Annotated in this window: 52 protein-coding genes (2 of these 52 running past the window's edge); 22 read left to right on the forward strand and 30 right to left on the reverse strand. The window is 64.8% G+C overall.

Translation table 11 applies throughout. The features are described from left to right. The 5 genes from dnaA to ahpF form a co-directional block, all read left to right on the forward strand. Positions 1-122 carry the final stretch of a chromosomal replication initiator protein DnaA gene (dnaA, locus tag B597_RS0223295; RefSeq protein WP_003291839.1) on the forward strand. Its footprint begins 1,330 nt before the window's first position, so the window shows 122 of its 1,452 coding nt (coding positions 1,331-1,452); the start codon falls outside the window, past its left edge; the stop codon is at positions 120-122. Between the two features lie 33 nt (positions 123-155). Next, entirely contained in the window at positions 156-1,259 is a 1,104-nt protein-coding gene (gene dnaN / locus B597_RS32805) for a DNA polymerase III subunit beta (protein WP_003291841.1), read from the forward strand. 12 nt (positions 1,260-1,271) lie between these two features. After that, positions 1,272-2,384: a DNA replication/repair protein RecF gene (recF, locus tag B597_RS32810; RefSeq protein WP_003291842.1), complete on the forward strand. Its 1,113-nt coding sequence runs from the start codon at positions 1,272-1,274 to the stop codon at positions 2,382-2,384. Then, positions 2,381-4,795, forward strand: a complete 2,415-nt coding sequence (gene gyrB, locus B597_RS32815; RefSeq protein ID WP_003291843.1) for a DNA topoisomerase (ATP-hydrolyzing) subunit B — start codon at positions 2,381-2,383, stop codon at positions 4,793-4,795. The genes recF and gyrB overlap by 4 nt, the downstream gene beginning before the upstream one ends. Positions 4,796-4,996: 201 nt before the next feature. Then, complete coding sequence (ahpF, locus tag B597_RS32820) at positions 4,997-6,559, forward strand: alkyl hydroperoxide reductase subunit F (RefSeq protein ID WP_003294606.1); 1,563 nt, start codon at positions 4,997-4,999, stop codon at positions 6,557-6,559. Between the two features lie 79 nt (positions 6,560-6,638). Here ahpF and B597_RS32825 read toward each other — a convergent pair whose 3' ends face one another. The 5 genes from B597_RS32825 to glyQ are packed head-to-tail and all read right to left on the reverse strand — an operon-like array spanning position 6,639 to position 12,336. Further along, positions 6,639-8,012: a GGDEF domain-containing protein gene (locus B597_RS32825; RefSeq protein WP_003291846.1), complete on the reverse strand. Its 1,374-nt coding sequence runs from the start codon at positions 8,010-8,012 to the stop codon at positions 6,639-6,641. A 32-nt stretch (positions 8,013-8,044) separates the two neighbouring features. Then, positions 8,045-8,794 carry a lysophospholipid acyltransferase family protein gene (locus B597_RS32830; protein ID WP_003291847.1) on the reverse strand — a complete coding sequence of 250 codons (750 nt, stop codon included), beginning with the start codon at positions 8,792-8,794 and terminating at the stop codon, positions 8,045-8,047. After that, positions 8,791-9,333 (reverse strand): D-glycero-beta-D-manno-heptose 1,7-bisphosphate 7-phosphatase, encoded by a 543-nt coding sequence (gene gmhB, locus B597_RS32835; protein WP_003291848.1) that lies wholly within the window; start codon positions 9,331-9,333, stop codon positions 8,791-8,793. The genes B597_RS32830 and gmhB overlap by 4 nt, the downstream gene beginning before the upstream one ends. 4 nt (positions 9,334-9,337) lie before the next feature. After that, positions 9,338-11,392, reverse strand: a complete 2,055-nt coding sequence (gene glyS, locus B597_RS32840; RefSeq protein WP_003291849.1) for a glycine--tRNA ligase subunit beta — start codon at positions 11,390-11,392, stop codon at positions 9,338-9,340. After that, on the reverse strand, positions 11,389-12,336 hold the full coding sequence (glyQ, locus tag B597_RS32845; protein WP_003284253.1) for a glycine--tRNA ligase subunit alpha: 948 nt from the start codon (positions 12,334-12,336) through the stop codon (positions 11,389-11,391). Before glyQ ends, glyS begins: the two co-directional genes overlap by 4 nt. 108 nt (positions 12,337-12,444) lie before the next feature. Between glyQ and B597_RS32850 the strand changes: the two genes are divergently transcribed. From B597_RS32850 to B597_RS32860, 3 genes are all read left to right on the forward strand, one after another. Then, positions 12,445-13,002, forward strand: a complete 558-nt coding sequence (locus B597_RS32850) for a DNA-3-methyladenine glycosylase I (protein WP_003291851.1) — start codon at positions 12,445-12,447, stop codon at positions 13,000-13,002. A gap of 108 nt (positions 13,003-13,110) precedes the next feature. Beyond that, positions 13,111-13,998 carry a lysophospholipid acyltransferase gene (locus B597_RS32855; protein ID WP_024161906.1) on the forward strand — a complete coding sequence of 296 codons (888 nt, stop codon included), beginning with the start codon at positions 13,111-13,113 and terminating at the stop codon, positions 13,996-13,998. 30 nt (positions 13,999-14,028) lie between these two features. Then, entirely contained in the window at positions 14,029-14,295 is a 267-nt protein-coding gene (locus B597_RS32860; RefSeq protein ID WP_003291853.1) for a PilZ domain-containing protein, read from the forward strand. A 12-nt stretch (positions 14,296-14,307) separates the two neighbouring features. Here B597_RS32860 and B597_RS32865 read toward each other — a convergent pair whose 3' ends face one another. From B597_RS32865 to def, 9 genes are all read right to left on the reverse strand, one after another. Continuing rightward, a complete protein-coding gene (locus B597_RS32865; RefSeq protein WP_003291854.1) occupies positions 14,308-14,625 on the reverse strand; it encodes a tetratricopeptide repeat protein in 318 nt (105 codons plus the stop codon). Between the two features lie 144 nt (positions 14,626-14,769). After that, positions 14,770-15,537 (reverse strand): ectoine/hydroxyectoine ABC transporter ATP-binding protein EhuA, encoded by a 768-nt coding sequence (gene ehuA, locus B597_RS32870; protein ID WP_192939418.1) that lies wholly within the window; start codon positions 15,535-15,537, stop codon positions 14,770-14,772. Positions 15,538-15,602: 65 nt separating this feature from the next. After that, a complete protein-coding gene (gene ehuD / locus B597_RS32875; protein ID WP_003291856.1) occupies positions 15,603-16,262 on the reverse strand; it encodes an ectoine/hydroxyectoine ABC transporter permease subunit EhuD in 660 nt (219 codons plus the stop codon). Next, positions 16,259-16,918 (reverse strand): ectoine/hydroxyectoine ABC transporter permease subunit EhuC, encoded by a 660-nt coding sequence (ehuC, locus tag B597_RS32880; protein ID WP_003291857.1) that lies wholly within the window; start codon positions 16,916-16,918, stop codon positions 16,259-16,261. Before ehuC ends, ehuD begins: the two co-directional genes overlap by 4 nt. A gap of 119 nt (positions 16,919-17,037) precedes the next feature. Then, positions 17,038-17,895: an ectoine/hydroxyectoine ABC transporter substrate-binding protein EhuB gene (gene ehuB, locus B597_RS32885; RefSeq protein WP_003291859.1), complete on the reverse strand. Its 858-nt coding sequence runs from the start codon at positions 17,893-17,895 to the stop codon at positions 17,038-17,040. 336 nt (positions 17,896-18,231) lie between these two features. Next, entirely contained in the window at positions 18,232-19,605 is a 1,374-nt protein-coding gene (gene trkA, locus B597_RS32890; RefSeq protein WP_003291860.1) for a Trk system potassium transporter TrkA, read from the reverse strand. Between the two features lie 71 nt (positions 19,606-19,676). Next, positions 19,677-20,999 (reverse strand): 16S rRNA (cytosine(967)-C(5))-methyltransferase RsmB, encoded by a 1,323-nt coding sequence (gene rsmB, locus B597_RS32895; protein WP_003291861.1) that lies wholly within the window; start codon positions 20,997-20,999, stop codon positions 19,677-19,679. Further along, positions 20,996-21,940 (reverse strand): methionyl-tRNA formyltransferase, encoded by a 945-nt coding sequence (gene fmt / locus B597_RS32900; RefSeq protein ID WP_003291862.1) that lies wholly within the window; start codon positions 21,938-21,940, stop codon positions 20,996-20,998. Before fmt ends, rsmB begins: the two co-directional genes overlap by 4 nt. Before the next feature lie 52 nt (positions 21,941-21,992). Continuing rightward, on the reverse strand, positions 21,993-22,499 hold the full coding sequence (gene def, locus B597_RS32905; RefSeq protein ID WP_003291863.1) for a peptide deformylase: 507 nt from the start codon (positions 22,497-22,499) through the stop codon (positions 21,993-21,995). A 148-nt stretch (positions 22,500-22,647) separates the two neighbouring features. On the opposite strand from def, the gene B597_RS32910 reads away from it, so the two are divergent. From B597_RS32910 to B597_RS32920, 3 genes are all read left to right on the forward strand, one after another. Next, positions 22,648-23,673, forward strand: a complete 1,026-nt coding sequence (locus B597_RS32910) for a LysM peptidoglycan-binding domain-containing protein (RefSeq protein WP_003291864.1) — start codon at positions 22,648-22,650, stop codon at positions 23,671-23,673. Between the two features lie 89 nt (positions 23,674-23,762). Next, the gene (gene dprA / locus B597_RS32915) at positions 23,763-24,863 is read left to right on the forward strand and encodes a DNA-processing protein DprA (RefSeq protein WP_024161907.1); all 1,101 of its coding nucleotides are present in this window, start codon (positions 23,763-23,765) and stop codon (positions 24,861-24,863) included. A gap of 210 nt (positions 24,864-25,073) precedes the next feature. Next, positions 25,074-25,631 carry an L-threonylcarbamoyladenylate synthase type 1 TsaC gene (locus B597_RS32920; RefSeq protein WP_003291866.1) on the forward strand — a complete coding sequence of 186 codons (558 nt, stop codon included), beginning with the start codon at positions 25,074-25,076 and terminating at the stop codon, positions 25,629-25,631. Positions 25,632-25,694: 63 nt separating this feature from the next. On the opposite strand, the gene B597_RS32925 is transcribed toward B597_RS32920, so the two are convergent. Beyond that, positions 25,695-26,672 (reverse strand): quinone oxidoreductase family protein, encoded by a 978-nt coding sequence (locus tag B597_RS32925; RefSeq protein WP_003291867.1) that lies wholly within the window; start codon positions 26,670-26,672, stop codon positions 25,695-25,697. 152 nt (positions 26,673-26,824) lie between these two features. On the opposite strand from B597_RS32925, the gene hemF reads away from it, so the two are divergent. Further along, positions 26,825-27,742 (forward strand): oxygen-dependent coproporphyrinogen oxidase, encoded by a 918-nt coding sequence (gene hemF, locus B597_RS32930; RefSeq protein ID WP_003291868.1) that lies wholly within the window; start codon positions 26,825-26,827, stop codon positions 27,740-27,742. Between the two features lie 75 nt (positions 27,743-27,817). After that, the gene (gene aroE, locus B597_RS32935) at positions 27,818-28,630 is read left to right on the forward strand and encodes a shikimate dehydrogenase (RefSeq protein ID WP_003291869.1); all 813 of its coding nucleotides are present in this window, start codon (positions 27,818-27,820) and stop codon (positions 28,628-28,630) included. A 1-nt stretch (position 28,631) separates the two neighbouring features. On the opposite strand, the gene B597_RS32940 is transcribed toward aroE, so the two are convergent. Both B597_RS32940 and B597_RS32945 read right to left on the reverse strand, forming a co-directional pair. After that, positions 28,632-29,243, reverse strand: coding sequence for an NAD(P)-dependent oxidoreductase (locus B597_RS32940; RefSeq protein ID WP_003291870.1), 612 nt, complete (start codon positions 29,241-29,243; stop codon positions 28,632-28,634). Between the two features lie 14 nt (positions 29,244-29,257). Continuing rightward, positions 29,258-29,566 carry an ElaB/YgaM/YqjD family protein gene (locus B597_RS32945; protein ID WP_003291872.1) on the reverse strand — a complete coding sequence of 103 codons (309 nt, stop codon included), beginning with the start codon at positions 29,564-29,566 and terminating at the stop codon, positions 29,258-29,260. 226 nt (positions 29,567-29,792) lie between these two features. On the opposite strand from B597_RS32945, the gene pbpG reads away from it, so the two are divergent. From pbpG to B597_RS32975, 6 genes are all read left to right on the forward strand, one after another. Next, positions 29,793-30,728 carry a D-alanyl-D-alanine endopeptidase gene (gene pbpG, locus B597_RS32950; RefSeq protein WP_003291873.1) on the forward strand — a complete coding sequence of 312 codons (936 nt, stop codon included), beginning with the start codon at positions 29,793-29,795 and terminating at the stop codon, positions 30,726-30,728. A gap of 125 nt (positions 30,729-30,853) precedes the next feature. After that, a complete protein-coding gene (locus B597_RS32955) occupies positions 30,854-31,240 on the forward strand; it encodes a DUF2946 domain-containing protein (RefSeq protein WP_003291874.1) in 387 nt (128 codons plus the stop codon). Between the two features lie 124 nt (positions 31,241-31,364). Further along, positions 31,365-33,413 (forward strand): TonB-dependent receptor, encoded by a 2,049-nt coding sequence (locus B597_RS32960; protein WP_003291876.1) that lies wholly within the window; start codon positions 31,365-31,367, stop codon positions 33,411-33,413. 5 nt (positions 33,414-33,418) lie between these two features. Next, positions 33,419-35,053 (forward strand): Na+/proline symporter, encoded by a 1,635-nt coding sequence (locus B597_RS32965; protein WP_003291877.1) that lies wholly within the window; start codon positions 33,419-33,421, stop codon positions 35,051-35,053. After that, positions 35,034-37,103: a maltose alpha-D-glucosyltransferase gene (treS, locus tag B597_RS32970; protein ID WP_024161910.1), complete on the forward strand. Its 2,070-nt coding sequence runs from the start codon at positions 35,034-35,036 to the stop codon at positions 37,101-37,103. Before B597_RS32965 ends, treS begins: the two co-directional genes overlap by 20 nt. 79 nt (positions 37,104-37,182) lie before the next feature. After that, positions 37,183-37,797 (forward strand): eCIS core domain-containing protein, encoded by a 615-nt coding sequence (locus B597_RS32975; protein ID WP_003291878.1) that lies wholly within the window; start codon positions 37,183-37,185, stop codon positions 37,795-37,797. A 359-nt stretch (positions 37,798-38,156) separates the two neighbouring features. Here B597_RS32975 and B597_RS32980 read toward each other — a convergent pair whose 3' ends face one another. From B597_RS32980 to B597_RS32990, 3 genes are read right to left on the reverse strand one after another with little or no spacing between them, the layout of a single operon-like run. After that, complete coding sequence (locus B597_RS32980) at positions 38,157-38,930, reverse strand: MetQ/NlpA family ABC transporter substrate-binding protein (RefSeq protein WP_003291879.1); 774 nt, start codon at positions 38,928-38,930, stop codon at positions 38,157-38,159. Positions 38,931-38,988: 58 nt separating this feature from the next. Further along, a complete protein-coding gene (locus B597_RS32985) occupies positions 38,989-39,666 on the reverse strand; it encodes a methionine ABC transporter permease (RefSeq protein ID WP_003291880.1) in 678 nt (225 codons plus the stop codon). Next, positions 39,666-40,673, reverse strand: a complete 1,008-nt coding sequence (locus B597_RS32990) for a methionine ABC transporter ATP-binding protein (protein WP_003291881.1) — start codon at positions 40,671-40,673, stop codon at positions 39,666-39,668. The genes B597_RS32985 and B597_RS32990 overlap by 1 nt, the downstream gene beginning before the upstream one ends. Before the next feature lie 265 nt (positions 40,674-40,938). Between B597_RS32990 and katE the strand changes: the two genes are divergently transcribed. Next, positions 40,939-43,074, forward strand: coding sequence for a catalase HPII (gene katE, locus B597_RS32995; protein WP_003291882.1), 2,136 nt, complete (start codon positions 40,939-40,941; stop codon positions 43,072-43,074). Between the two features lie 227 nt (positions 43,075-43,301). Here the strand turns inward: katE and B597_RS33000 are convergent, their stop codons facing one another. From B597_RS33000 to zur, 4 genes are read right to left on the reverse strand one after another with little or no spacing between them, the layout of a single operon-like run. After that, entirely contained in the window at positions 43,302-43,799 is a 498-nt protein-coding gene (locus B597_RS33000; protein ID WP_003291883.1) for a YgjP-like metallopeptidase domain-containing protein, read from the reverse strand. A 3-nt stretch (positions 43,800-43,802) separates the two neighbouring features. Continuing rightward, positions 43,803-44,588 carry a zinc ABC transporter permease subunit ZnuB gene (gene znuB / locus B597_RS33005; protein WP_003291884.1) on the reverse strand — a complete coding sequence of 262 codons (786 nt, stop codon included), beginning with the start codon at positions 44,586-44,588 and terminating at the stop codon, positions 43,803-43,805. Positions 44,589-44,596: 8 nt separating this feature from the next. Then, positions 44,597-45,370: a zinc ABC transporter ATP-binding protein ZnuC gene (gene znuC / locus B597_RS33010; protein WP_003291885.1), complete on the reverse strand. Its 774-nt coding sequence runs from the start codon at positions 45,368-45,370 to the stop codon at positions 44,597-44,599. Beyond that, positions 45,367-45,852 (reverse strand): zinc uptake transcriptional repressor Zur, encoded by a 486-nt coding sequence (gene zur / locus B597_RS33015; protein WP_003291886.1) that lies wholly within the window; start codon positions 45,850-45,852, stop codon positions 45,367-45,369. Before zur ends, znuC begins: the two co-directional genes overlap by 4 nt. A gap of 64 nt (positions 45,853-45,916) precedes the next feature. On the opposite strand from zur, the gene znuA reads away from it, so the two are divergent. Then, entirely contained in the window at positions 45,917-46,915 is a 999-nt protein-coding gene (znuA, locus tag B597_RS33020; protein ID WP_031323359.1) for a zinc ABC transporter substrate-binding protein ZnuA, read from the forward strand. Positions 46,916-47,051: 136 nt separating this feature from the next. Here the strand turns inward: znuA and B597_RS33025 are convergent, their stop codons facing one another. Continuing rightward, positions 47,052-48,377 (reverse strand): omega-aminotransferase AptA, encoded by a 1,326-nt coding sequence (locus B597_RS33025; RefSeq protein ID WP_003291887.1) that lies wholly within the window; start codon positions 48,375-48,377, stop codon positions 47,052-47,054. Between the two features lie 183 nt (positions 48,378-48,560). Between B597_RS33025 and B597_RS33030 the strand changes: the two genes are divergently transcribed. Continuing rightward, positions 48,561-50,054, forward strand: coding sequence for an aldehyde dehydrogenase (locus B597_RS33030; RefSeq protein ID WP_003291888.1), 1,494 nt, complete (start codon positions 48,561-48,563; stop codon positions 50,052-50,054). Between the two features lie 102 nt (positions 50,055-50,156). On the opposite strand, the gene B597_RS33035 is transcribed toward B597_RS33030, so the two are convergent. The 5 genes from B597_RS33035 to B597_RS33055 all read right to left on the reverse strand — a co-directional run. Beyond that, entirely contained in the window at positions 50,157-51,797 is a 1,641-nt protein-coding gene (locus tag B597_RS33035; RefSeq protein WP_003291889.1) for a diguanylate cyclase, read from the reverse strand. Next, positions 51,790-52,176 carry a response regulator gene (locus B597_RS33040; protein ID WP_003291890.1) on the reverse strand — a complete coding sequence of 129 codons (387 nt, stop codon included), beginning with the start codon at positions 52,174-52,176 and terminating at the stop codon, positions 51,790-51,792. Before B597_RS33040 ends, B597_RS33035 begins: the two co-directional genes overlap by 8 nt. Next, complete coding sequence (locus tag B597_RS33045) at positions 52,176-54,581, reverse strand: ATP-binding protein (protein WP_003291891.1); 2,406 nt, start codon at positions 54,579-54,581, stop codon at positions 52,176-52,178. Before B597_RS33045 ends, B597_RS33040 begins: the two co-directional genes overlap by 1 nt. Before the next feature lie 73 nt (positions 54,582-54,654). Next, positions 54,655-55,041, reverse strand: coding sequence for a response regulator (locus B597_RS33050; RefSeq protein WP_003291892.1), 387 nt, complete (start codon positions 55,039-55,041; stop codon positions 54,655-54,657). Between the two features lie 44 nt (positions 55,042-55,085). Next, positions 55,086-57,243, reverse strand: partial view of a PAS domain S-box protein gene (locus B597_RS33055; protein ID WP_003291893.1) — the 3' portion only. 824 nt of this gene lie beyond the right edge of the window; only the last 2,158 of its 2,982 coding nucleotides appear in the window; its start codon lies beyond the right edge, outside the window; the stop codon is at positions 55,086-55,088.

The following is a 57,243-nucleotide window of genomic DNA, read 5'->3' on the forward strand; positions in this document are numbered from 1 at the left end:
CGTTCGGTGGGCGAGATCACACCACGGTGTTGCACGCCTGCCGTAAGATCGCTGAATTGCGGGAAACGGATGCTGATATCCGTGAAGATTACAAGAATTTGCTGCGAACTTTGACAACCTGAGTGCGACCCATTTTTTAGGCAAGGGACCAGACCATGCATTTCTCCATTCAGCGCGAAGCCCTGTTGAAACCCCTGCAGCTGGTTGCTGGCGTCGTCGAGCGGCGGCAGACCTTGCCTGTGCTCTCCAACGTTCTCCTCGTCGTGCAGGACCAGCAGCTGTCGCTGACCGGCACCGATCTCGAGGTCGAGTTGGTCGGGCGCGTTACGCTGGAGGACGCCGCCGAGCCGGGCGAGATCACCGTCCCGGCGCGCAAGCTGATGGATATCTGCAAGAGCCTCCCCAGCGACGCGCTGATCAATGTTCGGCTGGACGATCAGAAGGTCGTGATCAAGTCCGGGCGCAGCCGCTTCACGCTGTCGACCTTGCCCGCCAATGACTTTCCTACCGTGGAAGAAGGCCCGGGTTCGCTGTCATTCAGTGTTGAACAGGGCAAGCTGCGCAGGCTCATCGAGCGCAGCAGTTTCGCCATGGCTCAGCAGGATGTTCGCTATTACCTCAACGGAATGCTCATCGAGGTTTCAAGCGGCATGTTGCGTGCGGTGGCCACTGACGGCCATCGCCTGGCGATGTGTTCGATGCAGGCCGGTATCGAGCAGCCTGATCGCCACCAGGTGATCGTTCCGCGCAAGGGCATCCTCGAACTCGCTCGGCTGCTCACCGACCAGGACGCCGAAGTCAGCATCGTGCTGGGCCAGCATCACATTCGGGCGAACACGGGTGAGTTCACCTTCACCTCCAAGCTGGTCGATGGCAAGTTCCCCGATTATGAGCGCGTTCTTCCACGTGGCGGTGACAAGCTGGTAGTGGGTGATCGCCAACTCCTGCGCGAAGCCTTCAGTCGCACGGCGATTCTTTCCAACGAGAAATATCGCGGTATCCGTCTGCAGTTGGAAAATGGCCTGTTGAAGATTCAGGCAAACAACCCCGAGCAGGAGGAGGCAGAGGAGGAAGTGGTGGTTGATTACAACGGTGGCTCGCTGGAAATCGGCTTCAATGTCAGCTACCTGCTGGATGTCCTTGGTGTGATGACGACCGATCAGGTCCGCCTGATTCTCTCCGATGCTAACAGCAGCGCGCTGGTGCAGGAGTTCGACAATGACGACTCCGCCTATGTCGTCATGCCCATGCGTTTGTAACGTCCTTTTTAAATGTCCCTCAGCCGTATCTCCGTCACCGGGGTACGCAATTTGCGCCCGGTGACGCTGTCTCCTTCCCCTCGCATCAATATTCTTTTCGGCGATAACGGCAGTGGCAAGACAAGCTTGCTGGAAGCCATCCACCTGCTTGGCCTTGCGCGTTCCTTCCGTAGCATCCGTCTCAATCCAGTGATCGCTTACGAGCAGTCTGCCTGTACCGTTTTCGGAGAGGTACAGCTGGCCGATCAACATAGTTGCGCGCTTGGCATCGCTCGGGACCGGAGCGGAGAGGTCAAGATTCGCATCAATGGACAGAACGTCCGATCTGCGGCCGAGCTGGCTGATACCTTGCCATTGCAGCTGATCAACCCCGACAGTTTTCGTCTGCTCGAAGGCGCACCGAAGTTGCGCCGCCAGTTTCTCGACTGGGGGGTGTTCCACGTGGAACATCGATTCCTGAATGCCTGGCAGCGCCTTCAACAAGCCTTGCGGCAACGGAACTCGTGGTTGCGTCATGGTACACTGGACGGCGCTTCGCAAGCCGCCTGGAGCCGTGAACTGGCGCTGGCAAGCGATGAGATTGATGGCTATCGCCGGGATTACATCAAGGCCCTGAAGCCGGTGTTCGAGACGACGTTGCATGCACTGCTCGAACTCGATGGTTTGCAGCTTAGTTACTACCGTGGCTGGGACAAGGACCGATCGTTAGGCGAAGTGCTTGCATCCTCGCTGGAACGGGATCGTGCATTAGGCCACACCCAATCGGGCCCCCAGCGCGCCGATCTGCGCTTGAAGGTGGGAAACCACAATGCTGCCGAGGTGCTGTCTCGCGGCCAGCAGAAGCTGGTGGTTTGCGCACTGCGTATTGCCCAGGGCCATTTGGTGAGCGAGGCCAAGCGTGGGCAGTGTATTTATCTGGTCGATGATCTGCCTTCCGAACTGGATGCGCAGCATCGGCTGGCGTTATGCAGGTTGCTTGAACAACTGAACTGTCAGGTGTTCATCACCTGCGTGGATTCTAATGTTTTGCAAGAAGGCTGGCGCGAACAGACGCCGGTCTCAATGTTTCACGTGGAACATGGGCAGATTTCCCCAGTCCACGGCCCCTCGGGAGTGAAGGCATGAGCGAAAACCACACGTACGATTCGTCGAGCATCAAGGTGCTTAAGGGCCTCGATGCCGTGCGCAAGCGTCCCGGCATGTACATCGGTGACACTGACGACGGCACTGGCCTGCATCACATGGTCTTCGAAGTCGTCGACAACTCGATCGACGAAGCGCTGGCCGGCTATTGCAGTGACATTTCCATCACTATCCATACCGATGAATCCATCAGTGTGCGGGATAACGGTCGCGGCATCCCGGTGGATATTCATGAAGAAGGCGTGTCCGCAGCGGAAGTCATCATGACCGTTCTGCATGCCGGTGGTAAGTTCGATGACAACTCCTACAAGGTTTCCGGCGGCTTGCACGGCGTGGGCGTTTCAGTGGTCAATGCGCTATCCGAAGAGCTCCTGCTGACCATTCGCCGAGATGGCAAAGTCTGGGAGCAACTCTATCGCCATGGTGTGCCGCAGGCACCGCTCGCAGCGGTGGGTGAAACCGATGCCTCAGGCACGCAGATTCATTTCAAGCCGTCTGCCGAGACTTTCCAGAACATCCACTTCAGCTGGGACATCCTGGCCAAGCGCCTGCGTGAGCTCTCCTTCCTCAACTCAGGCGTTGGTATCTTCCTGCGTGACGAGCGCTCGGCCAAGGAAGAGCTGTTCAAATACGAGGGGGGACTGAGCGCCTTCGTCACCTACCTCAACACCAACAAGACTCCCGTCAACGAGGTGTTTCACTTCAACGTCCAGCGTGATGACGGCGTCGGTGTCGAAGTGGCCTTGCAATGGAATGACAGTTTTAACGAGAACATCCTCTGCTTCACGAACAACATTCCCCAGCGCGACGGCGGTACCCATCTGGCCGGCTTCCGCTCCGCGCTCACGCGCAATCTGAACAACTACATCGAACAGGAAGGCCTGGCTAAGAAGCACAAGATCGCCACTACTGGTGACGATGCCCGTGAAGGCCTGACGGCGATCATCTCGGTGAAGGTGCCGGATCCGAAGTTCAGCTCCCAGACCAAGGACAAGCTGGTTTCCTCGGAAGTCAAAACTGCCGTGGAACAGGAGATGGGGAAATATTTCGGCGACTTCCTGCTCGAACATCCCAACGAAGCGAAGGCCGTAGTCGGCAAGATGATTGATGCCGCCCGTGCTCGCGAAGCAGCGCGCAAGGCTCGGGAAATGACCCGCCGCAAGGGGGCGCTGGATATTGCCGGTCTGCCGGGCAAACTCGCCGATTGCCAGGAGAAGGATCCTGCGCTCTCCGAACTCTACATCGTGGAGGGTGATTCTGCGGGTGGCTCGGCCAAACAGGGCCGGAACCGCAAGACTCAGGCGATCCTGCCGCTCAAGGGCAAGATCCTCAACGTCGAGAAGGCACGCTTCGACAAGATGATCTCCTCCCAGGAGGTCGGTACGCTGATTACCGCGCTGGGCTGCGGTATCGGCCGAGACGAATACAACATCGACAAGCTGCGTTACCACAACATCATCATCATGACCGATGCTGATGTGGACGGTTCGCATATCCGTACTTTGCTGCTGACCTTCTTCTTCCGCCAGTTACCGGAGTTGATTGAGCGGGGTTATGTCTACATCGCACAGCCGCCGCTCTACAAGGTCAAGCGTGGCAAGCAGGAGCAATACATCAAGGACGACGAGGCGATGGAGGAATACCTCACCCAGTCGGCTCTGGAAGACGCGAGTCTGCATGTCAACGAAGATGCCCCCGGTCTTGCCGGTGAGGCTCTGGAGAGGCTGGTCAACGATTACCGAACGGTTATCAAGACCTTGCAGCGTCTGTCTCGCCTGTATCCGCAGGAACTGACCGAACACTTCATCTACCTGCCGCGCGTGCCGGTCGAGCAGCTGGCTGATCACGCCGCAATGCAGGCCTGGCTGGAGCGATACAGTACGCTGCTGAAGGGCGGCGAGCGCTCCGGGCTGATCTACAATCTCAGCCTGCGTGAAGACAAGGAACGCCATCTTTGGTTGCCCGAGGTGGAAATCAGTTCGCACGGCCTGGCTAGCTACGTCACGTTCAACCGTGATTTCTTCGGTAGCAACGATTACCGCACCGTGACCGCCCTTGGTGAAAAGCTGAATAGCTTGCTCGAGGAAGGTGCTTACGTGCAGCGCGGTGAACGCAAGAAGCCGGTGACGACCTTCAAGGAAGCGCTCGACTGGCTGATGACCGAAGGCACTCGCCGACACAGCGTCCAGCGCTATAAGGGACTGGGCGAGATGAACCCTGAGCAGCTCTGGGAAACCACCATGGACCCGAACGTACGGCGCATGCTCAAGGTGACGATCGAGGATGCGATCGCTGCCGACCAGATCTTCAACACCCTGATGGGCGATGCTGTCGAGCCGCGCCGCGAGTTCATTGAGACCAATGCACTGGCGGTATCGAACCTGGACTTCTGATTTCCGTTTCAGACCAGGGCAACAAACAGAACCCCGATCCTCTGGATCGGGGTTTTTTATCTTCGAAGATAGGCTGTCTAAATCGGCCCGACTGGTTTAATCAATTTCGAAATCATCCCTGCTCGGAGTAAGGTTGCTTCATCGAAGATTCATCACCTTGCCGGGCCCTGAGGGCCAAATATTTCACGAGGACATTTGTCAATGTTGGACACCAATCTCAAGACCCAGTTGAAAGCCTACCTGGAGAAGGTCACCCAGCCCTTCGAGATCGTCGCGTCCCTCGATGACGGCGAAAAATCCCGGGAAATGCTGAGCCTGCTGCAGGACATCGCCGGCCTCAGCGACAAGATCACCCTGAAGACCGACGGCGACGATGCACGCAAGCCGTCGTTCTCGCTCAACCGCATCGGCGGCAGCATCAGCCTGCGTTTCGCCGGCATCCCCATGGGCCACGAGTTCACCTCGCTGGTGCTGGCCCTGCTGCAGGTCGGCGGTCATCCGTCGAAGACCGCACCCGAGGTGATCGAGCAGATCAAGGCGCTCGACGGTGACTACCGCTTCGAAACGTACTTCTCGCTGTCCTGCCAGAACTGCCCGGACGTGGTTCAGGCGCTGAACCTGATGGCCGTGCTCAACCCGAACATCAAGCACGTCGCCATCGACGGCGCGCTGTTCCAGGACGAAGTCGAAGCCCGCCAGATCATGTCCGTGCCGAGCATCTACCTTAACGGCGAGCTGTTCACCCAGGGTCGCATGAGTGAGGAAGAGATCCTCTCCAAGCTCGATACCGGCTCCAGCGCCCGTGACGCCGAGAAGCTCAAGGCCAAGGACGCCTTCGACGTGCTGGTGGTCGGCGGTGGCCCGGCCGGTGCCGCAGCGGCCATCTACGCGGCGCGCAAGGGCATCCGCACCGGCGTCGCGGCCGAGCGCTTCGGTGGCCAGGTGCTGGACACCATGGCCATCGAGAACTTCATTTCGGTGAAGGAAACCGAAGGCCCGAAACTGGCCCGCGCGCTGGAAGAACATGTGCGCGAGTACGACGTCGACATCATGAACCTGCAGCGCGCCAGCCAGCTGATCCCGGCCGGCGACGACGGGCTGCACCGCGTGCAGTTCGAAAACGGCGGCGAGCTCAAGGCCAAGACCCTGATCCTCGCCACCGGCGCGCGCTGGCGCGAAATGAACGTGCCCGGCGAGCAGGAATACCGTGGCCGTGGCGTCGCCTACTGTCCGCACTGCGACGGCCCGCTGTTCAAGGGCAAGCGCGTGGCGGTGATCGGCGGCGGCAACTCCGGTGTGGAAGCGGCCATCGACCTGGCCGGCATCGTCGCCCATGTCACCCTGCTGGAATTCGGCGAGCAACTGCGCGCCGACGCCGTGCTGCAGCGCAAGCTCAACAGCCTGCCCAACGTCACCGTGTTGAAGATGGCGCAGACCACCGAGGTCAAGGGCGACGGCCAGAAAGTCACCGGCCTGGTCTACAAGGACCGCGCCAGCGAAGAAACCCACCACGTCGAACTGGAAGGCATCTTCGTGCAGATCGGCCTGCTGCCCAACAGCGACTGGCTCAAGGGCACCCTGGAGCTGTCGCGCTTCGGCGAGATCATCGTCGACGCCAAGGGCCAGACCAGCATCCCCGGCGTGTTCGCCGCCGGCGATGTGACCACGGTGCCGTACAAGCAGATCGTGATCGCCGTGGGCGAAGGCGCCAAGGCCTCGCTGAGTGCCTTCGATCACCTGATCCGCACCTCCGCACCGGCCTGATCGGACGGCAAAAAAGAAGGGGAGCAGACTTGTGTCTGCTCCCCTTTCCTTTTTTGCGCTAGGTGTGGGCTACTGAAGATCAGTGGTGGTGGTGCAGCACACAGCAATTGCGGCCATTGTGCTTGGCCCGGTACAGCGCCTTGTCGGCGTTTTGCAGCAGGCGCTCGTAGTCGGGATGCCCGTCATGTACGGCCATGCCAATACTGACCGTAGTCTGAAGTACCTCGCCGCTGGACAACCGAAAACGTTCGCAAGCGATGCGTTCGCGCACTTTCTCTGCGGCAGCGAACGCCTTGTCGGCATCGATATCAACCAGCACCAGCAGAAACTCCTCGCCGCCTAGGCGGAAGGCATAGTCGCCGCCACGTGTATTACCGGCGAGCAGAGCCCCGACCTGCTGCAGTATCTGGTCGCCGGCACTGTGGCCGTGAGTGTCGTTGATGCGCTTGAAGTGATCGACATCGATGGCGAGCACGCCGAAGGTGTTGTTCGACTGGCGGGCGTAGAGCACTTCCTTGGCCATTACCACCGGCAGGAATTTTCGATTGAGCAGACGGGTCAGGACGTCGCGACCGGCTTCCAGATCGTTGGCCTGCTCGAACAGACTATCGAGAAGAAACTTGATCGAGCGAGTCTGCTCACGGATCTGATGCAGCTTCGTCAGGCGGCCACTGACATCCTGCAGCAGGGCAATGGACTTGAGCTCCTCGTCGATCTGCTCGATATAGGCGAGGATGCTCGCGCTTTCCGGAGAGCCCTGGAAAGCGTAAGAGGCCTTGTGACGAAACCAGAGGCCGAACTCGGAACCGGCCAGCTGCGGCAGGGCTCCGTTCAGATTGCCGATGGCCAGGTCGAACATCAGCTGATTCTCCCAGTCCAGCAGGGCGGCCCGCTGGCGTTCTTTTTCGACGCCGATGTTCTGCGAGACGGAGAACAGCCGATAGGCTTCCTCCGCCCGGGAATTGCGGTCATGGGACTGCGAATAGGCGAAACAGATGATCTCCACTGCCAGGTCGATCAGGTCGGCGCCCATGCGCGCCGCCTTGCGGCGCACCGGCTCATCAAGATCGCGCTGCTCCAGCAGCTGACGCAGACGGCCCTTGAGCAATCGAGCACCGCGCAGCACCAGGCTGACCGGAATCTCTATGCGTGCATGGATTTCACCGATCTTGCGCTGCAGGTCGACCACCGTGTCGAGGTCACCGTGCGCCGTCGAGGAGCACACCGTCACGATCCACTTCTGCATTGACTGGCCAAGACGGCTCCTGACCTGTTCGTGGGAGAGAAAACCGGCCGAGTGGGGATCGGCGAGCATTTGCGAATAGAAGTGCTCAGCCAGTTCCTCGCACCTTGCAGCGGCTACGGCCTGCAGCGCGACGGCGGCTTCGACTGGATAGCCATCGAGCAGGCGCAGCCATTCGGCGACCAGTTGATGGTTGGGGATCTGCTGCATACGAGCCTCGTGTGGTGGGGCAGATACCGAAGTTAGGCGACTGGCCGCCCCTGGGCTTCAAGCTGGCTGACCTTCGCGTTGATCCACTCCTCGGCACGCTGGTTGAGCTCGGCAATGGCCCGTGGGTTTTCGCTATCGCCGTACATCGCCGGGCCGATGACCACCTGGATCGTACCGGGTCGTTTGCCCCAACCGGCCTTGGGCCAGAACAGGCCGGCGTTATGAGCGATGGGCAGTATCGGTAGACCGGCATTGACCGCCAGTGCCGCGCCGCTGCGTGAAAACTTGCCCTGCTGGCCGACCGGTACGCGAGTACCTTCCGGGAAGATCAGCACCCAGGCGCCCTGCTCCAGGCGCTCGTGGCCCTGCTTGGCAACCTGTCTCAGCGCCGCCTTGGGGTTGTCGCGATCGATGGCGATCGGCTTGAGCAGCATGATCGCCCAGCCGAAGAACGGTACCCGCAGCAGCTCGCGCTTGAGTACCTGGGTCAGCGGCTCGAAGTAGGCCGAGAGGAAGAAGGTTTCCCAGGTGCTCTGATGCTTGGCGAGGATCACACAGGGGCGCTCCGGGATATTCTCCGTGCCTTGTACTTCGTAGCGCAGCCCGACCAGCGTCTTGGCCAGCCAGACGGCGCAGCGGCACCAGTTCTGCACCACGAAGCGGTAGCGCGTACGAAAGCCCATGAACGGTGCGCAGACCAGGCTCACCAGGCACCAGGCAAACGCAGTGAACGCCAGCAGAAAATAGAACAGGACGATACGAACGGGTAACAGGAGGCTCATCGAGAACTCTCGAGTAGATGATCGACAACAGCGGCCAGGTCATCGAAGACCTGGGTGCCCGGTGGCAAGGTCCCTTCCAGCGTGCGCAGGCCTTTGCCGGTCCGGACCAGATAGGGCACGCCGCCGAGCAGCATGCCGGCATGCAGGTCACGGTGGCTGTCGCCCACCACCGGCACGCCCTGCAGATCCGCCAGGCCGAAATGCTCGGCGATGCTGCGGAACATCCCCGGCTTGGGCTTGCGGCACTCGCAACCATCGTTCGGGCCATGCGGACAGTGCACGATCAGGTCGATGCGCCCGCCCTGCTCCATCACCAGTTGCTGCAGCTTGAAATGCATGTCGCCGAGGGTGCTCAGATCGAACTTGCCGCGTGCGACACCGGACTGGTTGGTGGCCACCGCCACCGTCCAGCCGGCCGTGCACAGCCGTGCGATGGCTTCCAGCGAGCCGGGAATGGGGATCCACTCCTCCACCGACTTCACGTACTCGTCGGAGTCCTCGTTGATCACCCCGTCGCGGTCCAGCACGATCAGTTTCACGGGCTTAGCCAAGTGCGGAAATATCGGCAACGCCAAGGAACAATCCTCTCAGCCGGGCCAGCAGGGCATAACGATTGGCGCGCACCGAAGCATCTTCGGCGTTCACCAGCACTGCTTCGAAGAAGGCATCCACCGGGCCACGCAGGTGCGCCAGGCGTTCCAGCGCTTCGCGATATTGGCGCGCCGCGGCCAGCGGTTGTACCGCCTGTTCGGCTTGCTGGATCGCCGAGTACAGCGAGAACTCGGTGGCGTTGTCGAACCAGCGCGGCTCGACCGCTTCCGGCAGCTTCGCCTCGAACTTGCTGAGCAGGTTGGAGACGCGCTTGTTCGCCGCGGCCAGTGCCTCGGCTTCCGGCAACGTGCGGAAGGCCTGCACGGCCTGTACGCGCTGGTCGAAGTCCAGTGCCGAACCGGGTTGTACGGCACGCACCGAGAGGTAGGCGGCGACGTCGACGCCTTCGTCTTCATAACGGGCGCGCAGGCGATCGAAGATGAACTCCAGTACCTGATCGGCGAGGCCGGCCGACTTGACCTGCGTACCGAACTGGCCAATGGCGAAGTTCACTGCCTCGACCAGGTTCAGGTCCAGCTGCTTCTCGATGAGGATGCGCAGCACCCCGAGGGCAGCACGGCGCAGGGCGTAGGGGTCCTTGGAGCCGGTTGGCAGCATGCCGATGCCGAAGATGCCGACCAGGGTGTCGAGCTTGTCCGCCACCGCCACGGCCGCGCCGGTGAGCGTGCTCGGCAGCTCGCCACCGGCACCGCGCGGCATGTACTGCTCGTTCAGCGCCAGCGCCACGTCTTCCGGCTCGCCGTCGTTGAGGGCGTAGTAGTAACCGGCAATACCCTGCATCTCCGGGAACTCGCCAACCATTTCGGTGGCCAGGTCGCACTTGCAGAGCAGGCCGGCGCGCGCAGCGCGCTGCTTGTCGCCGCCGGTACGCTCGGCGATCAGCCCGGCCAGGCGCGAGACGCGCTCGGCCTTGTCATAGACGGTGCCGAGCTGGGCCTGGAAGACCACGTTCTTCAGGCGCTCGTTGAAGCTGTCGAGCTTCTGCTTCTTGTCCTGCTTGAAGAAGAACTCGGCGTCGGTCAGGCGTGGACGCACGACCTTCTCGTTACCGGAGACAATCTGCGCCGGGTCCTTCGATTCGATGTTGGCCACGGTGATGAAACGCGGCAGCAGCTTACCGCTGCCATCCAGCAGGCAGAAGTACTTCTGGTTGTCCTGCATGGTGGTGATCAGCGCTTCCTGCGGCACTTCGAGGAAACGTTCCTCGAACGAGCAGACCAGCGGCACCGGCCATTCGACCAGCGCGGTCACTTCGTCGAGCAGCGCCGGTGGCACGATGGCCGTACCGTTCTGCTCGCCAGCCAGCTGCCCGACGCGCCTGGCGATCAAATCGCGGCGCTCGGCGAAGTCCGCGATCACATGGGCGCCACGCAGGTCTTCCAGGTAGCTGGAAGGCTTGGAAATGTGCACCGGACCCGGGCTGTGGAAACGGTGGCCGCGGGATTCGCGGCCGGCACGCTGGGCGAGGATCTCGCAATCGATCACCTGCTCGCCGAACAGCATCACCAGCCACTGGGTCGGGCGGACGAACTCTTCCTTGCGCGCGGCCCAGCGCATGCGCTTGGGAATCGGCAGGTCGTTCAGCGAGGCCTCGACGATGCCTGGCAGCAGCTGGGCGGCAGGCTGGCCTTCGATGGTGCGGCTGAACTTGAGTTTCGGGCCGCTGCGATCGATCTCCGCGAGGTCGACGCCACACTTGCGGGCGAAGCCCAGGGCGGCCTGGGTCGGCTCGCCTTCGGCGTCGAAGGCGGCCTGCATGGGTGGGCCGTCGAGGTTGATGCTGCGATCGGGTTGCTGGGTCGCCAGCTGTTCGACCAGCACCGCCAGGCGACGCGGCGCGGCGTAGGCCTGCGCCTTGGCGAAGCCCAGGCCGGCATCCTTGAGGCCCTTCTCGATACCGGCGCAGAAGGCTTCGGCCAGCTTGGCGAGCGCCTTGGGTGGTAGCTCTTCGGTACCCAGTTCGACGAGGAAATCCAGTGCACTCATTCTGCAGCCTCCAGCTTGGCCAGCACTTCGTCACGCAGTTCGGGGGTGGCCATGGGGAAGCCGAGTTTGGCCCGGGCCAGCAGGTAGCTCTGGGCGATCGAACGCGCCAGGCTGCGCACGCGCAGGATGTACTGCTGGCGCGCGGTAACCGAAATGGCGCGGCGGGCATCGAGCAGGTTGAAGGTGTGCGAGGCCTTGACCACCATCTCGTAGGCGGGCAGCGGCAGCTCGGCGGCCATCAGGCGGTTGGCTTCGCTCTCGTAGAAATCGAAGAGTTCGAACAGCTTCGGCACATTGGCGTGCTCGAAGTTGTAGGTCGACTGTTCTACCTCGTTCTGGTGGAACACATCGCCATAGGTCACGGTGCCGAACGGGCCATCGGCCCAGATCAGGTCATAGACCGAATCGACGCCCTGCAGGTACATGGCCAGGCGTTCGAGGCCATAAGTGATCTCGCCGGTGACCGGGTAGCACTCGACGCCACCGACCTGCTGGAAGTAGGTGAACTGGGTGACTTCCATGCCGTTGAGCCAGACTTCCCAGCCCAGGCCCCAGGCGCCGAGGGTCGGCGATTCCCAGTTGTCCTCGACGAAGCGGACGTCGTGCACCGAGGTGTCGACGCCGATGCGGCGCAGCGACTCCAGGTACAGGTCCTGGATGTTGTCCGGGTTGGGCTTGAGCACGACCTGGAACTGGTAGTAGTGCTGCAGGCGGTTGGGGTTCTCGCCGTAGCGGCCGTCGGCCGGGCGGCGAGAAGGCTGGACATAGGCGGCGTTCCAGGTCTCGGGACCGATGGCGCGCAGAAAGGTGGCGGTGTGGAATGTACCGGCGCCCATTTCCATGTCATAGGGCTGCAGGACCACGCAACCCTGCTCGGCCCAGTAGCTTTGCAGGGCGAGGATCAGGTCTTGGAAGGTGCGCACGGCAGGCGTAGTCTGGCTCAAAATTTCACCTGTGCTGGGCTTCGACAGAAAGCCTCGAAGTATACCCCCCGCATGGTCGCGCTTGCGATGGTTTCGGCCATCCGAGGCGATCTGTACATGGAGGACGACATGCCACGTTGTGCCTGGTGCGGCAGCGATCCGCTGTACATCGATTACCACGATCGCGAATGGGGCGTGCCGACCCGCGATCGGCAGGTACTATTCGAATTTCTTCTGCTCGAAGCGTTCCAGGCCGGTCTTTCCTGGATCACCGTACTGCGCAAGCGCGAGCGTTATCGGCAGGTGCTGTTCGGCTTCGATGCCGAGCGGCTGGCGCGCATGAGCGACACCGAGATCGACGAGCGCATGCAGGACCCGGGCATCATCCGCAACCGCCGCAAGCTCGAGGCGGCACGCAGCAATGCCCGCGCCTGGCTGCAACTGGACGATCCGGCAGGCTTCGTCTGGTCCTTCGTCGGCGGCGTACCGAAGATCAATCGTTTCGAGCGCCTCGATCAGGTCCCGGCGGTCTCGCCCGAGGCCGAGGCGATGAGCAAGGCGCTGAAGAAGGCTGGCTTCAGTTTCGTCGGCCCGACCATTTGCTACGCCTACATGCAGGCCTGCGGCTTGGTCATGGACCACCTGACCGACTGCGAGCGGCATGCCGAACTGGCCGGCGTCGATTGAGCCGTTGCAGGGCTGGGCTGCCAGCTGTGTGCCGTTGCCGCTGCTGCGCCTGAAAGGCGAGGGCGGTTGCAGGTAGACTAGGCGACCTGAACATTTCGGAGTGCGGTGGTGGAAAAGCTCAAAGGTGCCCTGGTCGTCGGTTCCCTGCGACTCTTTGCCCGGCTGCCCTGGCGTATGGTGCAGGGCCTGGGTTCGGCGATCGGCTGGCTGATGTGGAAACTGCCGAACCGTTCCCGCGAGGTGGCGCGGATCAACCTGCACAAGTGCTTCCCCGCACTCGATCCGGCGCAGCTCGATGCCTTGCTCGGCCGCACCCTGCGCGAGACCGGCATGACCTTCACCGAAAGTGCCTGCGCCTGGATCTGGCCGGCGGAAAAGACTCTGGGGCTGGTCAGGGAGGTCGAAGGCCTCGAAGTCCTGCAAGCGGCGCTGGCTTCGGGCAAGGGGGTAGTCGGCATCACCAGTCATCTGGGCAACTGGGAGGTGCTGAACCACTTCTACTGCGCGCAGTGCAAGCCGGTCATCTTCTATCGGCCACCGAAGCTCAAGGCGGTGGACGAGCTGCTGCAACGCCAGCGCGTGCAACTGGGCAATCGCGTCGCGCCCTCGACCAAAGAGGGCATCCTCAGTGTCATCAAGGAGGTTCGCCGTGGTGGCGCGGTCGGTATTCCGGCGGACCCCGAGCCGAGCCAGGGAAGTGGCATCTTCGTGCCCTTCTTCGCTACCCAGGCGCTGACCAGCAAGTTCGTCCCGGGCATGCTCGCCGGTGGCAAAGCGGTCGGCGTGTTTCTCCATGCGCTGCGCCTGGAGGACGGTTCGGGCTACAAGGTGATCCTCGAAGCGGCACCGGAAGCGATGTACAGCGAAGATGTGGAAACTGGCGTAGCGGCGATGAGCGCAATGATCGAGAAGTACGTCCGCGCCTATACCAGCCAGTACATGTGGACCATGAAGCGCTTCAAGAAGCGCCCCGCCGGCGAGAAGCGTTGGTACTGATCGGGGTCAAACGACAGCAGGGACGAGCGCATGCAAAACCAGAGACAGCATCCGCGTACCAATATGACGTGCCGCATCCGCATTGCGCATCCGGTCGTTGGCGAGGTCTTCGCTCAGACCCGCGATCTATCCGATGGCGGCGTCTACGTCCGTCATCCGGAGCTGGTGGTGCTGCATCCCGGCGACGTGGTGGCCGGCCAGGTCCAGGACCTGCCCACTCCGGCGCCGGAACTGCGGATGGTGGTGATGCGGGTGGATGCCGAAGGAGTCGGCCTGCGATTCGTGCGCGAAAACTGACTACTGGCCGGCTCAGTCGGGGGTAATCCGGTCGAGCCGGCGCAAGAATACGCTCATTTCCTTTTCAGCCTGCTTGTCACCATGCGCAATCGCGGCAGCGATGCCGCGCTCCCAGGCATGATGCGCGCCTTGCTTGTCGCCATCGGCCTGCAGCGCCTTGCCCAGCAGCTTCCAGGCCGCCGAGTACCTGGGGTCGAGTTCGACGCAGCGGCGCAGATGCTGGGCTGCCCTGCCCGGCTGTCCGGCGTCCAGGTAGCCCTTGCCAAGCCCGAAGCGGAGCATCGGATTGTCCATGCCTTGGGAGAGCATCTTTTCCAGCGATTCGAGCATCTTTTGGCCTTGAGTGGTACGTGGCGTCCAGTGGTTTCATCACTTTAGTGCAAAGCATTCACCGGGCAAGGCCGCCAGCATACGCCATTGGTCCTGGCTGTTACGCCTGTATCTTGCGGGCAATGTGTAACAGTCGTGTGGCGGTCAATGGGCTTCGTTCACGGCGCTGAGAAACTCCTGGGTGCGCTCCTCTTGGGGGTTGTTGAACAGCTCTTCCGGGCTGCCCTGCTCGTGAATCCTGCCCTGATGGAAGAAGCACACCCGATCGGCGAACTCGCGGGCGAAGCCCATCTGGTGGGTGACCATCAGCATGGTCAGGTTATGGGCCTCGCCAAGGCGGCGGATCACGTTCAGCACTTCGCCGCAGAGCTCCGGGTCCAGCGCCGAGGTCACTTCGTCGAACAGCATCACCTTCGGCCGCATGGCCAGTGCGCGGGCAATGGCGACGCGCTGCTGCTGGCCGCCGGACAGCTGTGCCGGGAAATGCTCCAGCTTGTCCTCCAGGCCGACCATCGCCAGCAGTTCCTCGGCCCGTTCCCGTGCTTCGGCCTTGCCGAGGCCAAGCACCTGCACCGGCGCTTCCACGACATTTTGCAGAACGCTCATATGTGGAAACAGGTTGAAACTCTGGAACACCATGCCGACCTTGCCGCGCACCCGTCGCAGGTGGCGCGCGTTGGCGGGGACCAGCTGGCCACCGGCATCGGGCATGTGCGTCAGCGGCTCGCCGTCGACTTCGATCACGCCTTCGTCAATGCCTTCCAGGGTCATCAGCACCCGTAGCAGGGTGGATTTCCCCGAACCGCTGGGGCCGATGATCGCCACCTTCTCGCCTTCCCCGATTTCCAGGTCGAGGCCATCGAGTACGGTCAGCTCGCCATAGCGCTTGGCCACGCCGGCGAAGCGCACCATCGGTTGCGCCGCGGTGGTCTGTGCAGGTGAACGGTTCGCCGCGTCGGCGGAATTGAGCAGCGTATTCATCGGGCCAGCTCCATGCGGTTTTCCAGGCGGCGCACGCACCAGGCGAGGCCGAGGCTGAGAATGAGGAAAAACAGGCCGACCATGGTGATCGGCTCCAGGTAGCGGAAACTCTCGGAGCCGATGTTCTTGGCCCGCTGCATGATTTCCACCACGGTGATCGCCGACAGTACCGGCGTGTCCTTGAGGATCGAGATCAGGTAGTTGCCCAGGGCCGGCAGCACCGGACGCAATGCCTGCGGCAGGATGACGTCGCGGTAGGCGGTCCAGGGCCGCATGTTCAGCGCGGTGACCGCTTCCCACTGCGAGCGTGGTACGGCATCCAGGCCGGCGCGGTAGACCTCGGCGGTGTAGCAGGCGTAATGCAGCGCAATGCCGATGATGCCGGCCTGCATGGCGCTGAGGCTGAGGCCGTAGTTGGGAAACACGTAAAAGAGGAAGTACACCTGGATCAGTAGCGGCGTGCTGCGGATGAACTCGATCAGTCCGGTGAGCGGCCAGGACAGCCAGCGCTTGCGGCTGCGTCGGCCGATGGCGAGGAACAGGCCGAGCACCACGGCGATGGCGAACCCGGCCAGCGCGATACCGATGGTGGTCAGCGAGGCATCCAGCAGGCGCGGCAGGATCTCGCGGGCGAACTGCCAGTCGAAGAAATTCATGACAGGCCTCCGCGCATACGTCCGCGGGCCAGCCGGCGTTCCAGCTGGCGCATGCCGAAGTTGATCGCCTGGGCCAGAACGAAGTAGATGAGCAGCGCCAGGCCGAAGATCTCCATGGTCATCAGCGTCGCCTGATCCAGCTGGCGGGCGCGGAAGGCCAGGTCCGAGAGTGTGATCAGCGATACCAGCGAGGTGTTCTTCAGCAGCTCGATCAGCAGGTTGGTTCCCGGCGGGATCGCCGCCAGCAGCGCCTGCGGCAGGATGATCCGACGCATGCGGGTGGCCGCTGTCATGTTCAGTGCCTGGCAGGCCTCGTGTTGGCCCTGATGCACCGAACGGATCGCGCCGCGCAGCACCTCGGCCCCGTAGGCGCCGATGTTCAGGCCCAGGCCGACCACCGCCACGGCGAACGCGCTCAGCTCGATGTTGAACGGTGGCATCGGCAGTACGAAATACAGCCAGAACAGCTGTACCAGCAGCGAAGAGCCGCGGAAGACTTCGATATAGGTGATGGCGATCCAGCGCAGTGGCGCCAGCGGCGACAGTCGTGCGAGCGCGCCGATCAGCGCGCAGGCAATGGCCAGCAGCGCGCCGAACAAGGTCACCTTGACAGTGATCCAGGCGCCCTGCAGCAGGAGGGGTAGCAATTCGATCATGATGGCGCTATCCGGTTGTCCGGAGCGCTGACCAAGGCTGCGCCAGCGGCGGCACAGCCTTGGTCAGCGTTCACAGGCGGGACAGCGGTCGGCGGCACCGACCAGCCGCCCGCCGGGCTTCAGGCGCCGCAGAGTTCGGCGGCAGTCTTGTCGGTGACGTTGGAGCGATCGAAGCCGAATGGCTCGATGGTCTTCAGATGCTCCTCGCTGCCCAGCCACTGCTTGAGTTCCGCATTGACCGCGTCACGCAGCGCCTTGTCCTGCGGGCGGAAGGCCAGCGCACCGTAACCGGCGCGGGCCGGATCGTCCTTGAAATCGGCGATGGCCTCGACATCGTCGCCGGCCTTCTCAGCCAACCCCTTCATCGTCAGCTGGGTGCCGATCGCGGCGTCGGCGCGGCCGCCGCGAACGGCCTGCAACTGGGACGTGGTATCCGGAACCTGGAGGATCTGCGAATCCTTGATGCCGGCCTTGCGCGCGTAGCCGAGGTTCACCGTGCCGGACATGATGGCGATCTTCACGTCGGGGTTGTTGGCGATGTCCTCGTAGCTGCGCAGGTTCTTCGGGTTGCCCTCGGCTACCAGCAGGGTGTCCAGCAGGCGGTAGTGCGGATCGGTGAACAGCACCTGCTTGCAGCGCTCCGGGGTGATGTACATGCCGGCGGCGATCAGGTCGAAGCGTCCGGCACGCAGGCCGGGAATCAGCGAACCCCATTCGGTGAGCACCGGCTTGATGGTGTCGATCTCCATGCGCTCGAATACCTTGCGCACGATTTCCGGTGATTCGCCGGTGACGCTGCCGTCGAGGGCGGTATAGGCGAAGGGCGTTTCGTTGGCATAGCCGATGCGGACGCTGCTGCTGTCCTTGATCTTTTCCAGGGTATCGGCCTGGGTGAGGCTGGCGAAACCGATGCTGGCCAGGGTGGCGCAGCCTATCAGCAGCCGGCGGGAGCGTGTCGTGATGGTGTTGTTCCTCATGGGGAGTTTCTCCTGTTCCTTTTAGAGACCCGAGGAATCGGATCGTTGGTTGTCTAGGAGGGTGTTGCTGGTTTCAGGTGTAAGGACGCCTGCGAAACGACAAGGTGCCGCAACAAACTGATCGACGATAGCCTGGCTCAATCAGGACGACGAAAAGGCGGCAAGCCAGGAGGGTACAAAAGCTGGCCATAAAAGGGAAATCGGAGGGGATATGGTTCGAATGGATGCGATCGCGATAATTGCTCGAAAGGCATGCGGTCGAGCATTGCATCGCTGACGATTGATAAAACGAAACGGCCCGCCAGAGGGCGGGCCGCTTTTGCCGTCAGTCGTTATCTAGAAGAACGTCAGGCCGGCCTGGAAGAGGCGCTCCACGTCACGGATGTGCTTCTTGTCCACCAGGAACAGGATGACGTGATCGCCGGACTCGATCACCGTGTTGTCATGGGCGATGAGCACCTGGTCGTCACGGATCACGGCCCCGATGGTCGCGCCTGGTGGCAGGGCGATCTTGCCGATGGCGCGCCCGACCACCTTGCTCGAGCGCGAGTCGCCATGGGCGATCACCTCGATGGCCTCGGCCGCGCCACGGCGCAGCGAGTGGGCGCTGACGATGTCGCCACGGCGTACGTGCGTCAGCAGGGTGCCGATGGTGGCAAGCTGCGGACTGATGGCGATGTCGATCTCGCCGCCCTGTACCAGGTCGACATAGGCCGGGTTGTTGATGATGCACATCACCTTGCGTGCACCCAGCCGCTTGGCCAGCAGCGAGGACATGATATTGGCCTCGTCGTCGTTGGTCAGGGCGAGGAACACGTCCGCCTCGTTGATGTTTTCCTCGACCAGCAGGTCGCGATCCGAGGCGCTGCCCTGCAGGATGATGGTGCTGTCCAGGGTGTCGGAGAGGTAGCGGCAGCGCGCCGGGTTCATCTCGATGATCTTCACCTGATAGCGGCTCTCGATGGCCTCGGCCAGCCGCTCGCCGATGTGCCCGCCGCCGGCGATGACGATGCGCTTGTAGTTCTCGTCGAGTCGGCGCATCTCGCTCATGACCGCGCGGATATGGCCCTTGGCAGCGATGAAGAACACTTCGTCATCGGCCTCGATCACCGTGTCGCCCTGAGGCAGGATCGCGTGATTGCGGCGGAAAATGGCCGCCACCCGGGTGTCGACGTTGGGCATGTGGCGGCGCAACTGGCGCAGCTCCTGGCCAACCAGCGGGCCACCGTAATAGGCACGCACCGCGACGAGCTGTGCCTTGCCTTCGGCGAAATCGATCACCTGCAGCGAGCCGGGATGCTCGATCAGGCGCTTGATGTAGTTGGTCACCACCTGCTCGGGGCTGATCAGCACGTCCACCGGGATCGCCTCGTTGGTGAACAGACCCGAGCGCACCAGATAAGCGGCTTCGCGTACGCGCGCGATCTTGGTCGGGGTATGGAACAGGGTGTAGGCGACCTGGCAGGCGACCATGTTGGTTTCATCGCTGTTGGTCACCGCCACCAGCATGTCGGCGTCGTCGGCACCGGCCTGGCGCAGCACTGTGGGAAACGATCCGCGCCCCTGGATGGTACGGATGTCCAGGCGATCACCGAGATCGCGCAGGCGTTCACCGTCGGTGTCCACCACGGTGATGTCGTTGGCTTCGCTGGCGAGGTGTTCGGCGAGGGTACCGCCGACCTGGCCGGCGCCGAGAATGATGATCTTCACGCGATCACTCCTGAGAGGCGGGCAATCGTTGCCGCTTCCATGTTGGGCTTGAGCGCACGGCGCCCGGTCGTTTAGGCAATGTGCCCACGCGGTTGTGCCGCGATCTTGATCAGCTTGGCATAGTAGAAACCGTCGTGGCCGTCCTCCTGCGGCAGCAACTGGCGACCGTGCGGTTGCTGGAGGCCGAAGCTGCCCGGCAGATCCAGCTCGCGAGCGCCCGGCGTGCGTTCGAGGAAGGCCCCGACCACCTCGCGATTCTCGGTTGGCAGCACCGAGCAGGTGGCGTAGAGCAGCACGCCACCGACTTCCAGGGTCGGCCACAGCGCATCGAGCATCTCACCCTGCAGCGCGGCGAGTGGCGCGATGTCCTCGGCCTGGCGGGTCAGCTTGATATCCGGATGACGGCGGATTACGCCGGTGGCCGAACAGGGCGCGTCGAGCAGGATGCGCTGGAATGGCCGGCCGTCCCACCACTGTGCGGTGGCGCGGGCGTCGGCAGCGACCAGCTCGGCGCTCAACTGCAGGCGATCAAGATTCTCCTGCACGCGCGCCAAGCGCTTGGGCTCAAGGTCCAGGGCGGTCAGGCCGGCCAGTTGCGGCTCGCGCTCGAGCAGGTGGCAGGTTTTGCCGCCCGGGGCGCAGCAGGCATCCAGCACGCGCTGGCCCGGCGCCAGGTCGAGCAGCGAGGCGGCCAGTTGCGCGGCTTCGTCCTGCACGCTGACTTTTCCTTCGGCAAAACCGGGCAGCTGATGCACGTCGCAGGGCGTGGCGAGACGGATGCCGTCCTCGCTGAACACGCAGGCATGCGCCTCGATGCCGGCGGCCTGCAGCTCGGCCAGGTAGGCGTCACGGCTGCCCTGGCGGCGATTGACCCGCAGCATCATCGGCGGGTGCGCGTTGTTGGCCGCACAGATGGCTTCCCAGTGCTCGGGCCAGTGGGCCTTGAGCGCCTTCTGCAGCCAGCGCGGATGCGCGACGCGAATGACCGGATCGTGTTCCAGCTCCGCCAGCAGCGCCTCGCCTTCGCGCTGAGCGCGCCGCAGCACGGCGTTGAGCAGGCCCTTGGCCCAGGGCTTCTTCAGCTTGTCGACGCAACCGACGGTTTCGCCAATCGCCGCATGGGCCGGAATACGGGTATGCAACAGCTGGTAAAGGCCGACCAGCAGCAAGGCCTCGACATCGCGATCGGCCGCCTTGAATGGCTTCTGCAACAGCCTGTCGGCCAGGCCCGCCAGACGTGGCTGCCAGCGGGCGGTGCCGAAGGCCAGCTCCTGGGTCAGGCCGCGGTCGCGCGCGTCCACCTTGCCGAGCACTTCCGGCAGGCTGCTGCCAAGTGACGCCTTGCCAGAGAGCACGACACCCAGCGCACGGGCTGCCGCCAGGCGCGGATTCATTGACCGAGTACCAGGCCGGGGGCGAACTGTTCGCGCCGGCTGTTGTACAGATCGGCAAAGCCGAGCGGTTTGCCGCCGGGCAATTGCAGGCGAGTCAGCAACAGGGCGCCTTCCCCGCAGGCCACGGTAAGCCCTTCCTTGCTCGCTTCGAGGATTCGCCCCGGCTCGCCCTGCCCTTCACCCAGTCGCGCGGCATGGATCTTCAGCGCATCGCCAGCCAGCATGCTGTGGCAAATCGGCCATGGATGGAAGGCGCGAATCAGTCGCTCCAGTTCGATGGCCGGCCGTGCCCAATCCACGCGGGCCTCGTCCTTGCTCAGTTTGTGCGCATAGGTGGCCAGGCTATCGTCCTGCACTTCCCCTGCGAGCGTGCCGTCGGCCAGGGCATCGACGGCCTGCACCACGGCCTGCGCGCCGAGTACGGCGAGGCGGTCGTGCAGGGTGCCGCCGGTGTCGTCGGCGGATATCGGCGTACGCACCTTGAGCAGCATCGGCCCGGTGTCCAGGCCGGCTTCCATCTGCATCACGGTGACGCCGGATTCGCTGTCACCGGCTTCGATGGCGCGCTGGATCGGCGCGGCACCACGCCAGCGCGGCAGCAGCGAGGCATGGCTGTTGATGCAGCCCAGGCGCGGCATGTCGAGCACCGCCTGCGGCAGGATCAGGCCATAGGCGACCACCACCATCAGGTCCGCCTGCAGCGCTGCCAGCTCCGTCTGCGCCGTCGGGTCACGCAGCGTCTGCGGCTGCAACACGGGGATGCCGTGCTGCACGGCGAGCTGCTTGACCGGGCTGGGCATCAGCTTCTGCCCGCGGCCGGCCGGGCGATCCGGCTGGGTGTAGACGGCAACGATCGTTCTGCCCGCATCGAGCAGGGCCTGCAGATGCTGGGCGGCGAATTCGGGGGTGCCGGCGAAAACGATGCGCAAGGGCTGGGTCATGGGGGCTCGCTAAGAAAAAGGCTTGCCGTAGCAAGCCTTCGAGGTTCGGGAATCAAGCCTGCTGGCGGTGAATTTTTTCCAGCTTCTTCTTGATCCGATCGCGCTTGAGACTGGAGAGATAGTCGACGAACAGCTTGCCGTTGAGGTGATCGCACTCGTGCTGGATGCATACCGCGAGCAAACCTTCGGCTACCAGCTCGTAGGGCTTGCCGTCGCGATCCAGCGCCTTGATCCGCACCTTCTGCGGGCGATCGACGTTCTCGTAGAAGCCCGGTACCGAAAGGCAGCCTTCCTGATACTGGTCCATCTCGTCGGTCAGCGACTCGAACTCGGGGTTGATGAAGACCCGCGGCTCGGACCGGTCCTCGGACAGGTCCATCACCACCACGCGCTTGTGCACATTGACCTGCGTCGCCGCCAGACCGATGCCGGGCGCCTCGTACATGGTCTCGAACATGTCGTCGATCAGCTGGCGGATGTCGTCATCGACCACATCCACCGGTTTGGCGATGGTGCGCAGCCGCGGATCGGGAAATTCAAGGATGTTCAGAATGGCCATATGCGTTTGTGATGCACTTATGGAATAAAGTCAAAAGCCGCTGCTAAGATGCCGAGCAGCAGGGAAAACGGCTTAATGCCGCGTTCCACAAGGGCTCCGCAGCGCTAGGGCGCTTTACGTGAAGGCACATAATAAAGGGATTCACCACATGAGGAAATCACTACTCGCCCTGCTGCTGCTGGCCGTGGGTGGACTCGCTCAGGCCGCGGTGCAGCTCAAGGACAATCATCCGGAGCGCTATACCGTGGTGAAGGGCGACACACTCTGGGACATTTCCGGCCGCTTTCTGCGCGAGCCGTGGAAATGGCCGGAGCTATGGCACGCCAATCCGCAGATCGACAATCCTCATCTGATCTATCCCGGTGACACCCTGAGCCTGGTCTATGTCGACGGCCAACCGCGGCTGGTCCTGGACCGCGGCGCTTCGCGCGGCACCATCAAGCTGTCCCCCAGCGTCCGCACCACATCGATGGCCGAAGCCATCCCGACCATACCGCTCGAGGCGATCAACAGCTTCCTGCTGAGTAACCGCATCATCGATACCGCCGAGCAGTTCCAGGGTGCGCCCTACATCGTCGCCGGCAATGCCGAGCGGGTGATCAGCGGCGCCGGCGATCGGATCTATGGCCGCGGCAGTTTCGCCGCGGGCATGCCGGCGTACGGCATCTTCCGCCAGGGCAAGACCTACGTCGACCCGGATACCGGCGAATTCCTCGGCATCAATGCCGATGACATCGGCACCGTGGAAATCGTCGAGGTCGAAGGCGACATCGCCACCATGCAGCTGACCCGCACCACACAGGAAGCCCGCATTGGCGATCGTCTGTTCCCCAGCGAGGAGCGGTCGGTCAACTCGACGTTCATGCCCAGCGCGCCCTCGGCGGACGTGAACGGTGTGATTCTCGATGTCCCGCGTGGCGTTACCCAGATCGGCCAGTTCGATGTGGTCACCCTGAACAAGGGGGCTCGCGACGGGCTGAAGGACGGCAACGTGCTGGCGGTGTACAAGACCGGCGAAACCGTGCGTGACCGGGTGACCGGCGAGAACGTGAAGATTCCAGACGAGCGCTCTGGCCTGTTGATGGTATTCCGCACCTACGACAAGCTCAGCTACGGCCTGATCCTGCAGGCCACCCGCTCGCTGGCGGTAAGCGACAAGGTTCGCAATCCCTGATCGAACAAGGCCCCGCATGCGGGGCCTTTTCATGCCGCAAGGAACGCCACCGCAAGGATGCGGTGCAACGAGACAAGGAGCGCTCGCCCATGCCTGCCATTTCCCCTGCCGAGCTCGATGCCCGGCTGCGCCTGCATCTGCTGCCCGAGCTGGGACCGCGGCGTTTGCGCAAATTGCTCAGTGCCTTCCCCGATGCCGCTTCGGCGCTTAGCGCGCCGGCCAGTGCCTGGCGCTCCCTGGGTTTGCCGGCAAGCTGTGCCGAGCCGCGGCGTAGCGCCGACATCCGCGAGCGCGCCAGCACGGCCCTGGCCTGGCTGGAAGGGCCTGCGCGACACCTGCTCTGCTGGGACGATCCCGGCTACCCCGCCTTGCTGGCCGAACTGCCGGACGCCCCGCCACTGCTCTTCATTGCCGGCGATCCGGCTCTGCTCGAGCGGCCACAGCTGGCGATGGTCGGCAGCCGGCGTGCATCGCGCAATGGACTGGACAACGCCAGGGCCTTCTCCCGCAGCCTGGCCGGTGCCGGCTTCGTCATCACCAGCGGTTTGGCACTGGGCATCGACGGCGCGGCACACCAGGGCGCACTGGATACCGGCGGCAAGACCGTCGCGGTGCTCGGCACCGGCCTCGAACGGCTGTATCCACAGCGTCATGCCGACCTGGCTGGCCAGATCGTCGAGCAAGGCGGCGCGCTGGTGTCCGAACTGCCGCTGGACTGCCCACCGCAGGCGGGCAACTTCCCGCGCCGCAACCGCATCATCAGCGGCCTGTCGCTGGGTGTACTGGTGGTCGAGGCGAGTCCATCCAGTGGCTCGCTGATCACCGCGCGACTGGCTGCCGAACAAGGTCGCGAGGTGTATGCGATTCCTGGATCGATTCACCATCCCGGCGCGCGTGGCTGTCATCAGCTGATTCGACAGGGCGCGACGCTGGTGGAGTCGGTCGAGGACGTGCTCGAAGCCCTGCGTGGTTGGCAGCGACTGGCGCCGCATCCGCCGGCCGCAGCGGCGGATGCGCAGCGCGGGCATCCGCTGCTGCGCGAGCTGTTGGCCGCGCCGCTGAGCAGCGAAGCGCTGGCGCTGGCGCTCGATCGGCCGTTGGCACAGGTGCTGGCCGAACTCACCGAGCTGGAAATCGACGGGCGGGTCGCCTGCGACAACGGCCTCTGGTCGGCCCGGACGCTGTCATAGGCCAGGGCACCGTAGTGCCGTAGATCGGGTTGAGTACAGCGTAATCCCGCACGGGGAGGATCGACTCATAACCCGCGGCGTGAGCCGGGCCTGGTCGCAGTGCTCCTCGACCCGGGTAGCTTCGCCCTCCGAGCTACGCAAGCTGTTCAACCCCTGCGCGGCGGCGAGGAGCTTGGGTACACTGCTGCCCTTTATCGAGCAGAGGTCGCCATGATCGGTAACTGGCGTGTGCAGCAGGTCGCTCGGGTAGTCCGGGCAGGTGGAGTGATTGGCTACCCCACCGAAGCGGTTTGGGGGGTGGGTTGCGATCCCTGGGACGAGGACGCGGTGATGCGCCTGCTGGCGCTCAAGGAGCGGCCGGTGGAGAAGGGCCTGATCCTGATCGCCGATGCCGTCGAGCAGTTCGATTTCCTTCTGGAGGATCTGCCCGAGCGTTGGCTCGATCGTCTGGCCGGAACCTGGCCAGGACCGAACACCTGGCTGGTGCCGCATCGCGGTCGCCTGCCGGAGTGGATCACCGGACGCCACGACAGCGTTGCCCTGCGGGTGACCGATCATCCGCTGGTCGCCCGACTGTGCGCGCTGACCGGGCCGCTGGTATCGACTTCCGCCAACCCGGCCGGTCGTCCCGCGGCGCGCTCGCGCTTGCGGGTCGAACAGTATTTCCCGCGACAGCTCGACGCCGTGTTCAACGGCCCGCTGGGCGGGCGGCGCAACCCCAGCGTCATCCGCGATTTGCGCACGGGCGAGGTGATTCGCCCGGCCTGAGCGGGCGGCGCACCTTCACCGCACACTCGCCGAGCGGCGGCTTCGGCCCCGCCTGCGCTGCGATCAGGGCAGCAGGATCGTCGATCCGGTGGTTTGCCCCGCGGTCAGCTTGCGCTGGGCTTCGGCCGCTTCGCCGAGAGCATAGCGCTGGCCGATCTCGACCTGGACCCTGCCGCTGCCGATCATCTCGAACAGCTCGTCGGCCATGGCCTGCAGACGTTCCGGCGTGTCGGCATAGCCGGCCAGGATCGGCCGGGTGACGAACAGCGAGCCCTTCTGCGCCAGGATACCCAGGTTGACTCCGGTGACGGCGCCCGAGGCGTTGCCGAAACTGACCAGCAGGCCGCGCGGGGCGACGCAGTCCAGCGAGGTTTCCCAACTATCCTTGCCCACTGAGTCATAGACCACCGGGCACTTCCTGCCTTCGGTCAGCTGCAGCACGCGCTGCACCACATCTTCACGGGTGCGATCGATGGTAGCCCAGGCGCCGAGGGCCTTGGCGCGCTCGGCCTTTTCCGCCGAGCCGACCACACCAATCAGGCGGGCGCCCAGTGCACTGGCCCACTGGCACGCGATGGAACCGACGCCGCCTGCGGCAGCATGGAACAGCACGGTCTCGCCGGCCTGCAGCGGGTGAACCTGACGCAGCAGGTACTGGCAGGTCAGACCCTTGAGCATCACCGCAGCGGCCTGCTCGTAGCTGATCGAATCCGGCAGTTTGACCAGATGCCGCGCCGGCAGCGTGTGGTGTTCGCCATAGGCGCCCAGCGGCCCGGTGGCATAGGCGACCCGGTCTCCCGGCTGCAGGCCTTGCACGCCCTCGCCCACCGCTTCGACCTCACCGGCGCCTTCGGTGCCCAGCCCGGACGGCAGGCTGGGCGGCTGGTACAGACCGCCGCGGAAATAGGTGTCGATGAAGTTCAGGCCGATGGCGTGGTTGCGTACGCGCACTTCGCCCGCGCCCGGCTCGCTGAGCGGTACATCGACCTGTTCCAGAACCTCGGGACCGCCGTGCTGGCTGAATTGGATGCGCTGGGACATGTCTGGCTCCTGGTCGTTTAAAGAGCGCCTATCCAACCTGCCGGGGCTGCGTTCGTCAATCAGTCGGATGCTATGCTTGCCGGCCGACCCCGTTTCAAGCACCGCTCGGCCGCGTCATGTCGGCTGCGTGCGGTCATTCGCAAGGTGATTTCGTGAACCACAGGACCGAAGCCGTCAAAGCCTATCTGCTCGATCTGCAGGACCGAATCTGCGCTGCGCTGGAGGCCGAAGACGGCGGCGCTGGCTTCACCGAGGACGCCTGGACCCGGCCCGGTGGCGGCGGCGGCCGGACGCGGGTGATCGAGAATGGCGCGCTGATCGAGAAAGGCGGCGTGAACTTCTCCCATGTGCATGGCGACAGCCTGCCGCCTTCGGCCAGTGCCCATCGCCCGGAACTGGCCGGGCGTGGCTTCGAGGCGCTCGGCGTGTCGCTGGTGATCCATCCGCACAATCCCTACGTGCCCACCTCCCACGCCAACGTGCGCTTCTTCATCGCCGAGAAGGAAGGCGAGGAGCCGGTCTGGTGGTTCGGCGGCGGCTTCGACCTGACCCCCTACTACGGCACCGAGCAAGACTGCGTGCACTGGCACCGGGTCGCCCGAGATGCCTGCGCGCCGTTCGGCGCGGATGTCTATCCGCGCTACAAGGAATGGTGCGATCGCTATTTCCACATCAAGCACCGCAACGAGCCGCGCGGCGTCGGCGGGCTGTTCTTCGACGATCTGAACCAGTGGGATTTCGACACCAGTTTCGCCTTTATGCGCGCGGTCGGCGATGCCTACCTCGACGCCTATCTGCCCATCGTTCAGCGGCGCAAGGCCGCGCCGTTCGGCGAGCGCGAGCGGCAGTTCCAACTGCTGCGCCGCGGCCGTTACGTCGAGTACAACCTGGTCTACGACCGCGGCACCCTGTTCGGCCTGCAATCGGGCGGACGCACCGAATCGATCCTGATGTCGCTGCCGCCGCAGGTTGCCTGGGGTTACGACAAGCACCCCGAGCCGGGCACGCCGGAAGCGCGGCTGACCGAATACTTCCTGCAGGATCGCGACTGGCTGGCGGACCTGCCCTGAACGCCGGCGCGTGCTCCGGCCTGCGCGGCTCTTCAGAAACGAATTTGATGCGAATTTGATGCAGAGGTATTTTCGATGGATCGCTACGGCGTATTCGGCAACCCGATCGGCCACAGCAAGTCGCCGCAGATTCACACCCTGTTTGCCGCGCAGACGGGACAGGCGCTGAGTTACGAGGCGCTGCTGGCGCCGCTGGACGACTTCCCGGCATTCGCCCGGGCATTCTTGCGCGATGGCCTGGGTGCCAATGTCACCGTGCCGTTCAAGGAGCAGGCCTACCGGATGGCCGATCAGCTGACCGAGCGCGCCCGCCGCGCCGGTGCGGTGAATACCCTGAAGAGGCTCGAGGACGGCCTTCTGCTCGGCGACAACACCGACGGTGCCGGGTTGGTGAGCGATCTGCTGAACGCCGGCGTGACGCTGGCGGGTCAGCGCATCCTGCTGCTGGGTGCCGGCGGTGCCGTGCGCGGCGTGCTCGAGCCATTGCTGGCTCAGCAACCTGCCGCACTGATCATCGCCAACCGCACGCCGAGCAAGGCCGTGCAGTTGGCCCAGGCGTTCGCCGAACTCGGCCCGCTGTCCGCCAGCGCGCTGGCCGATCTTGCCGACCCGGTTGACCTGATCATCAATGGCACGTCGGCCAGCCTCGGTGGCGAACTGCCGCCACTGGCCGACAGCCTGATCCAGCCCGACCACACTTTCTGCTACGACATGATGTATGGCGCCAGGCCCACGGCGTTCTGCCAATGGGCTGCGGCGCTGGGCGCGACCACCCGTGACGGGCTCGGCATGCTGGTGGAGCAGGCAGCGGAAGCCTTTGAGCTGTGGCGTGGCGTGCGACCGGACACCGCGCCGGTGCTTGCCGAACTGCGTCGTCAGTTGAGCTGAATCAGCCGCTGAAATGGATGCGCTGGTGCACGTGCTGCGGGCGCTCCAGCTCGTCGACGATCCCTGCCGCGATGCGCTGCAACTCCCGGTAGGGGTTGGCGTCACCCTTGGCGGCCGCCTCGGCCAGTGTCTCGACGGTCAACCGGTTGCCCGCCGAGGGTGCGTCCACCAGGGTCCAGTGCAACGGATGGGCTGCCAGCCGTTGCAGCGCCGCTTCTACCTCGGGCTGCTGCGCAATCGCCGGAAAGTCGGCGACCAGCAGCAGGCGCCCGACACTCGCCCGCGACAACCCAAGCAGCAGCGCCTCAACCGCCTGGTAGAGATCGTGCCGTGGCGATTCGCCGGTGACGGCATCGAGGCTCGGCAGCTGTGGCGTATGGAACAGGCAGATCACAGCGTCCATACCGGCCACGCTTTCACTGACGCTCAGCGGATCGAACGGATCGCCCGGCTTGGTTCGCAGTCCCGGTCGGGCGGAAATCGAATTGAGCTCTTCGAGCAATGCCACCGCTTCATGCTGGCGGCTGAGCAGTTCCACCAGCAGCGCACTGCCCAGATCGGCATGCGCGCCGTACAGCGCGAACTTCAGCCTGGGGGTTTCCGCGTTGAGCACGACGCGAGTGCCGCTCAGCGGCGCGTGATCAGGTAGCCGATCAGCGCGCAGGCGCCAGCGGCCAGTGCCAGGGTACCCAGCGGATGCTCCTTGGCGCAGTCGCGCGCGGCGCGGCCAGCTTCACGGGTGCGCTTGGACAGGTCGGCATAATGCTCGTCCCAGTGTTGGTCGTGCCAGAGCGATTCGGCCCGTGAGCGCAGGGCGCCGAGCCGGTGGCGCGAGTCGCGCGTGGCATCGTGCTTGAGCTCGTCTAGCGCACGCATCAGGCTGTCGATCTCGTGCTGGACTTCTTCGCGGGTGGTGGGCTTGCTGAAGCGGGACATGGTGGATCTCCCCTCGGGTAAGTGTGACCCTTTGACCCCGAAAAGGCCCGGAGGTGCCATGCGGCCATGCGCAGCTCCAGCGCAGCGAGCATCGGCTCGGTCCGACCGACTTTCGCTGGACCGCTCAACGGCAACAGGCGAGTCGCCGCGCGATTACCTATACTGCGCGACGTCTACCACGGCGCATTGTGCGCAGCACGCCCTTTCATCGCGGGGAAAACCAATCGTGAAATTTCGTCGTACGTTGGCCAGCTTGTTGTTCCTCTGCCTGGCCTCGTTGCCGGGCATCCATGCCCAGGCCAAGCCGGCGGTTCAGGAACTCGCCTCCGGCAGCGCCTTGCTGGTCGATCTGAACACCAACGAAGTGCTCTATTCCAGCAACCCCGACCTGGTGGTGCCGATCGCCTCGGTGACCAAGCTGATGACCGCCATGGTCGTGCTGGACGCCAAGCTGCCGCTGGATCAGACCTTGCCCGTCACCATCCGCGAGGCCAGGGAGATGCAGGGCGTGTTCTCGCGCGTGCGCATCGGCAGCGAGATCAGCCGTCGCGAGATGCTGCTGCTGACGCTGATGTCTTCCGAGAACCGCGCCGCGGCCAGCCTCGCGCACCATTATCCGGGCGGCTACTCGGCGTTCATCCAGGCGATGAACGCCAAGGCCCGCGCACTGGGCATGACCCGCACCCGCTACGTCGAGCCGACCGGGCTGTCCGAGCGCAACGTCTCCAGCGCCAACGACCTGGTCAAGCTGATTCGTGCCAGCCGTCAGTACGCATTGATCCAGCAATTCAGCACCACTGGCGAAAAGACCGTGGCGTTCCGCAAGCCCAATTACACCCTGGGTTTCCGCAACACCAACGCGCTGGTGCGCAAGAACAATTGGGACATTCAGCTGAGCAAGACCGGCTTTACCAACGCCGCCGGCCATTGCCTGGTGATGAGCACTACCATGAAGAAGCGCCCGGTGGCCTTCGTGGTCCTCGATGCATTCGGCAAGTACACCCACATGGCCGACGCCAATCGCCTGAAGAAGTGGCTGGAAACCGGCACCGTGACCCCGGTGCCTGCCGCGGCGCTGGCCTACAAGCAGCAGAAGCAGGCGCAGCGGCAACTGGCCGGTCAGCCTGCCGACGCGGCGCAGGTGCTGGTCGAAGCCCGCTGAGCTTTGTTCCCCGCTGTGTGGCGCTTGCGCCGCGCAGCGAAAATTCTTGAGTTCGCTCAACTCTTTTTGCCGAGCGTCGTTCCTATCATGAACGCCATTCGCACCCGCGCCTGATCGGACCGCCGATGACACGTCGCCGCTTCCCCGCCTGGCTCGCCAGCCTCGCCCTGCTGATCCACCTGCTGAGCATGCCGCTGTCGGGCCTGTTGCCGGCGGATGCCAAGCGGCTGCTCGGCTGGAGTGGTCATTGCCCGCAGATGCAGGCGCAGCAGTCGCATGCGCTGCACGAATCGGCGGCCCATGGCGAGCATGAGCCGAGCACGCATGGCGGGATGCCGCCGTGCTGCTGCTGTGCCGGTTCGATTGGCCTGGCAACGCTGCCCAGCCCATCGCCGCTGCTGCCACAGCAAGCCGGTGGGCGCCTGATCCTCGCTGTCGATGCGCGCGCCCATCGGCCGTCGCCACGGCATCAGTGGCCGGCGCTCAACCCTCGCGCCTCTCCCCTCGCCTGACGCCGCTGGCGTCATCCTTCGTTGTCATGCCTGAACTGCCCGCTCCTGCCGATGGCTGGCGTGCGGGCGCCTGCCGACGGCTATTCGCCGCGCGGCCATGCCTGTTGCACAAGGAACATGCGAGATGCTCGACCATCCTGCGCACCCATCGCGGCGCCCTGCGCGGCCGCGTCTGCTCATCGCGGCCCTGGCCGCTGCTTATCTGCCGGCAAGCCTTGCCGATACCACCGCCTCCGCGCTGTCGCTGGGCAGCAGCACTATCACCGCCACCCAGTCGGGTGGTGGCCTGCCGACCAGCAGCGTGATCAGTTCGGTCGATCTGCTCGGCGGCGACATCCTCGAGCAGCAGCCGGTGCTCTATGCCTGGGAACTGTTTCGTCGCGCGCCGGGGGTGATGCTTACCGAATTCGGCCAGGGCACCAGCTCCGGCAAGCTGTCCTTTCGCGGCTTCAATGGCGAAGGCGAAGTCAATGCGGTCAAGCTGCTGATCGACGGCATCCCGAGCAACAGCAACGACGGCAACATGCCGTACCTGGACATGCTGTTCCCGCTGGAGATCGACGGCATCGAGGTGGTCCGTGGCACCAACGATCCGCGCTACGGCCTGTACAACATTGCCGGCAATGTTGCCGTGCAGTCGCGTATCGGCGGCGATTACGGCAAGACGCGCCTGCGCTATGGCAGCTACGACACCCAGGAGCTGCAGCTGGCCAAGGGCATCGAAAGCGGCAACTGGACGCAGAACTACTTCATCGGTCAGCAGAAGAGCGATGGCTATCGCGACCATGCCGGCAGCGAGCGCACCAGCCTGTCCGGCAAATGGTTCTACACGCCGGACGCCGGCAACTGGCGCCTTGGCCTGATCGCCCGGCACTACGAGGCCGAGGCCGACGAGCCGGGTTATCTTTCCCGTGAGGATGCCCGCCACTCGTCACGCCAGTCCTATGCGCTGTCGTCCAGCGACATGGGTGAGCGGCGCATGAACCAGCTCAGCCTGCATCTCGACAGCCAGCTGGCCAGCGATCTCAGCTGGGCGACCAAGGTCTGGCTCAACACCCTGGACGACGACCGCTGGGTGCGTTTCTCCCTGGCCCAGCCGCAACAGCGACGCACCAGCGAGGAGAAGCACTATGGCGCGCGTACCTCGCTGACCTACCGCCCGGATGTCGCCTGGCTCCATGACCTGGCCCTCGAAGGCGGCCTGGACACCGAGCAGCAGCGCAACCGCAGTGAGCGCTACACCACCGTCGAACGCCAGATCGTGACCCAGACCCGCGACCAGCGCTTCGACTACGACAGCTACGGCGCCTACCTGCAGGCGGTGGTCCAGCCGGTCGAGTCGCTGAAGATCATCCCGGCGTTTCGCGTCGACCGCATCGAGGGCGACTACACCGACGAACTGAGCGGCAACGATTACACGATCAACGACTACGGCAGCATCGAGCAGCCGAAGATCAGCCTGATCTACACGCCCATCGAGCAGTTGAGCCTCTATGGCAACTGGGGCCGGACCTTCCAGATCGGCACCGGGGCGGCCGCCTACAAGGTGCCGCCGCGCACCAGCGATCTTTCACCATCGATCAACGATGGCTGGGAGACCGGCATCAAATTCAGCCCGGCGCACTGGATCGACGGCCGCATCGCCTATTGGGAGCAGGTGGCCTCCGACGAGGTGCGGCGCCGGCTCAACGACCCCAGCGGTGAATCGGAGAATCTCGGGCAGACCCGCCGCTGGGGCTATGACGCCCAGCTCAACCTCTACCCCGCCAGCGATCTGAGTCTGTGGCTGGCGCACTCCTGGCAGTTCTCCGAAATCGAGAAGGCCGACCCCAGCCTGCCGGCCAGCCAGGGCCAGCAGATCGACCACGTGCCGCAGCGCCTGTACTCGGCCGGCAGCAGCTACCAGGCGACGCCGGACCTGCAGCTCAGCGCCTGGCTCAACGGCCAGACCGACTACTACCTCGAGCGCGAGAACACCCAGGGCAAGTACGGCGGCTATGTGCTGTTCAACCTGGGCGCCAGCTACCAGCTGACCGAGCAGCTGGTCGTCGACCTGCAGCTGAAGAACCTCACCGACCGTTACTACGAGTACGTCTGGTACGACGGCGCCGAGACGCTGCATGCGCCGGGTGATGGCCGCGCGCTGTATGCGGCCGTGACCCTGGACTTCTGACCGGCATGAAGCGCTATCTGTATCTCGCGCACCGTTGGCTGGGCATCGGGTTGGGCCTGTTCGTCCTGCTCTGGATCGTCAGCGGCGTGGTGATGCTCTTCGTCGCTTATCCCAAGCTGACCCCGGAGGAGCACCTGTCGCGCCTGCAGCCGTTGAGTGCCGATTGCTGCATCGCACCGGCTGCAGCGCTTGCCGCCAGCGCTGACCCGCGTACGCCGCTCAGCCTGCGTCTGACCAGCGCCGGTGGCTCGCCGCGCTACCTGTTGGACTACGGCGACGGCCCGCTGCTGGCGGTCGATGCGCGCAGCGGGGGACGGATCGAACGCATCGGCGCGACCGAAGCATTGGCCAGCGCGCGGCAATTCGCAGGGGGTGCCAAGGTGCAACTGCTCGGTCGGGTCGAGGAAGATGCCTGGACGCGCAACCATGCCCTGGACCGCGAGCGCCCGCTGTACCGCGTGGAGGCGGACGATGCCGCGGGACACCTTCTGTACGTCTCCAGCCACACCGGGCTGGTGGTGCGCGACGCCACGGCCCACGAGCGCGCCTGGAACCTGCTGGGGGCCTGGCTGCACTGGCTCTATCCGTTGCGTGAAGCGCTGCCGAAGCCGATGTGGTCAGTGGCACTGGTCTATGGCGCGCTGCTGGCTGCGGTGCTGGTGCTGCTGGGCATGCTGATCGGCCTGTTGCGCTGGCGCTTCGCCGGTCGCTACCGCAACGGCTCGCACTCGCCCTACCCGACTGGCGCCGGCCGCGTGCATCACGTTGGCGGGCTGCTGGGCGGGGTGGCGCTGCTGGTCTGGCTGGCCAGCGGCATGCTGTCGATGGAGCCCTGGGGTTTGTTCGAGAAGCATTCGACCATTGACGCGGGCGTGCTGCGTCAGGTGCCGCTAAACGCCGAGATGGTGGACCTGGATCTGGCGCCTGCGCTCGCCCGCCTGCAGCAGGCCGGCATCGCGCCGGTGGAACTGCAGTGGCACACGCTCGGTGATCAGCCTTACCTGCTCGGTACCGATGCGGGCGGCGAAACGCGCATCCTGCCCATAGCATCCGCGACGCCGGCGCAGGTGCGCCTGGAACGCGAGGCGCTGGAGCGCATGGCTCGCGAGGCCTGGCCGGAGCAGCATCTGCGCTTCGAGTGGCTGGAGCAGGAAGACTTCCACTACTACGCCCGCAGCGAACCGAGCCTCTACAGCCATCTGCCGCGGCGGCTGCCGATGCTGCGGGTGCGCTTCGACGATCCGGCCGCTACCTGGCTGCACCTCGATCCCTACAGCGGCACCGTCATCGAACAGCTCGACCAGCGCCGACGGGCGGTGCGCTGGTTGTTCAAGCTGCTGCACAGCTGGGACTGGCCGCCATTGCTGCAACGGCCACTGCTGCGTGACGGCCTGCTGCTGGCGTTCAGCGGCGGCATGCTGGTGATCGCCAGCAGTGGCGTGCTGCTGGGCTGGCGTCGGCTGCGTGGTCGGCCACGGCGTGCCAGGGCAAGGGCTGCGCGCCCAGCTCAGCCGTCGCGGCTGGCAAAGCTCGCTGCGCCCGGGCGATCCGATGCAACGATGCCGGAGCAGCCGACTCAAACGACAACATTTCCCTTAGCACAGCGGGAACCGACGTCGAATGAGCACCCCAGACGATAGCTATATCCAGTGGCTGGTCGAGCAGTCCATGTTGCAGGCAGCGCGCGAGCGGTCGCGCCTCTACGCCGGTCAGGCGCGGCTCTGGCAGCGGCCCTATGCCCTGGCGCGTCCGCGCGATGCCAGCGCCATCGGTTCGGTGTGGTTCACCGCTTACCCGGCGGCCATCATCACCCCCGAGGGCGGGACGGTGCTCGAAGCACTGGGTGACGATCGCCTGTGGAGCGCGCTCTCCGAGCTGGGTGTGCAGGGCATCCACAACGGCCCGATGAAGCGTTCCGGCGGCCTGTGCGGTCGCGAGTTCACGCCGACCATCGACGGCAACTTCGACCGCATCAGCTTCGATATCGACCCGAAGCTGGGCACCGAAGAGCAGATGCTCCGGCTCAGCCGCGTCGCCGCCGCACACAACGCCATCGTCATCGACGACATCGTCCCGGCGCACACCGGCAAGGGCGCCGACTTCCGCCTCGCGGAAATGGCCTACGGCGATTACCCCGGGCTCTACCACATGGTCGAGATCCGCGAAGAGGACTGGGCGCTGTTGCCCGATGTGCCGCCAGGGCGCGATTCGGTCAACCTCGAGCCGCCAGTGGTCGACCGCCTGCATGAAAAGCACTACATCGTCGGCCAGTTGCAGCGGGTGATCTTCTTCGAGCCCGGCATCAAGGACACCGACTGGAGCGTCACCGGCGAAATCACCGGGGTCGACGGCAAGGTGCGGCGCTGGGTCTACCTGCACTATTTCAAGGAGGGCCAGCCATCGCTGAACTGGCTCGATCCGACCTTCGCCGCCCAGCAGTTGATCATCGGCGATGCCCTGCATGCCATCGACGTCGCCGGCGCACGGGTGCTGCGCCTGGATGCCAACGGCTTCCTCGGTGTCGAGCGGCGCGCCGAGGGCACCGCCTGGTCCGAGGGCCATCCGCTGTCGGTCACCGGCAACCAGCTGCTGGCCGGCGCGATCCGCAAGGCCGGCGGTTTCAGCTTCCAGGAGCTGAACCTGACCATCGACGATATCGCCGCCATGTCGCACGGCGGCGCCGACCTGTCCTACGACTTCATCACCCGCCCGGCCTATCACCATGCGCTGCTTACCGGTGACACCGAGTTCCTGCGCATGATGCTGCGTGAGGTGCACGCGTTCGGCATCGATCCGGCCTCGCTGATCCATGCGCTGCAGAACCACGACGAACTGACCCTGGAGCTGGTGCACTTCTGGACGCTGCATGCCTACGACCACTACCACTACAAGGGGCAGACCCTGCCCGGCGGGCACCTGCGCGAGCTGATCCGCGAGGAGCTGTACGAACGGCTGACCGGCGAGCACGCGCCCTACAACCTCAAGTTCGTCACCAACGGTGTGGCCTGCACCACCGCCAGCGTGATCGCGGCGGCGCTGAACATCCGTGATCTGGACGCCATCGGCCCGGCCGAAGTCGAGCAGATCCAGCGCCTGCATATCCTGCTGGTAATGTTCAACGCCATGCAGCCCGGCGTGTTCGCCCTCTCCGGCTGGGACCTGGTCGGCGCCCTGCCGCTGCCGGCCGAGCAGGTCGAGCACCTGATGGGCGACGGCGATACCCGCTGGATCAACCGTGGCGGCTATGATCTGGCGGACCTGGCACCCGAGGCGTCCACGTCCGCTGAAGGTTTGCCGAAAGCCCGCGCCTTGTACGGCAGCCTGGTCGAGCAACTGCAGACCACAGGTTCGTTCGCCTGCCAGCTCAAGCGCATCCTCAGCGTGCGCCAGGCCTACGACATCGCCGCGAGCAAGCAGATCCTGATTGCCGATGTGCAGGCGCCGGGGCTGCTGGTCATGGTCCACGAACTGCCGGCCGGCAAAGGCGTGCAGATCACCGCGCTGAACTTCAGCGCCGAGACCATCAGCGAAACCGTCTGCCTGCCCGGCGTGGCGCCCGGCCCGGTGGTGGACATCATTCACGAGCGGGTCGAAGGCGACCTTACCGAGAACTGCGAGCTGGTGCTCAACCTTGATCCCTACGAAGGCCTGGCGCTGCGCGTGGTGAGTGCCGCGTCGCCGGTGATCTGAGCGGCCTCTTCGCGAGCGCCGGGCAGGCGGCTATAGTGCGCGCCGGCCCGGGGCTCGTCCTCGCCTTCGAGGACTTCGCGTGTCGTTCACCCCGCTTCTTCGCCGCCTCTGTCTGCTGCTCGCATGTATGGCATGGGCCGGCACTCCGGCTTCGGCACAGACCACCTGCCTGCCCGGCCAGCAACCGATCTGCCTGAGTGGCAGCTGCCTTTGCGTGCCCGGCTCGGCCACCGATACCCAGGCCGTGTACGGCCGCCTGCAGCGCATGGCCGCGCTGGCGCTGCAGAACTGGATTCAGCAATCGCGGGATCGTCTGGTGGCCGGCGGCGTCGCGCCGCTGCCGCTGCATGTCCGCTCGCAGCTCGAACCGTATTTCGAGCTGGCCGTGCTGGAGAGCGCGCACTACCGCGTCGGCGACGAGGTGGCGCTGAATGCCGGCAACACCCTGCTGCGCAACCCGGACGTCAACGCCGTTACCCTGATCGACGTCATCGTCTTCCGGCACGAGCGCGATGCGCAGGACAACGTCGCGCTCTGGGCTCACGAGCTCAAGCACGTCGAGCAGTACCAGGAATGGGGCGTCGCCGAATTCGCCCGGCGCTACACGCACGACTTCCTTGCCGTGGAACGCCCGGCCTATGCGTTGGAGCGCGAGGTGGAGAAGGCGTTACAGCTCGCGGATGAGCAGCGCTGAGCGGGTGCTGCCGGTGCGGTTGGTGCAAATTGGTGGGCTGAAGCCCACCCTATGTATGGACTCGCCCCCACCTGTCAACCTTCTGCTCTTTGAACACCGCAACCCGGTTGCATCTATTTATCAGGCCTGTTCGAGGAAGCCTCGTCGGGCTTCTGGCCAACATCAGTTCAGCTCGCGGTATGCCCATTACGTAGAGGCTTCAAGAGCCGGTAGGGTGGCAGGCATCGTTCCGCGACGGTCTGACCTGGGGTCAATGTTCTTCAGCGATGTAGGGTGGGCTTCAGCCCACCAATAACGCCAGCCGGAAACCAAAAAACCCCGCCGAGGCGGGGCTTCTGTCGCAGGTTGCGCGGCCAGGCTCAGAAAGCCGGGACCACGGCGCCCTTGTATTTTTCCTCGATGAACTGGCGCACTTGTTCGCTGTGCAGCGCGGCAGCCAGTTTCTGCATGGCGTCGCTGTCCTTGTTGTCCGCACGGGCGACGAGGATGTTGACGTAGGGCGAGTCGCTGCCTTCGATCACCAGCGCGTCCTCGGTAGGATTGAGCTTGGCTTCCAGCGCGTAGTTGGTGTTGATCAGCGCCAGGTCGACCTGGGTCAGCACGCGCGGCAGGGTCGCGGCTTCCAGTTCGCGGATCTTGATGCGCTTGGGATTCTCGGCGATGTCCTTGACGGTGGCGGTGATGCCGGCGCCGTCCTTGAGGCTGATCACGCCGGCCTTGGCCAGCAACAGCAGGGCGCGGCCGCCGTTGGTGGCGTCGTTGGGGATGACCACGGTGGCGCCGTCGGGCAATTCGTCCAGCGATTTGACCTTGCTCGAGTAGGCGCCGAAGGGCTCGATGTGCACGCCGGCCACGCTGACCAGCTCGGTGCCCTTGCCCTTGTTGAACTCGTCCAGGTACGGCTGGTGCTGGAAGAAGTTGGCGTCCAGGCGCTTCTCGGCAACCTGAATGTTCGGCTGCACGTAGTCGGTGAAGACCTTCACGTTCAGCTCGACGCCCTGCTCGGCCAGCTGCGGCTTGACGAACTCCAGCAGCTCGGCATGCGGCACGGCGGTGGCAGCGACGGTCAGGGTTTCGGCGGCCTGGGCGGAAAATGCCGCGACGGCGGCCAGGGCGGCAATCAGTTTCTTCATCGTTCGGTTCCTTCGTGAATTGAGCGGGAGGCGAAGGCTCGTTCGCCCTCGTTGCGGTTCATTTGCGCGAAAAATGGGTGACCAGCCGGTCGCCGACGCTCTGCAGCACCTGCACCAGCACCAGCAGCAGGACCACGGTGACCACCATCACGTCGGTCTGGAAGCGCTGGTAACCGAAGCGGATGGCCAGGTCGCCGAGGCCGCCGGCACCCACCACACCGGCCATCGCGGTGTAGGACACCAGGGTGATGGCGGTGACGGTAATGGCGGCGATGATGCCCGGGCGCGCCTCGGGCAGCAATGCGCTGAAGATGATCTGCCGCGTCGTCGCGCCCATCGCCTGGGTCGCCTCGATGATGCCGCGATCCACCTCGCGCAGCGCGGTTTCCACCAGGCGCGCGAAGAACGGCGCGGCGCCCACCACCAGTGGCGGAATGGCACCGGCGACGCCCAGCGAGGTGCCGGTGATCAGCACGGTGAACGGGATCATCACGATCAGCAGGATGATGAACGGCAGCGAGCGCAGCACGTTGACCACGAGCGACAGCACGGCATACAGCGGGCCGTTCTCGAACAGCTGGCGCGGGCCGCTGAGAAACAGCAGCACGCCCAGCGGCAGGCCGAGCAGGATGGTGAACAGCAGCGAGCCGCCGAGCATCAGCAGCGTGTCGAGCGTGGCCAGCCAGATCTCGTACCAGTCGACGTTCGTAAACAAAGAGCCGAACAAGGGTTCCATCAGCGCAGCACCTCCACATGCACGTCGGCCGCCTGCAGGCGGGCCATTGCCGCGTCCATGTCGCCGCCGATCAGCGACAGCGTGAGCTGGCCGTAGGGTGTGTCCTTGATACGGTCGATGCGACCCGAAAGGATGCTGTAGTCGACGCCGCTCTCGCGGGCGACGGTGCCCAGCAGCGGCTTGTAGGTGGCATCGCCCTGGAAGGTCAGGCGCAGGATGCGGCCCGGCACGTGGGCGAAATCGTCGTGCAGCTCGCTTTCGTCCATGGCTTCGTCTTCCAGCACGAAGCGCTGGGTGGTCGGGTGCCTGGGGTGCAGGAATACCTCGGTGACCGGTCCCTGCTCGACGATGGCACCGGCGTCCATCACCGCGACGCGATCGCAGACGCGGCGTATCACATCCATCTCGTGAGTGATCAGCACGATGGTCAGCTTCAGTTCGCGGTTGATCTCCGCCAGCAGCTGCAGCACCGATGCCGTGGTTTGCGGATCGAGCGCGCTGGTGGCCTCGTCACAGAGCAGGATGCTTGGTTCGGTGGCCAGGGCCCGGGCGATGCCGACGCGCTGCTTCTGGCCGCCGGAAAGCTGTGCCGGGTACTTGCGCGCGTGATCCTGCAAGCCGACGCGCTCGAGCAGGGCGGCGACCCGTCCGTCGATTTCGTTGCGCGAGTGATTGCCGGCCAGGCGCAGCGGCATGGCGACGTTGTCCGCCACGGTCTTGGACATCAGCAGGTTGAAGTGCTGGAAGATCATGCCGACGCGCTGGCGAAAGCGCCGCAGGCCGTCGGCATCCAGCGCGGTGACATCCTCGCCATTGACCAGGATGCGCCCGCCGGAGGGTTCCTCGAGGCGGTTGATCAGGCGCAGCAGCGTGCTCTTGCCGGCGCCGGAGTGGCCGATCAGGCCGAACACCTCGCCGGAGGCGATCTCCAGCTGGGTCGGCTGCAGGGCAGGGACGTCTCTGCCGCCGGTCCGATAGGTTTTGTGGACTTGATGGAATTCGATCACGGGCGAACCTTGTGGGTGCGACGTTGCTTGCCGGGATAATCGGCGAAAGCCCGACATTCTACCCGTTTGGCCCCGGGGTCGCTCGCCCGCACTGTTTCGATTGGCTGAATATATCGCCGTCATAGGCAATGCAAATCGTCGCAGGCGGCAACCTTGCGGGGGTTGCGGCGGTCACTAACCGGTACGCCGTGAATCGATCACGCATCAGGTTCCGCTCGCGGTCCGATCGTTCGCGGTCCAGCTCACCCGCTAACCGAGGCCCATCATGACGGACAAGACCCCCAAACAGAGCGAGCTCGCCGGCACCGATACCGTCGATCGCGCGAACCATAGCGCCAAGCTCGACCAGCTGGAGACGTTTCGTAGCGACGCCACCGGCGAGGCGCTGCGGACCAATCAGGGCGTGAAGATCGCCGACAACCAGAACACCCTCAAGGCCGGTGACCGTGGCCCCTCGCTGCTCGAAGACTTCATCATGCGCGAGAAGATCACCCACTTCGACCACGAGCGCATTCCCGAACGCATCGTGCATGCCCGCGGTGCAGCGGCGCATGGCGTGTTCGTCAGTTATGACGACCACAGCGCGTTGACCAAGGCCTCGTTTCTCGCCGCCGAAGGCAAGGAGACGCCGGTCTTCGTGCGCTTCTCCACCGTGCAGGGCTCGCGCGGCTCGGCCGATACGGTGCGCGATGTCCGTGGCTTCGCCACCAAGTTCTACACCGACGAGGGCAACTTCGACCTGGTGGGCAACAACATGCCGGTGTTCTTCATCCAGGATGCGATCAAGTTCCCGGACTTCGTCCACGCGGTCAAACCCGAGCCGCACAACGAGATCCCGCAGGCGCAGTCGGCCCACGACAGCTTCTGGGACTTCGTTTCGCTGACCCCGGAATCGGCGCACATGGTGCTCTGGACCATGTCCGACCGTGCCCTGCCGCGCAGCTACCGGGCGATGGAAGGCTTCGGCGTGCACACCTTCCGCCTGATCAATGCCGAGGGCGTCAGCCGCTTCGTCAAGTTCCACTGGAAGCCGGTCGCCGGCGCGTTTTCGCTGGTCTGGGACGAGACGCTGAAGATCGCCGGCAAGGACCCGGACTTCAACCGTCGCGACATGTGGGAATCCATCGAGATGGGCGACTACTTCGAGTGGGAACTGGGCGTGCAGGTGGTCGAGGAGGCCGACGAGCACAAGTTCGACTTCGACTTGCTCGACCCGACCAAGATCATCCCCGAGGAGCTGGTGCCGGTGCAGAAGCTCGGCAAGATGACCCTCAACCGCAATCCGGACAACTTCTTCGCCGAGACCGAGCAGGCGGCCTTCCACATCGGCCACATCGTGCCGGGCATCGACTTCACCAACGACCCGCTGCTGCAGGGCCGGCTGTTCTCCTACACCGACACCCAGCTGTTGCGCCTGGGCGGTCCGAACTTCCACGAGATCCCGATCAACCGTCCGCTGTGTCCGTTTCACAACAACCAGCGCGATGCCTTTCATCGCCAGACGATCCACAAGGGCCGCGCCAACTACGAGCCCAATTCCGTCGACGCCGGCTGGCCCAAGGAAACCCCGCCGGCCGCCAAGGGCGGCGGCTTCGAGAGCTACCCCGAGCGCGTCGAGGGCCACAAGATCCGCAACCGCAGCGAATCCTTCGGCGACCACTTCTCCCAGGCCACGCTGTTCTGGAACAGCATGAGCGCGCCGGAGAAGGAGCACATCATCGGCGCCTACACCTTCGAGCTGGGCAAGGTCGAACGGATGTTCATCCGCGAGCGCCAGGTCAACGAGATCCTCGCCAACATCGACCTGGAGCTGGCCCGTCGTGTAGCCGAGAACCTTGGCCTGCCGGCACCGAGCGCGCCGACGGTGGCGCCGAAGACGCCGACGCCGCAGAACTCGCCGGCGTTGAGCCTGATGAATCACGTGCCGGGCAATATCAAGTCGCGCAAGGTCGCCATCCTGGTGGCGAACGGCGTCGATGGCGCGGCGATCGATGCGTTCAAGGCCAAGCTGGCCGAGCACGGCGCGCTGGCCAAGATCATCGGCCCGTCGCCGGCTCCGGTGAAGACTGGCGACGGGCAGATGCTGCCGGTCGATGCCGCGATGGATGGCATGCCATCGGTGATGTTCGACGCGATCTTCATTCCCGGCGGCGAGCAGGCGGCTGCGGCGATGACCAAGTCCGGCGAGGCCAAGCATTACGTGCTGGAAGCCTACAAGCACCTCAAGCCCATCGTCGTGCTCGGCGCAGCCCGTCCGCTGCTGGCGTCACTTGCACTGCAGGCTGATGCCGGGCTGCTGGAAGGTGACGATGTGGACGGCGTGTTCGGCAACTTCGCTCAAGCACTCGGCCAGCATCGGGTCTGGGCGCGCGAGGCAGCGGCGGAGGCGGTCCCGGCGTAGGGTGGCCGTAGGGTGGATGGCCGAGACGCCATCCACGCGGTGCCAGGCACGTCGCATGGCGTGGCGCACCAGTGGTGCGCTGAAGCCCACCCTACGGGTGCAATCGAGTCGCATCCGGCGCGGTTGTGCGGCCCTCAACCGTAGGGGGCTTTAGCCCACCGTGGCGCGGTTTGCTGCCTGATCGCAGGGTCCAGCCTCGAATGTGGGCTCCGCTTGCCGGCTCGACGTCAGTTGCCCTGTAGCTCCCGCCAATGCAGAAACAGGCGCAGGTCGAACTCGATCTGCCCATAGCCGGGCAGCATGTGCTCGCACAGCTTGTAGAAGGCACGGTTGTGCTCGCTCTCGCGCAGGTGAGCGAGCTCGTGTACCACGATCATCTGCAGGAATTCCGGTGCCGCCTCGCGGAACAGCGCGGCGACGCGGATTTCCTTCTTCGCCTTGAGCTTGCCACCCTGCACCCGTGATACCGCGGTATGCAGGCCGAGGGCGCGGTGGGTCAGGTCCAAGCGATTGTCATAGAGCACCTTGTCGATCGGCGGCGTGCTTTTCAGGTACTCCTGCTTGAGCGCCTGCACGTGGCCGTACAGGGCCTTGTCGCTCTGCACCTCATGACGGCCGGGATAGCGGCGCTGCAGGTAATCGCCAAGACGGTCCTCTGCAATCAGCTGGCGCACCTGGGTCAGCAATGGCTCGGGGTAGCCGCGCAGGTACTTGAGATCGGTCACAGCTCAGGTCCTGCGAGGCCAGGCGAAGCTGAGCAGGAACAGCGCGGCGGCGCTGACCACGATGGAAGGCCCGGCCGGGGTGTCCTTGAACCAGGACAGCGTCAGCCCCAGGCACACCGCGACGATGCCCAACAGGCTTGCGCCAAAGGCCATCTGCTCCGGCGTGCGCGCATGGCGCTGCGCGGCAGCGGCGGGAATGATCAGCAGCGAGGTGATCAGCAGCACACCGACGATCTTCATCGCCACGGCGATCACCACGGCGATCAGCAGCATCAGCGCCAGGCGGATCGCCGCCACCGGCAGCCCTTCGACCCTGGCCAGTTCCTCATGCACGGTGATTGCCAGCAGCGGTCGCCACAGCGGAATCAGCATCAGCAGGACCAGTGCACTGCCCCCGATGATCCAGGCCAGATCGCCCGTTCCCACCGCCAGCAGATCGCCGAACAGGTAGCCCATCAGGTCGATGCGCACGTCCTGCATGAAGCTCAGTGACACCAGGCCCAGCGACAGCGTGCTGTGCGCGAGGATGCCGAGCAGGGTGTCCGAGGCCAGCGGCTGGCGCTGCTGCAGCGTGACCAGCAGCAAGGCGAGCAGCACGCAGCCGACGGTCACCGCCAGGGTCAGGTTGACGTCGAGCATCAGCCCGAGGGCGACGCCGAACAGCGCGGCGTGGGAGAGGGTGTCGCCGAAATAGGCCATGCGCCGCCAGACGACGAAGGAACCGAGCGGGCCGGCGACCAGGGCCAGGGCGAGGCCGGCGAGCAGCGCGTTGAGAAGGAAATCGGGCATTGCGCGGGCTATCCGTGTTTACAGTTCGGGCCGTGGACGTGGTGCTTGCCGGTCACCACGCTGCCATGCAGGTCGTGGCTGTGGTCGTGCTGGTGGTGGTAGATCGCCAGGCTGCGGGCATCCTGGCCGAACAGTTCGATGAAGGCCGGGTCGCTGCTGACCTGTTCCGGATGTCCCGAGCAGCAGACGTGGCGGTTCAGGCAGACCACCTGATCGGTGGCGCTCATCACCAGGTGCAGGTCGTGGGAGACCATCAGCACGCCGCAGCCGTAACGGTCCCGCAGTACGCCGATCAGTCGGTACAGCTCGGCCTGGCCAGCGACATCGACGCCCTGCACAGGCTCGTCCAGCACCAGCAGCTCCGGTTCGCGCAACAGCGCGCGGGCCAGTAGTACGCGCTGCATCTCGCCACCGGAAATCTTCTGCAGCGGGCTGTCGATGACATGCTCGGCGCCCACTTCGTCGAGCGCCGCCAGTGCGCGGGCGCGATCGACGCCGGGCACCAGGCGCAGGAAACGCAGCACCGACAGGGGCAGGGTGGCATCGACATGCAGCTTCTGCGGCATGTAGCCGACGCGCAGCCTCGGCTTGCGCCAGACCAGGCCATGGTCGGGCTTGAGCAGGCCCAGCACGGCACGCACCAGAGTGGTCTTGCCGGCCCCGTTGGGGCCGATCAGGGTGACGATCTCGCCGCGATGCACCTGCAACTGCGCACCTTCCAGGACGTTCTGGTTGGCGAAGCGGACATGGATGTCGTCCAGCCGCAGCAGTACCTCGCTCATGCGGCGTCCCGGCAGGTCGCGCAGAGACCGACCACTTCGACGGTCTGGCCCTCGACCGTGAAGCCCACGCTGCCGGCAGCGGCAACGATGGCTTCGGCGATCGCCGGCTGCTCGAGTTCGATGGCGGTGTGGCAGTGACGGCAGATGAGGAACTGGCCCTGATGCGGATGCTCCGGGTGGTTGCAGCCGATGAAGGCGTTGAGCGATGCGATGCGATGCACCAGACCGTTCTCCAGGAGGAAATCCAGCGCCCGATAGACGGTCGGTGGCGCGGCGCGACGGCCGTCCTGCTCGCTCAGCACGGCGAGGATGTCGTAGGCACCGAGCGGCTTGTGGCTTTGCCAGACCAGCTCCAGCACGCGCTTGCGCAGGGCGGTCAGGCGCACACCCTGACGCGTGCAGAGGCTGTCGGCTTCAGCCAGCGCGTGGCTGACGCAGTGGTCGTGATCGTGAGGCGTGCAGGCCAGCGGGGTCTTGGACATGGGCAGCGACGTGTTGAGGTGGAGACGTTATTATGTACCAATTCTCCCCTTCGAGTGATGCCCCGTGAAACGTCTTTGCTCCTTTCCGTTGTTGGCTGCGCTGCTCGCCGGCGCCACCTCCGCCCAGGCCGAAGTTCGCGTATTGACCAGCATCAAGCCATTGCAGCTGATCGCTGCTGCGGTGCAGGACGGCGTCGGCGAGCCGGATGTGCTGCTGCCGGCCAGCGCATCGGCGCATCATTACTCATTACGCCCGTCCGACGTACGGCGCATCCGAGATGCCGAACTGTTCTATTGGATCGGCCCGGATCTGGAAAGCTTCCTGCCGCAGGCACTGAACGCTCGCCAGGGCGCTACCGTAGCGGTGCAGGACCTGCCGAAACTGACCTTGCGTCGCTTCGGTGAAGTGCACGAGCATGCCGAAGCAGAACATTCCGGTCACGACGATCACGACGATCACGACGATCACGACGATCACGACGGGCATGACGGGCATGATCACTCCGCCCATGCCGATGAACACGACCACGACCACCGCCCGGGCACGCTCGATGCGCACCTGTGGCTACTGCCGGCCAATGCCCTGGTGATCGCCGAGCGCATGGCCGCGGATCTTGCCGCCGCCGACCCGGCCAACGCCCAGCGTTATCGGGCCAACATCGCGGCCTTCGCCCAGCGCATCGAAGCGCTCGACGTACGGCTCAAACAGCGCTTCGCCGACATGCAGAACAAGCCGTTCTTCGTTTTTCACGAGGCCTACGACTATTTCGAGGCGGCCTACGGCCTGCGACACGCTGGTGTGTTCAGCGCCGGTGGCGAGGTACAGCCGGGGGCGCGACATGTCGCTGCGATGCGCGAGCGGCTGCAGCAGGCCGGCCCTAGCTGTGTATTCAGCGAGCCGCCGGCGCGTCCGCGCCTGGCCGACACGCTGACCGCCGGGCTGCCAGTGAAGATGGCTGAGCTGGACGTGCTGGGCGTCGGCCTGGCGACCAATGCCCAGGGCTACGAGCAGTTGCTCGAGGGCCTCGGCAACACCCTGGCCGACTGCCTGGATTCGCTCTGACGCCGCGCCCCCAATGGCATTGGTGGGCTGAAGCCGACCCTACGGAAACGTCCACCGCCGCGCCTGTAGGGTGGGCTTCAGCCCACCGGGTTTCCCTGCAAACACGGCGAGGACGGTCCGTCAGGCCGGCTAACGCTCAGCCGGCCTTGCGAATGCCGTCGGCGAGCAGTTCCATCATCCGCTCGATCTCGGCCTTCTCGACGATCAGCGCTGGCGACAGGGCGATGGTGTCGCCGCTGGCGCGCACCAGCAGGCCCTTCTCGAAACACTCACGGAACACTTCGTAACCGCGTTTGCCGACGCCGTCGGCATGAGGGGCGAACTGCACCCCGGCGACCAGTCCGACGGTGCGGATGTCGATCACGTTGGGCAGGTCCCTGAGGCTGAAAAGGGCTTCCTGCCAGTAGGGTTCCAGGTCGATGGCCTTCTGGAACAGATTCTCCTGCTGATAGATCTCCTGCGTCGCCAGCGCTGCCGCGCAGGCCACCGGGTGCCCGGAGTAGGTGTAGCCGTGGAAGAACTCGATGACGCTTTCCGGGCCGTTCATGAAGGCATCGAACAGGTGCTCGGCGACCAGCACCGCGCCCATCGGTATCGCGCCGTTGGTCAGGCCCTTGGCGCAGGTGAGGATGTCCGGCGTCACGCCCCAGCGCTGGGCGGCGAAGGCTTCGCCGACACGGCCGAAGCCGGTGATCACTTCGTCGAAGATGAGCAGGATGCCGTGTTTGGCGGTGATCTCGCGCAGGCGCTGCAGGTAGCCCACTGGCGGCAGGATCACCCCGGCCGAGCCGGACATCGGTTCGACGATCACCGCGGCGATGTTCTCCGCGCCATGCAGCGTCACCAGGCGCTCCAGTTCGTCGGCCCTTTCCACGCCGTGCTGCGGCAGGCCCCTGCTGAAGGCGTTGCGTTGCAGATCGAGGGTGTGCGACAGGTGATCGACGCCCGGCAGCATCGGGCCGAAGGCGCGACGGTTATTGGCCATGCCGCCCACCGACATGCCGCCGAAACCGACACCGTGATAGGCCAGCTCCCGGCCGATCAGGCGGGTACGGGTGCCTTGGCCGATGGCGCGCTGGTAGGCCAGGGCGATCTTCAGGGCCGTATCCGCCGACTCCGATCCGGAGTTGGTGAAGAACACCCGGTTCAGGCCTTCGGGGCTGATGCTGCTGAGCTTTTCGGCCAGTTCGAAGGGCAGCGGATGACCCATCTGGAAGGTGGGGGCGAAGTCCATCCTGGCAATCTGCCTGCTCACCGCCTCGCTGATTTCACGGCGCCCGTGTCCGGCGTTGCAACACCAGAGCCCGGCGGTGCCGTCGAGCACTTTGCGACCATCGCTCGCCGTGTAATACATGCCTTCGGCGCTTTCCAGCAGGCGTGGGCTGGACTTGAACTGGCGGTTGGCCGTGAAGGGCATCCAGAAGTGTTCGGGCGAGGCATTGGGGTGAAAATCCTGGGTCATGGCTGGCTCCGGCGTCGAGCGACTAGGCTGCGACGGTGCCGCAGCGTTTTCACCGAGTCTATGTTTAATAAAACGCACAAAACAAGGCGAATGGCCGGCCGTTCGTAAAAAATATTGATAGGGTCCGCACCACTGGTTTAGGGTGCCTTTTTCACAGCCCGAAGACCTGAGAGAGGATGCACCATGCCCACCCTGACCCTCGCCGACTGGCAACAGCGTGCCCGTGACCTGCACATCGAAGGTCGCGCCTTTATCCAGGGTGAATATTGCGCGGCGGCGGACGCCGGCCAGTTCGACTGCATCAGCCCGGTGGACGGGCGCGTATTGACCCAGGTCGCCAGCTGCGATCAGGCCGATGCCGACCGAGCGGTGGCCAGTGCCCGGGCGGTTTTCGAGGCGGGTAGCTGGGCGCGCCTGGCGCCAGCCAAACGCAAGGCGGTGCTGATCCGCTTCGCCGACCTGCTGGAGGCCCACCGCGAGGAGTTGGCGCTGCTGGAAACCCTCGACATGGGCAAGCCGATCGGCGATTCCCTGGCGGTGGATATTCCCGGTGCGGCGCGGGCGCTGCGCTGGAGCGGCGAGGCGATCGACAAGATCTACGACGAGGTGGCGGCCACGCCGCATGACCAGCTCGGCCTGGTGACCCGCGAGCCGGTGGGTGTGGTGGCGGCCATCGTGCCGTGGAACTTCCCGCTGATGATGGCCTGCTGGAAGCTCGGCCCGGCCTTGGCCACCGGCAACTCGGTGGTGCTCAAGCCGTCCGAGAAATCGCCGCTGACGGCGATCCGCATCGCCCAGCTGGCGATCGAGGCGGGCATCCCGGCCGGTGTACTCAACGTCCTGCCGGGCTACGGTCACACCGTCGGCAAGGCGCTGGCATTGCACATGGACGTCGATACCCTGGTGTTCACCGGCTCCACCCGGGTCGCCAAGCAGCTGATGATCTATGCCGGCGAGTCGAACATGAAACGCGTCTGGCTGGAGGCGGGTGGCAAGAGCCCGAATATCGTCTTTGCCGACGCCCCCGATCTCCAGGCGGCGGCGCAGGCGGCGGCGGGCGCCATCGCCTTCAACCAGGGTGAGGTATGCACCGCCGGCTCGCGCCTGCTGGTCGAGCGTTCGATCAGGGAGCGCTTCCTGCCCATGGTGGTCGAGGCGCTCAAGGGCTGGAAGCCCGGCAACCCGCTGGACCCGGCGACCAACGTCGGCGCGCTGGTGGATACCCAGCAGCTGAACACCGTGCTCGGCTACATCGACGCCGGCCGCGAGGCCGGTGCCCAGGTGCTGATCGGCGGCCAGCGTACGCTGGAGGAAACCGGTGGACTGTACGTCGAGCCGACCATCTTCGATGGTGTCAGCAACGCGATGAAGATCGCCCAGGAGGAAATCTTCGGCCCGGTGCTGTCGGTGATCACCTTCGACAGCGCCGAAGAAGCGATCACGATCGCCAACGACACCCCTTATGGCCTGGCTGCTGCGGTGTGGACCGCCGACCTGTCCAAGGCGCACCGTACGGCGCGGGCCCTACGGGCTGGCAGCGTGTGGGTCAACCAGTACGACGGCGGCGACATGACCGCACCGTTCGGCGGCTTCAAGCAGTCCGGCAACGGCCGCGACAAGTCGCTGCACGCCTTCGACAAGTACACCGAGCTGAAGGCGACCTGGATCCAGTTGTAGCGCGCCGCCCGGCACTGAGCGAGGAAAGCGCGGGCAGCGGCAGGCTGGCCGGCGCTCTCGAGCCCGTCGAGTGGTCGCGCTGATCATCGGCGCTGCCGCGACTCAGTGCCCGGCGACCCGTACCTGGTTGCGGCCGTCATGCTTGGCTGCGTACAGCGCCTGATCGGCGCGCTCGAGCAGTACGCCGGATGCGAGCTGTCCGCTGGTTTCGCAGATGCCGGCGCTGAAGGTCACCTGAAACTCATGGCTTTCGCCGGCGTTGAAGCTCAATGCCGCAAAGCGCTCTCGAATCTCGTCGAAGATACGCCTGGCCTGCTGCGCTGAGCATTCCGGCAATACCGCGACGAATTCCTCGCCGCCGTAGCGGCCCAGGCTGTCGATACGGCGCAGGCGCTGGCGCAGAAGATTGGCCAGGGCGCGAATCACATTGTCGCCGGCGGCATGGCCGTAGGTATCGTTGACCCGCTTGAAGTGATCGAGGTCGAGCATCACCACGCTGGCCGGCTTGCCGCTGCGCGTCGCGCGGTGAACTTCCAGTGCCAGCTGCTCCTTGATGTCCGCATGCTTGAGCAGGCCGGTCAGGCTGTCGCGCGCCAGCGCGGTACTCAGCGAACGGGCGCGCTGGGCGTGGGAGTAGACCGACGCGACCAGTGCGGTATCGCTGATCGGTTTGGTGATGAAGTCGTCTCCGGCCTTGAGCAGTGCGGCCATCTGCCGATGGATGTCGGTTTCCGCCGAGAGATAGATGATCGTCACCCGCAGCCATTCGTCGTGCAGGCGGATCATCTGCGCCAGTTCCGGACCCGAGCAGTCCGGCATGTTGACGTCCAGCAGCAGTACCTCCGGGTTGAAGTTGCGCATGGTCTCCAGCACGTGGGTCGGCTCGGCCAGCGTTTGTACCTGCATCTGCGAGTTGCGCAGCACCAGGCTGTAGCGAGCCGCCAGCTCGGCATCGTCATCGACGATCAGTACGCGGAAAGGCTCGCCCTGCTGGCGATCGAGGCAGCGCTCCAGGCTGTTTTCCAACTGGGTGGTGTCCAGTGGCCGGGTGAAGAAACCCTGGGCGCCGGCGCGCACCGCGGCCAGCTGGCTGGCGAAGTCGGTCCGATCATGGATGACCAGCAACGGTAGCGGTTGCTCCAGACCGTGCTGCAACGCGGCCAGCGCTTCGAACTCGCTGTCGTGTTGCACGCTGACGATCATGGCATCGGGCGGATCGGCGGCCACGGCCTCTTGCAGGGCGGCGAAGTCGCGCCATTGGCTGACCAGATAGCCGAAGTTGCGCAAGGTCAGCGCCATGCTGGCGCCGGCGACGGGATCGGTTTTGAGCAGGTAGATGCGGCAGCCGGGTGCCGGCTCGTCGTGATGCTCCGGCAGCTCCGGCATACCTTCGCTCGCTTGCCCCGGTGTTTCGCTGGCCAACTGCAGCAGCGCGCGGGCGAAGGCGTCCGCTGCACGGCTGCCGGGCTTGGCCGAGTCCAGCCAGCGATCGGCGCGCTGCTCGAGCCGCCTGGCACGCTCGCCAAGCCTGGCGAAGCCGAAGGTGCCCGCCGCCCCGGCGAGGCGATGCAGGCGTTCGCGAATGCCCAGCATCAGTTGCCGGCGCTGGCCGGTGGCGCGGTTCGACTGCAGGTTCAGCGCGAACGCGGCGAGATCCGCGAGGTCGGCCTGCAGCCGCTCGCCAAACTGGCGCTCGAGTTGGACAAGCTGTTCCTGCAGAGCCAGGCGCGTTCGATCATCCATGCTCGGCCTCCCAGACCTGTTGCAATTGGTCCGCCAGTTGCAGCGGATCGAAAGGTTTTCTCAATACCTGCCGCACTCCCAGCTGTCGCAGCTCCTGCTGCCGTTCAGGCTGCAGGTGTCCGGTGAGGAACACCACCGGCGTCTGCTGCAGATCGACCAGATCGCGGAGCTGGCGCACCAGTTCGATGCCGTCCATCTGCGGCAGCATCACGTCGAGCAGGATCAGGTCCGGGGCGAAGGCTTGCACCTGCTCGAGCGCGGCCTGGCCGGACGGACAGCTGAGTACCTCGAAACCGCCGATTTTTTCCAGGGCGATGCGGGTCACCACCTGGATCGATGGTACGTCCTCGACGTGAAGGATGCGCTTGAGCTGTTTCATCATGGACTCTCCTTGACCTGTCCCTGGCCGGGCAATTCGAACCAGAAGCAGGCGCCCTGACCTGGGGCGGACTCGAAACCGATCTGGCCTCCCATGCGTTCGATCAGCTCCTTGCTGATCGCCAGCCCCAGCCCGGTTCCGCCCTGTTGGCGGCTATCGGACGAGTCGGCCTGGGCAAACTTCTGGAAGACCCGATCGTGGAAATCGGCAGGGATTCCCGGCCCCCGGTCTCGGACGCTGACTCGGATGCGCCCGTCACGCACGCGCCCGGACAACTCGACACGTTCGCCCGGCGGCGAGAACTTCGCGGCGTTGGACAGCAGGTTGCTAAGCACCTGCTGCAGGCGCATGGCGTCCACCTCCACCAGCTGCGCCGGGCAGTCGCCCAGATGCAGTTGCACGCCATGGCGTTCGGCATAGCTGCGGTTACTGCGCAGGGCCAGTTCCAGCTGCGGTTGCAGCGGCTGCTCGAGCAGATCGAAGCGCATCTTGCCGGCGTTCAGCTTTTCCATGTCCAGCAGGTCGTCGATCAGCGCGCTCAGCCGCTGGCTGTTCTGCTGGGCGATGTCCAGCAGCTCGTGCACCTGCTCCGGCACCTCGCCCATGACATTCGAACAGATCAGTGCCAGCGCGCCGGTGATGGAGGTCAGCGGCGTGCGCAGCTCGTGGCTGACGGTGGAGATGAACTCGCGTTGCATGCGCTCGATCCGCTTGCGCTCGGTGATGTCGTGCATCACGGCGACCGCGCCCAGGGGCTGGCCGTTGGAGGTATGCAGCGGGTCGGCGTTGGATAGCACGTAGCGTGGCGTGCCATGCGCGAGCAGAACCATTTCGTGGTCGATCACATGTTCGCCGCGCAGGGCGCGCCGCAGCGGTATCTCGTCGGGCGGCAGCGGGGTGACGCCATCCGCGCGGTACAGCTGGTAGCGGGCAGCCCATTCGCTGGGCGGGCCCGGCTCGGCGTCTGCGCCATGCCAGTGCTTGGCCTTGTCGTTGAACAGGGTCAGATTGCCCTCGGCGTCGCAGGCGATGACCGCCTCGCTGAGTGCCTCGAGCAGACGGCGGTTCATCTCCTGTTGCCTGTCCAGTTCCAGCTGTTCGGCCTTGCGCGCGGTGATGTCGCTGACGAAGCCATGCCAGAGTACCGAGCCATCTACCTGCCGCAGCGGCGTGGCCCGCGCCTCGACCCAGATCAGGCCCTTGCGCGGGTGATCGATGCGGTGTTCGCAGTGCCAGGGCGTCAGGTTGCCCGCCGCCTGGCGGATGCTCGCGAGCAGCCCGCTGCGGTCGGCTTGATGGACCCGGCCGATGATCGGAGCCAGGCTGCTGGCCAGTTGCCCAGGGCTCAGTCCGTAGATCTGGTCGACCCCCTCGCTGACGTAGGGAAAGCACGAAGGCCCATCGCCCCGCCAGTGGAACTGGAAAAGCATGCCCGGCACCTGGGCGGCGATCTGCTGCAGGCGCAGCTGCAGCTGTTCCTGATGAGCCAGGTCGTAGGCGTTGACCAGATAGCCGCGCAGTTGCTCCTGCTCGTCATGAATCGCGGTGACGCCCAGCAGCACGGGGACTTCGGCACCATTCTGGTGGCGCAGCCGCCATTCGGACATGTCGCGCCGACCGCGGTGCAGCGGCGCGGTGAGCACGGCGAAACCCGGCTCGATCGGCAGCTGCAGCTCGCTGGCGAGCAGCGTTGCACGGCGCTGCAGGTCCTCGGAACGGAACAGCGCCGCTGTCAGTGGGTGCCCGAGCAGCGCTCGCTCGCTGTAGCCGAGCAGGCGTTCGGCGGTCGGGTTGACGCGGGTGACGATGCCGTCGGCCCGGGTCACCAGCACGGCGCTGGAGGCGCTGTCGAGGATGGCCTGCTGCAGCGCCGCCTGTTCGGCATGCCGGTGGGCCTGCAGGTGCTGCTCGAACAGGCGGATCACCTGGCGTCCGAGTCGCTCGAGGATGCCGCGCTGTTCGGCGCTGAGTCGGCGTGGCTGGCGGTCGATCACGCATAGCGTGCCCAGGTTGTGGCCGTCCGGGGAGGTCAGGGGGGTGCCGGCATAGAAGCGGATCTGCGGACCGCCGACGACCAGGGGATTGTCGCGAAAGCGCGGATCCTGCAGCGTATCCGGCACTTCGAAGATGTCCTGGCCGAGGATGGTGTGGGTGCAGAAGGAGATTTCCCGCGGGGTTTCGCTGACATCCAGACCCACGCGGCTCTTGAACCACTGGCGTCGGTCGTCGACCAGGGAAATCAGCGCAATGGGCGTGCCGCACAGTTGTGCGGCCAGCTCGGTGAAGTCATCGAAGGCGCTGTCCTCCGGGGTGTCGAGGATCTCGTAGCGAAGCAGAGCCGCCAGGCGCGACAGCTCTCGCGGCTGAGCGGGGCATGGCGTCGGGCTTGCTTGCGGTGACTCCATCGTCGGTGCCTTGCGAGTTCTGTGGGTGGCGTCCAGGTCGGAGCGAGTCACGACAGGGCTTAAGCAGACCTGGTTAGTATTGGTCGGTAAGCCAGATGTCGCGAATCTGCTCGGCCAGCAGCATCGGATCGAATGGCTTGACGATCACGTCGCGCGCGCCGAGCTTGCGCAGGTGCTCGATCTCGCTCGGCTGCACCTTGGCGGTCATGAATGTTACCGGAATCCGCTCCAGGTCGATTCGCTCGCGCAGCTTGAGCAGGGTCTGCGGGCCGTCCATGTCCGGCATCATCACGTCCAGCAGGATGAAATCGGGCGCAAAGGCTTCGACTTCCTCCAGCGCCTGGGCGCCCGAGGAACAGGACAGCACCTCGTAGCCGCCGATCGCCTCCAGCGCCAGTTTGGTTACCGCCTGGATCGAAGGATCGTCTTCGATGTGCAGGATGCGCCTGAGTTCGGTCATTGTGCCTCCGTGGGTTTGCCTGAAGTTGCGCCGTTACGCAGGCATCAGGGTTGATCCTGCACGGCTGGTGCGACTGGCAGTTCGCACCAGAAGCAGGCGCCCTGATCAGGCTCGGAGTCGAAACCGATCCGGCCGTGCATGTGTTCGATCAGCTCCTTGCTGATGGCAAGGCCCAGGCCCGTGCCGTCCTTCTGACGGGTATCGGAGGAATCAGCCTGGGAAAATTTCTGGAATATCCGTCGATGGAACTCGGGGTCGATTCCCGGCCCCTGATCGCGTACCCAGATTCTAACCCAGGCGTCGCGCTGCTCGGCACCGAGCGAGACGCTGCCGCCGCGCGGCGAGAATTTGACCGCATTGGAGATGAAGTTGGCCAGCACCTGCTGCAACCGGTCGTCGTCTGCCACCAGTTGCACATCGGGCACCTGCAGCAGTTCCAGCTCGACGCCGTGCTTGGCGGCATAGCCCTGATTGGCAGCCACCGCCTGCTGTACCTGCCCCGGCAGTGAGTGCACGCGCAGATCCAGGGCCATCTTGCCGGCGACCAGCTTATCCATATCCAGCAGATCGCCCACCAGACGTCCAAGGCGCAGGCTGTTCTGGTGGGCGATGCCGAGCATCTGGCGCATGGCTGGCAGCGGCTCGCCCAGTGCGCCGCCGACGATCAGTCCGAGCGCACCGGAAATCGAGGTGAGCGGGGTGCGCAGTTCGTGGCTGACGATGGACACCAGCTCGCTCTTCATCCGCTCGATGCGCTTGCGCTCGGTGATGTCGCGTACCAGGCCGATGAACTTGTGCTCGCCATGGTGGCTGATCTGCGAGACGCGCAACTCGATCGTGAAGGTTTCGCCGGTGCGGCGCACGGCAGTCAGCTCGCGGTTCTGCTCCAGCGCTTGCGACGTGCCACGACGCTCGTAGTTTTGCAGGTAGCCATCATGGGCGGAACGATCGGGTTCGGGCATAAGCATCGACAGGTTGCGGCCCAGCACCTCCGCGCTGCTGTAACCGAAGATTTGCTCGGCGGCGTGATTGAAGGTCTCAATGATGCCGCGTGCGTCGATGATGATGATCGCGTCGACCACATTGTCGATGAGCATGCTCAGGTAGCGCTCGCGCGCCTGCATCTCTTCCTTGGCCAGCACCTGATCGGTCACATCCCAGAGGAAGCCGTCGCACCAGCCGGCCGATTCGTCGCGCTCGCGCAGCACGCGGGCCTTTTCCCGCACATAGACGGTCCGGCCTTCGGCATTGATCAGTCGGTAGATGCTTTCGAAGCTGTCCTGGTCGGGATGCTGCTGAGCCAGCGGCAGATCGTCCGGATGAATCAGGCTGACGTAGCTGCGCCTGCCTTCGCCGACGAAGTCGCTGGCCGGGTAGCCGGTCAGGCGTTGGATGCCTTCGCTGAGATAGCTCATGCGGCGCTGGCCGTCGTTGCGGCAGCGGTAGACCACCCCTGGCAGGTTGCCGACCATGGTGCGGAAGCGGCTTTCGCTCTTCTGCAAGGCGCGGGTGGCCTCCATCAATTCGGTGATTTCGGTGATGAAGCCGTGCCACAGCACCGTGCCGTCCGGCAGCCGCTCGGCCGTTGCGCGGCCCTCGGCCCAGAGCAGGCCGCGCTGCGCATGCTGGAGACGGAACTCGACCGAGCCGGTACCCGAGCGCACGGCCAGGCGCAGCAGTGCCGCCTTCAGCCGTGGCAGGTCCTGCGGCTGAACATGAGCCAGCGCTCGCGCCGCGTCCTCGAGCAACTCATGCGGCGCGATGCCATACAGCTCGCGGGCGCCTTCGCTGACATACAGGAAGGCGTAGCGGCCGCTGGGAAAACGCTTGAGCTGAAATACCACGCCTGGCAGCAGGCTGGCGATCTTCTGCGCGCGAACCAGAAGGCGCTGCCGCCGCCGCCCTAGTTGCTGCTGCACGAACTGGTGCTGTTGTTGTGCACTGAAGCGACGGTGCAGCAGCACGGCCAGCATCAGCAGCAGTACTTCGGCGATCACCCAGGCCAGGCTCCACTTGATCAGCAGCCGGTGTTCGGCGTGCTGGTGTTCCTGCTGCATGACGCTGATGTCGCGCCAGACCAGCGCCGCAGTCAGCGGCGGTTGCGATGGCTGCGCCTGGCGCTCGTTCTGCAGCGGGATCTGATTGAGCATGTAGGTTCGCCCACCGGCATTCAGCAGGCGCAAGGCCATGCCGCTTTCCGGC

It is taken from the genome of Stutzerimonas stutzeri KOS6 (assembly GCF_000307775.2).
Classification (GTDB): Bacteria; Pseudomonadota; Gammaproteobacteria; order Pseudomonadales; family Pseudomonadaceae; genus Stutzerimonas; species Stutzerimonas stutzeri_B.

Excerpts from the sequence above, each read along its gene's own strand:
- dnaN (WP_003291841.1), top strand. The coding sequence starts at position 156 with ATGCATTTCTCCATTCAGCGCGAAGCCCTGTTGAAACCCCTGCAGCTG.
- recF (WP_003291842.1), top strand. The coding sequence starts at position 1,272 with ATGTCCCTCAGCCGTATCTCCGTCACCGGGGTACGCAATTTGCGCCCG.
- gyrB (WP_003291843.1), top strand. The coding sequence starts at position 2,381 with ATGAGCGAAAACCACACGTACGATTCGTCGAGCATCAAGGTGCTTAAG.
- ahpF (WP_003294606.1), top strand. The coding sequence starts at position 4,997 with ATGTTGGACACCAATCTCAAGACCCAGTTGAAAGCCTACCTGGAGAAG.
- B597_RS32825 (WP_003291846.1), bottom strand. The coding sequence starts at position 8,012 with ATGCAGCAGATCCCCAACCATCAACTGGTCGCCGAATGGCTGCGCCTG.
- B597_RS32830 (WP_003291847.1), bottom strand. The coding sequence starts at position 8,794 with ATGAGCCTCCTGTTACCCGTTCGTATCGTCCTGTTCTATTTTCTGCTG.
- glyS (WP_003291849.1), bottom strand. The coding sequence starts at position 11,392 with ATGAGTGCACTGGATTTCCTCGTCGAACTGGGTACCGAAGAGCTACCA.
- B597_RS32850 (WP_003291851.1), top strand. The coding sequence starts at position 12,445 with ATGCCACGTTGTGCCTGGTGCGGCAGCGATCCGCTGTACATCGATTAC.
- B597_RS32860 (WP_003291853.1), top strand. The coding sequence starts at position 14,029 with ATGCAAAACCAGAGACAGCATCCGCGTACCAATATGACGTGCCGCATC.
- B597_RS32865 (WP_003291854.1), bottom strand. The coding sequence starts at position 14,625 with ATGCTCGAATCGCTGGAAAAGATGCTCTCCCAAGGCATGGACAATCCG.
- ehuA (WP_192939418.1), bottom strand. The coding sequence starts at position 15,537 with ATGGTGCGCTTCGCCGGCGTGGCCAAGCGCTATGGCGAGCTGACCGTA.
- ehuD (WP_003291856.1), bottom strand. The coding sequence starts at position 16,262 with ATGAATTTCTTCGACTGGCAGTTCGCCCGCGAGATCCTGCCGCGCCTG.
- ehuC (WP_003291857.1), bottom strand. The coding sequence starts at position 16,918 with ATGATCGAATTGCTACCCCTCCTGCTGCAGGGCGCCTGGATCACTGTC.
- ehuB (WP_003291859.1), bottom strand. The coding sequence starts at position 17,895 with ATGAGGAACAACACCATCACGACACGCTCCCGCCGGCTGCTGATAGGC.
- rsmB (WP_003291861.1), bottom strand. The coding sequence starts at position 20,999 with ATGAATCCGCGCCTGGCGGCAGCCCGTGCGCTGGGTGTCGTGCTCTCT.
- fmt (WP_003291862.1), bottom strand. The coding sequence starts at position 21,940 with ATGACCCAGCCCTTGCGCATCGTTTTCGCCGGCACCCCCGAATTCGCC.
- def (WP_003291863.1), bottom strand. The coding sequence starts at position 22,499 with ATGGCCATTCTGAACATCCTTGAATTTCCCGATCCGCGGCTGCGCACC.
- B597_RS32910 (WP_003291864.1), top strand. The coding sequence starts at position 22,648 with ATGAGGAAATCACTACTCGCCCTGCTGCTGCTGGCCGTGGGTGGACTC.
- dprA (WP_024161907.1), top strand. The coding sequence starts at position 23,763 with ATGCCTGCCATTTCCCCTGCCGAGCTCGATGCCCGGCTGCGCCTGCAT.
- B597_RS32920 (WP_003291866.1), top strand. The coding sequence starts at position 25,074 with ATGATCGGTAACTGGCGTGTGCAGCAGGTCGCTCGGGTAGTCCGGGCA.
- B597_RS32925 (WP_003291867.1), bottom strand. The coding sequence starts at position 26,672 with ATGTCCCAGCGCATCCAATTCAGCCAGCACGGCGGTCCCGAGGTTCTG.
- aroE (WP_003291869.1), top strand. The coding sequence starts at position 27,818 with ATGGATCGCTACGGCGTATTCGGCAACCCGATCGGCCACAGCAAGTCG.
- B597_RS32945 (WP_003291872.1), bottom strand. The coding sequence starts at position 29,566 with ATGTCCCGCTTCAGCAAGCCCACCACCCGCGAAGAAGTCCAGCACGAG.
- B597_RS32955 (WP_003291874.1), top strand. The coding sequence starts at position 30,854 with ATGACACGTCGCCGCTTCCCCGCCTGGCTCGCCAGCCTCGCCCTGCTG.
- B597_RS32960 (WP_003291876.1), top strand. The coding sequence starts at position 31,365 with ATGCTCGACCATCCTGCGCACCCATCGCGGCGCCCTGCGCGGCCGCGT.
- B597_RS32965 (WP_003291877.1), top strand. The coding sequence starts at position 33,419 with ATGAAGCGCTATCTGTATCTCGCGCACCGTTGGCTGGGCATCGGGTTG.
- treS (WP_024161910.1), top strand. The coding sequence starts at position 35,034 with ATGAGCACCCCAGACGATAGCTATATCCAGTGGCTGGTCGAGCAGTCC.
- B597_RS32980 (WP_003291879.1), bottom strand. The coding sequence starts at position 38,930 with ATGAAGAAACTGATTGCCGCCCTGGCCGCCGTCGCGGCATTTTCCGCC.
- B597_RS32985 (WP_003291880.1), bottom strand. The coding sequence starts at position 39,666 with ATGGAACCCTTGTTCGGCTCTTTGTTTACGAACGTCGACTGGTACGAG.
- katE (WP_003291882.1), top strand. The coding sequence starts at position 40,939 with ATGACGGACAAGACCCCCAAACAGAGCGAGCTCGCCGGCACCGATACC.
- znuB (WP_003291884.1), bottom strand. The coding sequence starts at position 44,588 with ATGCCCGATTTCCTTCTCAACGCGCTGCTCGCCGGCCTCGCCCTGGCC.
- znuC (WP_003291885.1), bottom strand. The coding sequence starts at position 45,370 with ATGAGCGAGGTACTGCTGCGGCTGGACGACATCCATGTCCGCTTCGCC.
- zur (WP_003291886.1), bottom strand. The coding sequence starts at position 45,852 with ATGTCCAAGACCCCGCTGGCCTGCACGCCTCACGATCACGACCACTGC.
- B597_RS33025 (WP_003291887.1), bottom strand. The coding sequence starts at position 48,377 with ATGACCCAGGATTTTCACCCCAATGCCTCGCCCGAACACTTCTGGATG.
- B597_RS33030 (WP_003291888.1), top strand. The coding sequence starts at position 48,561 with ATGCCCACCCTGACCCTCGCCGACTGGCAACAGCGTGCCCGTGACCTG.
- B597_RS33035 (WP_003291889.1), bottom strand. The coding sequence starts at position 51,797 with ATGGATGATCGAACGCGCCTGGCTCTGCAGGAACAGCTTGTCCAACTC.
- B597_RS33040 (WP_003291890.1), bottom strand. The coding sequence starts at position 52,176 with ATGAAACAGCTCAAGCGCATCCTTCACGTCGAGGACGTACCATCGATC.
- B597_RS33045 (WP_003291891.1), bottom strand. The coding sequence starts at position 54,581 with ATGGAGTCACCGCAAGCAAGCCCGACGCCATGCCCCGCTCAGCCGCGA.
- B597_RS33050 (WP_003291892.1), bottom strand. The coding sequence starts at position 55,041 with ATGACCGAACTCAGGCGCATCCTGCACATCGAAGACGATCCTTCGATC.